Genomic DNA, 57,671 nt, shown 5'->3' with positions numbered 1-57,671 from the left:
GCGGCGGCGGGGAGATTCTGGTCTCCGGCACGCCGGAAACCGTGTCAGAGTGCGAGGCGTCCCATACCGCCCGCTTCCTGAAGCCGATACTGGCGCACCACCAGCAGAAGCAGAGGAAATCTGCCTGATTTGAGGCATTACCAGGCCACGCGATACAGCGTGGCTTTTTTTATCGGTTTATCGCGCATAATCCGGCGAAATCACGGCCTTTTCCTGCCGGGTTGCTACGATCATAGAGAGACAGGGCAGCCCTGCTCTTACCCCCTCACACCGAGTTTTCTGGTTATCAGGAGTCCGGCAATGCGTGAGCAATGGAGTGAGCAACAAGCCAATACGTGGTACCAGCAACAGCGATGGCCCTGCGGGTTTAATTACCTGCCGCGCACGGCCGTGAACTGGACGGAACTCTGGCAAGCTGACACTTTCGATTCGCACACCATCGACCAGGAACTCAGCTGGGCACACGCCATCGGCTATAACCATCTGCGCATCAACCTGCCGTTTATCGTCTGGCAGGCGGACCGTGACGGCCTGCTGGCGCGGATTGACCACTTCCTGACGCTGGCGGCGAACCATCAGATGATGGTGATGCTGACGCTGATGGATGACTGCGGTTTCTCCGGCGATGAGCCGTTCCTCGGCCCGCAAAAAGCGCCGGAACCGGACATCCACAACAGCCAGGCCGCGGCCAGCCCCGGCCGCCGCACGGTGATGAACCGTGAAGGCTGGCCGGACATCGAACGCTATATCCGCGACGTGATCCGCACCTTCCGGGACGACCCGCGCGTGTTTATGTGGGATCTCTACAACGAGCCGGGCAACCGGGCGATTTTCATCGGCCCGGCGGAGGAAGTGCTGTTTGAACAGGAGCTGGAAACGTTCGCGCTGGAGCTGATGCACCAGGTGTTTGACTGGGCGCGCCTCGAAGACCCGACGCAGCCGCTGACGGTGGGGGCGTGGCACCTGCCGCTCAACCCCGGCCAGGCCACGCCGAGCTGGTACCAGCACCCGATTGACGTCGCGGCGGCACAGCGTTCAGACATCATCACCTTCCACGCTTACGTCGATACCCCGGCGCTGTTGCCGATCCTCGGCTACTGGCAGCAGATGCGCCGCCCGGTGATCTGCACCGAGTGGCTGGCACGCCATATCGGCAGCCTGATTGAACAACAGCTCCCGCAGTTCCACGCCCTGCGGGTCGGCTGTTACCAGTGGGGGCTGGTGCGCGGCAAAACCCAGACCTGGCTGCCGTGGCCGTTGATACGCAAAGAGAAGCGCGACGATCCAGCGCTCTGGTTCCACGATGTGCTCGACGAGCAAGGCACCCCGTTCCGCCAGGCGGAGATGGATCTGGTGCATCAGCTGACCGGGCGGGCCGGGCAAAAATAGCCTTTACCGCACCCCGGCAGGCAAGGCCGCCTATACGCCCAGATCGTGCCGCACCGCTTCCGGCAGGCTCTCCACCACCAGTTGGTAGGAGCTGTCGATCAGGAAATAAAACTGGGAATCGGGCAGATCGCCGTCAAGGAACAGGGTGTTCCAGTGGGCTTTGTTCAGGTGCTCGCCGGGCACAATCTCCGGGTGTTTGGCGCGCAACTCTTCGGCCAGCTCCGGGCTGGTTTTCAGCGAGATCGCAGGCCGCTCCTGCACTGCGCTCACCATCGCAAACATCATGTCACCGACCTTGATCTGGTTGGCGTTCCATTGGTTATCTACGCTCTGCTCCGCGCCCGGCTTGGACATACAGTAGTCGAGCAGGTCCGAACTGTTCATTGAAAGTCTCCTTGTAAGGTAGCGACGATGCGGCGCTGGCCGCCGTGGTTGCGGTGCTCACCCAGCCAGATGCCCTGCCAGGTGCCCAGCAGCAGTTTCCCGCGTTGCACCGGCAGCGTCAGTGACACGCCCAGCAAGGAGGATTTAATGTGGGCGGGCATATCATCCGGCCCTTCATAATCGTGCTGGTAGTCGGCATTTTCCGGCACCTGCCGCAGGAAATGGTGCTCCATATCTGCACGCACGGTGGGATCGCAATTCTCATTTAACGTCAGTGAGGCGGACGTGTGCATAAGCAACAGGTGCAACAGGCCGGTGTCCACTTGCGCTAACCTGTCCAGTTTGCCGGTCACCTCATCGGTGATCAGGTGAAACCCACGCGCTTTGGCGCTCAGGGTCAGGGTTTGCTGATGCCACATACATCCTCCATTTTTCACTCGGTTCCCTAAGTGTGTATCAACTGAGTGAAAGATAAAGGCGGCAGGCGGAATTTATCGGTATGGGAATGTAAAGGCGGGCGGCGTAAACGCCGGAAACAGGCAGGCCGGGCGCGGCCTGCCTCGAGGGGCTTACTGCACGGCGGCGAAGGCGTCAGCGACGCGCTGCACGTTGCCGTGGTTCAGGCCGGCCATGCAGACGCGGCCGCTGGCAATCAGGTAAACGCCGAACTCATTACGCAGGCGATCGACCTGCGCTTCACTGAAGCCGGTGTAACTGAACATGCCGCGTTGCGCCAGCAGGTAGTCGAAGTTGCGCCCCGGCAGGGACGTTTTCAGGCTGGCGACCAGCGTTTTGCGCATCTCCAGGATGCGGGTGCGCATCGCTTCCACTTCTGCCAGCCACTGTGCTTTCAGCCCGGCATCATTCAACACTTTCGCCACCACCTGCGCGCCAAAGTTCGGCGGGCTGGAGTAGTTGCGGCGCACGGTGGCCTTGAGCTGGCCCAGCACGCGGGCCGCGGCGTCATCGCTTTCGCACACCACTGACAGGCCGCCGACGCGCTCGCCGTACAGCGAGAAGATTTTGGAGAAGGAGTTGCTGACCAGGCACGGCAGCCCGGCGCGCGCCATTTCACGGATGGCGTAGGCGTCGTCGTCCATGCCGCCGCCAAAGCCCTGGTAGGCGATGTCGAGGAACGGGATCAGCTCACGCGCTTTGACCAGCGCAATCACCTCGTCCCACTCCGCGTGGGTCAGGTCAGAGCCGGTCGGGTTGTGGCAGCACGGGTGCAGCAGCACGATGCTTTTCGGCGGCAGTTGTTGCAGGCTTTCCAGCATTGCCGGGAGGTTCACGCCCAGGCGTTCCGGGTCATAGTACGGGTAGGTGTGCACGTTGAAGCCCGCGCCCGCGAAGATGGCGATGTGGTTCTCCCAGGTCGGGTCGCTGACCCACACTTCAGATTCAGGGAAATAGCGCTTGAGGAAATCCGCGCCCACTTTCAGCGCGCCGGAGCCGCCCACGGTCTGGATGGTGGCAATACGCCCCTGCGTCAGCATCGGGTGGTCGTCACCAAACAGCAGCGTCTGGATGGCCGAACGGTACGGTGCCAGCCCTTCCATCGGCAGGTAAACAGAGGCACCGTGCGGCGTGGCGGCCAGCACCTTTTCCGCCTGCTCAACGGCCTGCATCTGCGGGATCACACCCTGCTCGTTATAGTAAAGCCCGATGCTCAGGTTAACCTTCTGTTCTCTCGGATCGTGTTTGAAGCTTTCCATCAGCGACAGGATGGGATCACCCGCATAGGCATCAACATTATGGAACACGGTGCTGCACTCCTTGAATAGTCTGGTGTTACTGGGTAAATGGGCGGTGTTACGCGCCTCTGGTTATACGCTGTAGCGGCCGGGACGATGGTTCATGGCGATGATCAGGTTCAGCAGGAACGCGCCCGCCACCGAGGCCAGCAGCATCGGCAGGCTTACCACAAACAGTGATGCCAGCACGATCACCGCGTCCACGCCCATCTGAAATTTCCCGGCACGGATACCATATTTGTCCTGTAGGAAAAGTGCCAGGATATTTACCCCGCCCAGGCTCGCTTTGTGGCGGAATAACACAATAAACCCGATGCCCATGATCATATTGCCGAACAGCGTGGCGTAAAACGGCTGCAGATGGTCAACGTGGATGAACAGCGGGTGCAGGTCGGAAAACAGGGACACCAGCCCGACCGCGCAGAAGGTTTTCAGGGTGAACTGCCAGCCCATACGGCGGATCGCCAGCCAGTAGAACGGCAGGTTAATCAGGAAAAAGGCGGTGCCGAACGACACGTGGGTCAGGTAGTGCAGCAGGAAGGCCATCCCGGCGGTGCCGCCGGTGAGCGCGCCGGACTGGCGCAGCAGGATCACGCCGAACGAGACCATCAGCGTGCCCATCACAATCGCCAGCACATCTTCCAGCAGGGTATGAGAGAGTTTCTGAGATTCAGGGGTAATCACATTATCCATCGGGTCGGTCACTTCATCAGATAAGGGGGCAGCCAGGCTGCGGACCCCTTTATCCAGCAAAAAACGCGCCAGCTTTAGAGAAAACAGCGCTTGCCGTCCCGGTATTTACCCGGAAGGCCGTTTTCTGCATTTTCCCTTTCGGCAATCTGTTGTTAACTTTCGATATCCTCCGGTAACGTACTTTGCACATTTTCCCTGCCTGGCGCGCAAGTTGCGCAGTGATTACGGTAATGCCACACAAATTTCGCACAACACCCGCTTTTCATGCACCTTTATTGCGCAGCCCCAGCACCAAAAAGGTGCAACGCCGCTTACTGTGGCGGCGTTAATAATCCGTTCTCTTTGAGCCGGTTCAGCACCACGGAGGTCTTGATATGGGCAACACTTTCATGGCTTGAGAGGATTTTGCTGATGAGATCGCTTAAACCGGCTAAATCGGCCACGGCCACCTTCAGCAGATAATCGGCATCGCCGGTGGTTTTATAGGCGTCGATAATCGCGTCCACCTCGCCGAGCATGGTGTGGAAACTCGCCACATAGGGCGGCGTGTGGTTAATCAGCCGCACCTCAATCAGCCCAATCATCCCCAGCCCTACCGCTTCCGGGGCCAGCCGCGCATGGTAACCAAGGATCAGCTGCGCCTGCTCCAGGCTGATGCGGCGGCGTGAACACTGCGACGCTGACAGCCCCACCAGCTCGCTCAGCTCCTGGTTGGTCAGCCGCCCATTGCCCTGCAACAGGGTCAGAATTTTCAAATCGAAATCGTCAATGTTGTACATCATCCCGGCCTGTTTTTTGAGTGGTCACACAGCCTACCTGTTTTTACGCACCCGGCGCTGCCTCTTTGACACGCCGCCGAAAAAACGGGCGATCCCACTGAATCACCGCCGCTTTTCCCACATAACTGTGTACCGTCAGTGGGTTTTGCGGCCGGAAGATCGCGCGGGTCGCCCGGTTTCACCAAAAAAAGCCCTTCCACGGGAGGGCGTGGAAGGGCAGCAGAGGTACATTTCTCCCCTTTCAGCCAGGGATATTGTTATTCACCGCCACAAACATAGGCCGTTTGGGAGGATTCCGGATAACCCGTCTGCCCGCCCAGGGCGAGGTTATAGGCGTAGTAGTAATTGAGTTGTGACACATCACTCTCGTTGGTCCAGTAGTCACTGGAGGTATCCCAGTTATAGGCGCTCATATTGCCCCACAGGTTGACCAGGCTGGTCATGTTCCCCAGCGTCGGCAGGCCGCCACTGCTCAGGCACGCCGCCACGGCGGTAGGGTGGTCGCCCTGCGCGCTGGAACCGGCGGTGTAGAACCAGCTGACAAAGGTCCAGTTCTCGGTGACCACCTGCTGGGTCAGGTTATCGGTGATGGTAATGGCCAGGGCGCTGCCGTTGCCGGGGTTGCTGTTAAAGGTGACGTTGCCGTCATTGTCTACGGTCATTGCCGGGTTGTTGCTCGCCCAGCTCAGGTTGCCCGAGCCACCGGCCAGCGTGATATGGAAGCGCGCGCCCGGCCAGGCGATGACCGGCCCCTGCCCGAAGGTTTTGCCGTTGGCATTGCCGCCGTTGGCATCCACGGCTTCACGCGAGACCACTGTGATCGGCGTGGTGAAGCTGATGTTGGCGGTGGCGGTTTTCGCCGGGTTCTGGTCCAGCGTGGCGGTGAGCGCCACAGCAGCCAGGGTGGTGGCGCTGCGCACGGTGGCGGTGCCGTTCCCACCGGCATCCAGCGTAACCGGGCTGCCGGTGATGCTCACCGCCGGGTTATCCGCCGCCAGGGTGACGGAGCCGACAATCGCATTGCCGAAGGCATCCACCACTGAGACCGCCACCGGGTTGTCGCTGTCAGTGGTGTAGATGCCGTTGCTGGACGGCGTCAGCGTCACCACCGCGGTGTTCAGATCCGGCACGAACTGGTACGGCCCGCCGGTACCGGTCACGCCGTTGCTCAGGCGCGCCGCCACCACGGAGGCCGTACCGGCCACGGTACTGGTGAGGTTGAAGGTCACCTGCCCGTTGGCGTCAGTGGTGCCGCTGGGCACGGAGAGCTGGCCGAAATCAGTGGTGTAGGTCACCGGCAGATCCGGCAGCACATTATTGTTGGCATCCCGTACCGTGGCGGTCACGATAATCGGCGTGGCACCGTCCGCCGGCACGGTGCTGGTATTGGCCTGCACCGTGACCACCGCGGTGGAGATGTCCGCCGTGAAGGTCACCGGATCGGCCCCGGTCACCGTGCCGTTCAGGGTCGCGGTCAGGTTCGCCACCCCGGCCGCCAGGCTGCTCAGGCTGACGGTCAGTACGCCGTCACTGCCGGTGTTGCCGCCGGGCGCGGAGAGCGTGCCGAGCGAGCTGGCCCAGGTGATCGCCTGATCCGCCACCGGGTTGCTGTTGGCGTCGAGCACCGTGGCGGTGTACGTCACGCTGTCGCTGCCGTTGGCAATCGCGGTGGTGCGATCCACCGTCAGGGTGGCGATAGTGGCAGTGGACGCGTCAGCGATAAAGGCCGCCGCCGGTGCGCCGACTGCCGCCCCGCCGTTGACGCTGCCGGTTACCGCGACCGGCCCGGCCTGGGTGCTCACCAGCGGCAGCACCATCTGCCCGGCGGCGTTGGTCTGCCCGGTGCCGCCGTTGGCGAAGGTGCCGCGATCGGTGGTCAGCGTTACCGTTTGGTTCGCCAGCAGGTTGCCGTTGGCATCCGCGACGGTGGCGGTGTAGGTCAGCGCGTCAGTGCCGTTCGCCAGCGCCGTGGTTTTGTCGACGGTAAGCGAGGTGATCTGCGCCGTGCCCGCATCCGGTGTGAAGGTGACGACCGGTGCAGCCGAGGCCGCCCCGCCGCTGAGCTGCGCGTTCACCTGCGCATCCCCGGCCGTGGTGCTGCGCAGGGTAATGGTCGCCAGCCCATCCGCGCCGGTGCTGCTCTGCGCGCCCGCCAGGGTGCCGAGGGTGGTGGCCCAGTTCACCACAATGTCAGGCAGCGCATTGTTGTTGGCGTCAGTCACGGTGGCGGTGTAGGTCACTGCGTCGCTGCCGTTTGCCAGCGCCGTGGTTCTGTCCACCGTGACGCTGTTGATCCGCGCGGTAGCGGCATCCGCGATGAAGGTTGCCGGCGTCGCGGTGACCGGCGTGCCGTTCGCCAGTGACGCCCCAACGGAGGCTGTCCCGGCCTGTACGCTGGTCACCGTGGTCTGCGCCTGCCCGGCGGCGTTGGTCACCGCGGTGACGGTGCCCAGCGTGCCGAGGTTGGTGGTGAAGGTGATGGTCTGCCCCGGCACCGCGTTATCATTGATGTCCCGGACGTTGGCGGTATAGGTGATGGTGTCGCTGCCGTTCGCCAGCGCAGTCGATTTGTCATGCGTAATGCTGGCGATGGTGACGGTGGCCGGGTCACCGGTAAAGGTCACCTCCTCCGCCGCCCGCGGTGCACTGCTGCCGGCCTGCGCATTCACAATCGCCGCGCCGGCTTGCAGGCTGATGAGGCTGATGGTGGCGGTGCCGTCCGTGCCGGTGGTGCTGGCGGGTGCGGAGAGCGTGCCGAAACCGGTCGTCCAGTTCACCGTCTGGTTCGCCACCGGGTTGCCCTGCGCATCGGTGACCGTGGCGGTGTAGATCGCCTGATCGGTGCCGTTGGCCAGCACCAGCCGTTTGTTCACCGTGAGCGCAGTCACCGTGGCGCTGTTGGCATCGGCGGTGAAGGTCACGGTTTGTGCGGTTTTCGCCGGCTGGTTCGGGATGGTGGCCGACACAATCGCCTCGCCGCGTTCGGTACTGGTCAGCGTGGTGAGGTAGTGCCCTTCGGCGTTGGTGACGCCGGTGGGCGCCGCCAGCGTGCCGCGATCGGTGCTCAGGGTGATCGCTACGCCGCTGACGGCATTGTTATTCGCATCCACCACCAGCGCGTCATACGTCACCGGATCACTGCCGTTGGCAAGGGCGGTGAGTTTATCCGGCGTCAGCGTGCTGACTACCGCCGTGGCCGGATCGCCGCTGAAGGTGATCGGATCGGCGTTGATCGCCGCATTATTGTCGAGCCGTGCCGACACCTGCGCAATGCCTGCCGCCGCACTGGTGAGGGTGATGCTGCTGGTGCCGTTTACCCCGGTGGTGGTGCTCTGGGCAGACATATTCCCAAGCGTGGTGGCCCAGTTCACGGTTTGCGCCGGGATCAGGTTACCGTTGGCATCCACCACCGTGACGGTAAGGGTGACGGCGTCTGCCCCGTTGGCCAGCGCCTGGGTTTTATCTTCCGTGATCTGGCTGAAGGTGGCGGTGGCGGCATCCGGCACAAACAGCACCGGCGGCGCCTGCACCGGCTCCGAACCCTGCGGCTGCCCGGCCAGCGTTACCTGCGCAATCTCTATCGCCACCCCGGCCTGGGTGCTGGTCAGCGACACGGTGGCGATGCCGTCGGCATTGGTGGTGCTGGCCGGTACCGCATCCTGGCCGAGGGAGGTCGTCCAGCGTACCAGCACCCCTTTCACCGGCCGGTCGTTGTCATCCAGCACCAGGGCGCTGTAGACCACCGGGTCTGCGCCGTTGGCGACCGCCCGGTTCTTGTTCACCGTCAACTGGGCGATACGCGCATTACGCACCGCCACGGTTTCGTTGACGGTCACGGCGCTGAGCTGCACCTCGCCGACCGACGGCGTGACCACCACGCTGCCGGGGTTGTTCCCGGCGGTGAGCAGCACCTGATAGACACCCGGCGCGGTTTCATTGACGTTACCGAGCCGTGCTGCGATCGCCGGCTGGTTGCTGCTGTCAGTGAGGGTTTCCGCCAGGGAGAAGGTCAGGTCAGCGCCCAGCCCGGACACCGGGTTGCCTTCCGTGTCCACCACTTTCACCTCCACCAGCGAGGTGCTCTGGCTGTCCGCCAGGATGTCCGTCGGGGTCGCGGTGGTGGTGGATCTCACATTGTCGATCGCCGCGCCGTTCACGATGATCAAGGACGAGGCGGTATTGGAGCGGTTGCCTTTGCTGTCCGCCGCGATGCCGGAGAGCGGGTAGCTGTTCGGGCTGCCGTCATATTTGAACGGCGGCATTTTCACCTGATAGCGCCCGCCGCCGAGATCGACCACGGCACCGCCTGCGGCGACCAGTTCGCTCTGCTGCCACTCAATGCGTGACAGCGCATATTTGGATTGCAGGGTATAGCCGATGTCATACAACTGCCCGCTGCGGCCGCTGATCTCCGGCGGCAGGCCGAGGGTGATCAGGATCTTTTTGCGGAACTCCATCACGATCTCGTTGTTGCGATCCACCAGGTCGAGCCGGCTGCCCGCCAGGCTGCGCCTCAGCGCCACATTTTCCGACGAGACCTGCTCATCCCACGGGACGCCGAAGGTGTAGTTGAACATCATGCTGTAGCGGGTGTCGTCCATCCCGCCTTTGCCCTGGCGGTAGTCCACGCCGAAACTCACCAGCGGCACCGGCGTATAGTTCACCCCAACGGTGATGGCGTGCGGGTCTTTCTGGCGGTTATCGATGCCGAACAGCGCCACGCTGTTGCCGTAGTACTGCTCGTACGCCAGCTTGCCGCCTACCTGCGGGTAGGCCGGGATATAGCCCTGCGCCATCACATCCCAGCCGTTGGCCGGGCGCTCCTCATAATCTTCCAGCTCTTCGGAATCCACCCAGTTGGTCAGGCGCATATAGACGTTGGTGGAGAGTTTCAGGTAGTCACGCCACGCCTCCAGCCCCAGCCCCATGCGGGCGTTATTGTTGGTGATTTCCTGATCGTAGAACGCGTTATAGCCGAACATCCAGCCGTTGTCGGTAAAGTGGCGCTGGCCGAGCCCGAGGTTGGCGATCACCCGGTCGCTGACGTCACGCACGCCGAACTGGGTGAAGAAGATGCGCGAGCGGCTCTGCCAGAGGGGCGTCAGCATATCCAGCGAGCTGGTGTCGAGGTCACTGCCGTCGGACACGGCCAGGTTGGCGCGCACGGTGCCGAACTGGCTGAGCCAGCCCTCCACCGTGGAGGTGGCAGCCTGCGCCGCCTGTGACTGCACAAAGTTCTGTGCGGCATCGCCGTTGCTGTAACGGCCGCCGGTGGCCTGGCCGAAGGCTTTGGCCTGCTGGGCAAAGATGCGCTCATCCGGCGCTTTTTCTTCGCTCAGCAGGGTACCGCCCAGGCTCGGCAGTGCCTGGTCGCGCTCACTCATCGGGATCAGCAAAATATCCCCGCCACCGAGCCTGAGCATCGCCTCGCGGTTTGGCTGGCGGTACTGGTTCAGCTTCCAGAGGTCGTCCAGGGTCAGGTTTTTGCGCTGGGCGACAAGTTTCGCCGTTTCACCGGGTTGCAGGGTGTACATGCTGGCGCGGCTGAGGGTCTGCTCCTCCAGTTGTATGCCCGGCGGGGGCGCGGCGCGGGCCTGAAGCGGCAGCAGCACCACGAATAACTGGAGGAAAATTTGCAGCCATACGGTGCACAACAGCAGACAGCGATGCATGCGCACCGCCCCAAGAAGAGACGCGCCGGAGGAAACGTTCATTGTTATATCCCACCCTGTTTACCGAATTTTAAATAAAGCTGGCCCGCGTCTTTTTCAGCACGCATTCACGCGGGAATAAGAGGCCGGTTAATTCCGGCCGCTTTTGGGAAACAGACCACTGCATATATGGGCGAACAACGACCGGCATCGCCCGGCACCACAATAAAAGGGAAACGTAACAAGATTTGTCTGACCATAAACGTATAGTCTTTAATTAATACTGTCAAACACTGCTGCTTATTTTTAAGGCGTTGTTCTGCGCCGTGTTAATTTCGTCTCCCCGGCGGGGTAAATACAAGAAATCTTTTATCAAGTAACAGCAAGCCATTGTTTGATAAACAATAAAAACAGAAACTATTTATCCCCATTTAAATTAACGCCCTATTTCTGTGAAAAGGTGAGCGTCGCCCTTGGGAAATAAAAATCAGGTTCACTTCACACTTTTATCAGTACAATCGCAGCGGGTATTAATGAGTTAATTGCGACGCAAAAAATAAACTTAATCATTTCCTGCCTGACTGGTTATGCTTTTTAACCATCCCTGTTTTATCATGCTAAATACAACCTGCTAATGTGGATGATAAAAATGCCGCGTGGGCGGGTAACCTCAGATAAGGGGATAACGATCGATAAGGAGGGACGGTAAAGGGAAATAAAAAGCGTTAAAGGGAATAAATAAACAGGCGGCACCGGGGCCGCCTGGGAAAATTTTTACTTACCGGCGGCGGTTTATTCCTCCGGGTACTCCATCGCCACCCGCGATGTCAGTTTGGTAATCAGTTCATAGGCGCTGATACCGGTGGCCGCGGCCACCCGCTCCACCGGCAGAACGTCGCCCCAGAGGATCGCGTCATCCCCGACCCGATCGCCGGCGTCAGGCCCGAGATCGACGGAGATCATGTCCATCGACACCCGGCCGACAATCGGCACGTCGCGCCCGTTGATGTGCACCGGCGTGCCGGTCGGCGCGCTGCGCGGGTAGCCGTCGCCGTAGCCGATGGCGATCACGCCGAGGCGGGTGTCGCGCTCGCTGCGCCAGATGCCGTTATAGCCGACCGGCTCACCGGCGCGGTGTTCCCGCACCGCGATCAGGCTGGCTTTCAGCGTCATCGCCGGGCGGAATCCGTGCTCTGCGGCATCCCCCTGCGCCAGCGGCGATACGCCGTACAGCACAATGCCGGGGCGCACCCAGTGCCGGTGCGCATCCGCCCACAGCAGAATGCCGCCGGACGCCGCAATCGACTGTTCGCCCGGTTTGCCCTGGGCAAAGCGGTCAAAGCAGGCGAGCTGGTCAAGCGTGGTGCGCTTTTCCGGTTCGTCGGCGCTGCTGAAGTGGCTCATGATGTTGACCGGCTGGCTGACGTTGCGGCAGGCGCACAGGCGGCGGTAGAAGGCGTCCGCCTCCTCCGGGCGCACGCCGAGCCGGTGCATCCCGCTGTCGAGCTTCATCCAGACTTTCACCGGCCGCGGCAGCAAGGCCTGCTCCAGCGCCTGGAGCTGCTCTTCGCTGTGCACGGCAGTGTCGATGTTGTTCGCCACCAATACCGGCAGATCGTCGGCGCTGAAGAAGCCCTCCAGCAGCAGTATCGGTTTCACGATGCCGCCGGAACGCAGGGCCAGCGCCTCGCCGATGCGCGCCACGCCGTAACAGTCGGCGTCTTGCAGGGTGTGTGCCGTTTCCAGCAGCCCATGCCCGTAGGCATTGGCTTTGACGACTGCGACCAGATGGCTTTGGGGGGCCAGCCGGCGCACCTGTTGCAGGTTGTGCCGCAGGGCGCGGCGGTCAATCACTGCGGTTGCCGCTTTCATGTCTCTTCCTTAGTGAGGGGGGCGTTATTCGTCGTCGTATTGCGGGCCGGCGTAGTTGTCAAAGCGCGACCACTGGCCGTTAAAGGTCAGCCGCACCGAGCCAATCGGGCCGTTACGCTGTTTACCGATAATGATCTCCGCGATGCCTTTCAGGTCACTGTTCTCGTGGTAGACCTCGTCGCGGTAAATGAACATGATCAAGTCCGCATCCTGCTCGATGGAGCCGGATTCACGCAGGTCGGAGTTGACCGGGCGCTTGTCGGCACGCTGTTCCAGGGAGCGGTTGAGCTGTGACAGCGCCACCACCGGCACCTGCAACTCTTTCGCCAGCGCCTTCAGCGAGCGGGAGATCTCGGCGATTTCCAGCGTACGGTTGTCGGAGAGCGACGGCACGCGCATCAGCTGGAGGTAGTCGATCATGATCATGCTCAGGCCGCCGTGTTCGCGGAACACGCGGCGCGCACGGGAGCGCACCTCGGTCGGCGTCAGGCCGGAGGAGTCATCAATGTACATGTTGCGTTTTTCCAGCAGGATGCCCATGGTGCTGGAGATACGCGCCCAGTCCTCATCATCGAGCTGGCCGGTACGGATGCGCGTCTGGTCCACGCGGGAGAGCGACGCCAGCATACGCATCATCAGCTGTTCGCCGGGCATCTCCAGGCTGAAGATTAGCACCGGTTTTTCCTGCAACATCGCGGCGTTTTCGCACAGGTTCATGGCGAAAGTGGTTTTACCCATCGACGGACGCGCCGCCACGATAATCAGATCCGACTTCTGCAAGCCGGCGGTTTTTTTGTTGAGGTCCTGGTAACCGGTGTCGACGCCGGTGACGCCGTCGTGCGGCGTCTGGTAAAGCGACTCAATACGCGACACGGTCGCTTCCAGGATCTGGTCAATGCTTTTCGGCCCTTCATCCTTGTTGGCACGGTTTTCCGCAATCTGGAATACGCGCGACTCGGCGAGATCGAGCAGGTCTTCACTGCTGCGGCCCTGCGGATCGTAACCCGCATCGGCGATCTCATTGGCCACCGAGATCATCTCACGCACCACTGCCCGCTCACGGACGATGTCGGCATAGGCGGCGATGTTGGCGGCGCTCGGCGTGTTTTTGGAAAGCTCCGCAAGGTAGGCGAAGCCGCCCACCGATTCCAGATCGCCCCGCTGTTCCAGCGACTCTGACAGCGTGATCAGGTCAATCGGCTTGCTCATCTCCAGCAGGCGCTGCATTTCGGTGAAGATCAACCGGTGAGGGCGGCTGAAGAAGTCATTCGCCGCTACGCGCTCTGATACGTTGTCCCAGCGTTCGTTGTCCAGCATTAACCCGCCCAGCACGGACTGCTCCGCCTCCAGCGAGTGCGGCGGGAGTTTCAGCCCTTCCATCTGGCGGTCTCGGGGTTCGGTGGGTTTGCTGAAGGGTTTTTTGGCTGACATGGGTAGATTTGTTTCCTGGGGTAAAGGTTTCCTGCCTGTGAGGAGGGCTGCGGCAGACGCAGCAGAAATTCGACGCGTCAGTATACTCAATTCTCTTAACGCTTTCTGCACTATCCCTCTCGATGAGGCGAAAAGCGCGCCCTCCCGGTGAGGCAAAAAGCGCGGGCTGGAAAGGCTGCCCGCTTTGGCGTAGCGTGAAGGAAACCCCTAACGGAGAAAAGCGACATGGCTAAACGCATTCAGTTTTCCGCCACCGGCGGGCCGGACGTGCTGGAATATGTGGACTTTACCCCGGCTGACCCCGGTGAACATGAGGTGCAGGTGGAGAACCGGGCGATCGGCATCAACTACATCGACACCTATGTGCGCAGCGGCCTTTACCCCCCGGCCACCTTCCCGTCCGGGCTGGGCACCGAGGCGGCGGGCGTGGTCACCAAAGTGGGCGGCGGCGTCAGCCACCTGAAGCCAGGGGACCGCGTGGTCTATGCGCAGGCCGGGCTGGGTGCGTACAGCGAAGTGCATAACGTGCCGGCGGACAAAGCCGCGCCGCTGCCGCAGGGGATCAGTTTCGAGGTGGCGGCCGCCTCGTTCCTGAAAGGGCTGACGGTCTACTACCTGTTGCGCCAGACCCACGAAGTGCAACCGGGCGAAGTGTTTTTGTTCCACGCGGCGGCCGGCGGCGTCGGGCTTATCGCCTGCCAGTGGGCAAAAGCGCTGGGCGCGAAGCTTATCGGCACCGTGAGCAGTGATGAAAAAGCCGAACGGGCGAAACAGGCCGGGGCCTGGGCGGTAATCAACTCCCAGCGGGAGGATATCGCGGCGCGCGTGGCAGAGCTGACGCAGGGTGAAAAGGTGGGCGTGGTGTTTGACTCAGTGGGCCAGGCAACCTGGCTCGATTCGCTCAACAGCCTGAAACGCCGCGGCCTGATGGTGAGTTTCGGCAACGCGTCCGGCCCGGTCACCGGTGTGGACCTCGGCATCCTGAACCAGAAAGGCTCGCTGTTTGTCACCCGGCCGTCACTCAACGGCTACGTCACCAATTATGAGGAGTTGCTGAGCGCCAGCCAGGAGCTGTTCGCCATGCTGGCCGGTGGGGTGATTCAGGTTGAGGTGCCGGAGAGCCAGAAATTCCCGCTGTCTGAGGCGAAACGCGCCCATGAACTGCTGCAAAGCCGCCGGACGCAAGGCTCAAGCCTGCTGATCCCCGGCCGCTGAACCAACTTCTGAAAAGCAAAGAGGGCTTCCGAAGAAGCCCTCTGATGCTATCGCGTAACGATAAACGCTTTCACGATAATTCATGCACTGTAGGAGTAGGGTTACAGCGGCGCACCCAGGGGATGGTGTCACTTCAGCGACTATTGTCTATCCCGCCGGGCTGGATGAATCCGTCATTGCAGGCCGTGGCATAGCCGGCAATAGAAAGCTGGACACATCCTAACAGCCCGCTTTGTTAAAAAATATGGATAATGTCTTAAAACACCGGGAAATCTGCCGGGTTGTGATCATCACCGCAGAATAGTGCCTCAGGTCAGCAAATTTTTTCACCATCCTGTTACCTGATCGACGATTTATTACCCTGAAATGTAACGCTATTTTTTGAACAGCTGGGATTTGCCGTAACAGGTTCCGTTAATAACGGCGCAGTTTCGGCTTCTGCACGGCCCGGTAAATCCACACCACCGCTACCGCCAGCAGCAACCACGGTAACAATTTTATAACCATTGTGAACAAGCCGCCGACCATCATAAACAGGGTGGCCACCAGCAGCGCCGCCACAATGCCAATCAGTGAAACGCCGGTAAACAGCAGCATGGCAAAGAAGCCAATAACAAAGAAAAGCTCGATCATGGCAAGCCTCCAAAAAAGAAAAAGGTCTTCCCTGCTATTACAAAAAGCGTGCCAACTTCAGGCGGTGCTAACCCGTTGATAAAACAAAACACCCGCAGCGGCAGGCGGCGGGTGTTGGTGGAAAGCGCGAACAAGTGGCGAAAATAACGACACGTTATGGCTACGGTACGTTATTTTCCTGCCCTATTAAAAACAGCACTGCTTACGGCTGCGCCGGGCTGCCGTGGGGGGCGATCACGCATTGCAGCGCACGTTCCACCACGTCGACATCCGCCCCGGCTTTGTGGGCGTTTTCGCTCAGGTAACGTCGCCATTGGCGCGCGCCCGGCACTCCCTGGAACAAGCCGAGAATGTGGCGGGTAATGTGGCCGAGATAGGTGCCGCGTGACAGTTCCGCCTCAATGTACGGATAGAGCGCCCGTACCACGTCAACACCGGTGCGCACCGCATCGTCACTGCCGAAAATCTCGCGGTCAACCTGCAACAGGATGCCGGGGTTCTGGTAGGCTTCGCGGCCCATCATTACGCCGTCCAGGTGGGCCAGGTGCGCTTTCGCTTCGTCCAGCGTTTTCACCCCGCCGTTGATCGCCAGCGTCAGGTGCGGGAAATCCTGTTTCAGCTGGTAGACACGCGGGTAGTCCAGCGGTGGGATCTCGCGGTTCTCTTTCGGGCTGAGGCCGGAAAGCCAGGCTTTGCGCGCATGGAGGGTGAACATCTCACATTCGCCGCGCCCGGACACCGTGTCGATAAAGTCACACAGGAAGGCGTAGCTGTCCTGATCGTCAATCCCGATGCGGGTTTTTACCGTGACCGGAATCGACACCACGTCGCGCATCGCTTTGATGCAGTCTGCCACCAGCCCGGCCTGCCCCATCAGGCAGGCACCGAACATGCCGTTCTGTACCCGGTCAGAGGGGCAGCCGACGTTCAGGTTCACCTCATCGTAACCGCGTTCTTCCGCCAGCTTCGCGCAGTGCGCCAGCGCGGCCGGGTCACTGCCGCCCAGTTGCAGCGCCACCGGGTGCTCCGCGTCGCTGTACGCCAGGTAGTCACCTTTGCCGTGAATAATGGCCCCGGTGGTCACCATTTCGGTATAGAGCAGCGTCTGGCGGCTCAGTAAACGGTGGAAATAGCGGCAGTGGCGATCGGTCCAGTCGAGCATGGGCGCCACAGAAAACGTGTGTGCCGGACGGGTCGGCGCGGTGCGAGAAGTTGTCATAACGAGATTGGGCAGTTCCGGAAGGTCAAAAGATCGCCTGTCAGCAACAGGCACAACACAGCGGCGCATCGCCGCAGGCAAACGTCTATTGTACAGCGATCGCGGCGATTTAACAGGCCACCTCTGCACGCGTTTTGCCGGGAGGTTCGTCGATTTGCGGTAAACGTGGTAAAATCGTCTCTTCTTTTGTGCCGGGAAATTTGCCATGAACTCTTCCATCCAGGACTCCCTCAACCAGGAAAAGCTCCTTGCTCAGGCTGAGCAGCTGTGCCAACAGCGCAATGTGCGCCTGACCCCCCAACGGCTGGAAGTGCTGCGCCTGATGGCGCTTCAGCCTGGCGCAATCAGTGCGTACGATCTGCTGGATCTGCTGCGTGAATCCGAGCCGCAGGCCAAGCCGCCTACCGTGTACCGCGCCCTCGATTTCCTGCTGGAGCAAGGCTTTATCCACCGGGTCGAGTCCGCCAACAGTTATGTGCTGTGCCACCACTTTGAAGAACCGACCCACGCCTCGGCGATGTTCATCTGTGACCGCTGCGGCCAGGTGACGGAAAAAACCACCGAAGGGATTGAAGAGATTCTGGTGAAACTGGCGCAGACGGCCGGTTTTGCGCTGCGGCACAGCGTGGTGGAAGCCCACGGGTTGTGCGCGCCCTGCCGGGAAGTGGAAGCCTGTGATGACAAACACGCCTGCGGGCACGATCACAGCATTGCCATTAAGAAACGGTAATTTTTCAGAAAGCCATTGTTTAAAAAACAGTTTAAACGTAAGGCATCAGCACCGGCCAGGCAGTGAAGAAGAAAAGGATTTTTAAGAAGGTTTTCAGAAGATTTCAGGAAGAGTCCGGAAAAAAGTTCAGGCTCTGGGGGGCACGAAAGGGTACATCCTTGTACCTATCATCCGCTTCTTTGCTTATCGGGTAGGAGCAGCTAAAGAGCCCTTGGATCCTCACTTCTGGCCTGCCCCTGCATGAGTGGCATCATGCGTGGGAAGAGCAGGCCGGAACAGGGGGACGACAGCTATCGCGACACGTTACACCCTGCGTACTCTCTGATGTACTGTCACAGCACTACCATTTGTAGTTGTTGCTGTCTTCCCAGGTTTTCACTTCTTTTTCAGCAGCGTCTTTCTCGTAACCGTAGCGCTCCTGAATCTTACCGACAAGCTGCTCACGTTTACCTTCGATGACCGTCATATCGTCATCCGTCAGCTTGCCCCATTGCTCTTTTACGCTGCCTTTAAACTGTTTCCAGTTACCGCCGGCTTGATCTTTATTCATCGTAATCTCCTTATCTCATTCAGATGAGGGGTTATGGACATCACTCCATCGCCCGTTACAGATACTCACGGCAGGGAACCTTATTCACCGGGCTCAGAATTCATCCTTCACAAAACCCGTGGGTGCCAGTGTCAGCCTGGTATTTATGGCTGCCTCTGCGCCTGCCGTGTTAATAACTATAGTAGGTAATACGGAATTTGGGCGCCTTTCCAGTCAGATTAACCTTAAAAACGCGTTACAGCGGAACAGGGACAGCCTAAAAAGGAAGGGAAAACAGACGTTAACGTGAAGTGATAATAACTGTCAGTAGATGTAAACCAATATGTCCTCCAGCGGGCCGGGCGCAGCAAATTGCTGCGCCGGCCGCCTGCCTTATTGCGCGGCTGTTGATGCCGTAAACCAGCTTCCGCGCTGCTGATGGCGGTGCCACAGCCACCCCAGCGCCGCCCCGCGCAGTGCCAGAAATACCGTCAGCGCCAGCCACAACGCATGGTTGCCGAGCCACGGCAGCGTCAGCAGCGTCAGGCCGTAACCGGCAGCCGCGACGGCCATGCTGTTACGCATCTCCCGGCCGCGTGTCGCCCCGACAAACATGCCGTCCAGCAGATAACACCAGACCCCGGCCAGCGGCAACACCACCTGCCAGCCGAGATAGTGCTGCGCCAGTTGCTGTAACGCCGGCAGCGACGTCAGCGCATGGACAATCTGCATCCCGAACAGTGCGTAAGCCGCGGCAAACGCCAGCGCCACCATCCCCGCCTGACGGCAGGCAGCGTGCCACACCCGCAACAGCCGCTCGCGGTTGCGCGCGCCAAACGCCTCACCGGAATGGGCTTCCACGGCATAGGCAAAGCCGTCCAGCGCGTAGGCGGTGAAGGTCAGCAGGTTCATCAGGAGCGCATTGACCGCCACCGTCTCGTTGCCCAGCCGGGCACCGATAATCGTCAGGGAAGCGAAGCAGAGTTGCAGCAGCAGCGAGCGCAACATGATGTCGCGGTTCAGCGTCAGCAACCGCCGCAGGTCACCGCGCCAGCCCTGTTTCAGCAACGGCCAGCCAATACCGCGCCGCTGCATCACCCGCCACACCAGCCACAGCCCGAGCAGCAGCGTGGCGTACTCTGCCGTCACCGTGGCCCAGGCAGCGCCGCGCACGTTCCAGTGCAGGCCCATCACCAGCCAGAGGTCGAGCACAATGTTCAGCAGATTCCCGACAATCAGCAGCAGTACCGGCGCGCGCACATACTGCACGCCCAGCAGCCAGCCGAGGATCACCATATTGGCCAGCGCAGCAGGTGCGCTGAGCCAGCGGATTTCCAGGAAGCGCCGCGCCTGTTGCAGCACCGCGTCGTGGCCGCCCACAATGTTTAAGGCCAGGTCAATCAACGGATGGCGCAACAGCAGGATCGTCAGCCCAGCCAGCAGCGCCAGCAGCAACGGCTGCATAAAGGCGCGCGCCAGGCGGGCCGGGTTCTGCGCCCCAAAGGCCTGCGCCGCCATGCCGGTGGTGCTCATGCGCAAAAACAGCAGCAGCATAAATAAAAAGCTGGTCGCCATCGCGCCGACGGCTACCCCGCCCAGATAGACCGGGCTGTCGAGATGGCCGATCACGGCGGTGTCCACCAGCCCGAGCAGCGGCACAGTGATATTGGAAAAGATCATCGGCAGCGCCAGCCGCCAGAGATCCCGGTCAGTTTGCCCAAAGCAGGCAGTCACAGAGAATCGCATCAGAAAGGGTCACTTTTCTTACAGGCGTAAACTTGCCGGAATGCGGAACGCTAAAAACGACATCGCCCCAATAAAGGGGCGATGAGGCACAGCTGGAGGACTGTATAGGCGCGGCCGGTTCCATTAGCCGCGCCCCTGACTGGTCAGCTCCAGTCGCCGTTGCGGATCACGCCCACGGCCAGCCCTTCAATAGAGAAGGTCTGCTGGCGCAGATCAACCACAATCGGGGAAAACTCTTTGTTTTCCGGCAACAGGTGCACGATGTTGCCCTGCTTTTTCAGGCGCTTGACGGTTACTTCATCATCAATACGGGCAACCACGACCTGCCCGTTACGTGCGTCCTGCGTTTTATGCACGGCCAGCAGGTCACCATCCAGAATCCCGATGTCTTTCATCGACATCCCGCTGACACGCAGCAGGAAATCCGCGTTGGGTTTAAACATCGCCGGGTCTATCTGGTAGTGGCTTTCAATATGTTGCTGGGCCAGCAGCGGCTCACCGGCGGCCACACGGCCGATCAGCGGCAGGCCGTCTTCTTCTTCCATCAGCAAACGGATGCCGCGTGAGGCACCGGAAATGATCTCGATCACCCCTTTGCGCGACAGTGCCTTAAGGTGCTCCTCGGCCGCGTTGGGTGAGCGGAACCCCAAACGTTGCGCAATCTCGGCACGCGTCGGCGGCATACCGGTCTGGGAAATATGGTCGCGAATAAGGTCATAGACCTCTTGCTGTCTGGCTGTTAATGCTTTCATCCCGCCCCCTGGTTGTTTATACAGTCTTGCTGGGAGTATATACAGCAAACACGCCCTTGAAAACCGCACAAACAAGAAAAAGCCTGTTTATGACGCGATTTACCTGCTTTACCGGTTACTTTTGCGTAAAACTTCGCAACTCAGAACAATCGCGGCAGCAGAACCATTGCCCAGACAAAAAGTGTCAGTATGATAGCCAGCGCAACGGCCGCCGACCCTAAATCTTTGGCGCGGCCGGAGAGCGGATGAAGTTCCGGCCCGATACGGTCGACGATGGCTTCTATGGCACTGTTGATAATTTCCACAATAAGGATAAGCCACAGTGAAGAGACCATCAGAATGCGTTCGGCGGTGCTCACATCCAGCCAGAAAGCCAGTAACATAGCCGGGATGACCATGATGGCTTCCTGCCGGAATGCGGCTTCATTTTTCCAGGCCGCGAGCACGCCCTTTACGGAGTAGCCGGCAGCTTTGTAGATGCGGATCAACCCGGTCGTCTGATTTGCCATACTTTCTGCACCTTAGGATGAATTAACAACATTTTAGCGGGAATTCCCCCGTGCGGCACGAAAGATCTCCACCCGGCTTTCTGCTATCCTTGCGGCGCATTGCTACTATGAGGCTTCACATTTTTATGTCAGGTTGGCGCAAACTTTATTATTCCCTTTTAAACTTACCGCTCAAATTATTGGTAAGAAGCAAGGTGATCCCTGCCGATCCGGTCACGGAGTTCCGCCTGGACCCGACCCGGCCGATACTTTATGTATTACCTTATGATTCCGACGCGGATCTGCTCACCCTTCGCCAGCAGTGCCTGGCGCAGAACCTGCCGGACCCGCTGATCCCGCTGGAGATTGACGGCCATTTGCTGCCGAGCCATGTGTTTATCGGCCAGGGGCCGCGGTTCTTCCGCTATTACACCCCGCAGCATGAGTCGGTGAAACTGTTCCACGACTACCTCGACCTGCACCGCAGCAACCCGACGCTCGACATCCAGATGTTGCCGGTGTCGGTGATGTTCGGCCGCTCGCCGGGGCGTGAGGGCGAAGGGCAGATGATGCCGCACCTGCGCCTGCTGAACGGCATCCAGAAGTTCTTTGCCGTGCTCTGGCTGGGGCGCGACAGCTTTGTCCGCTTCTCCAATACCGTGTCGCTGCGCTATATGGCGACCGAGCACGGCACCGACAAGACCATTGCGCAGAAGCTGGCGCGCGTCGCCCGGATGCATTTTGCCCGACAGCGGCTGGCCGCCGTCGGCCCGCGCCTGCCCGCCCGCCAGGATCTGTTCAATAAGCTGCTCGCCTCCAAAGCGATTGAAAAAGCCGTGGAAGATGAAGCGCGCAGCAAAAAGATCTCCCATGACAAAGCGCAGCAGAACGCCATCGCGCTGATGGAAGAGATCGCCGCGGACTTCTCTTACGAGACCGTGCGCCTCTCTGACCGGGTGCTGAGCTGGACGTGGAACCGCCTCTATCAGGGCATCAACGTCAGTAACGCCGAACGCGTGCGCCAGCTGGCGCAGGACGGCCAGGAAATCGTTTATGTGCCGTGCCACCGCAGCCACATGGACTACCTGCTGCTCTCCTATGTGCTCTACCATCAAGGGCTGGTGCCGCCGCATATCGCGGCCGGGATCAACCTGAACTTCTGGCCCGCCGGCCCGATTTTCCGCCGCCTCGGCGCGTTCTTTATCCGCCGTACCTTCAAGGGCAACAAACTCTACTCCACTGTGTTCCGTGAATACCTGGGTGAGCTGTTCACCCGCGGCTACTCCGTGGAATACTTTGTTGAGGGCGGGCGCTCGCGTACCGGCCGCCTGCTGGAGCCGAAAACCGGCACACTGGCAATGACCATCCAGGCGATGCTGCGCGGCGGCACCCGGCCCATTACGCTGGTGCCGATCTACATCGGTTATGAGCATGTGATGGAAGTGGGCACCTACGCCAAAGAGCTGCGCGGCGCGACCAAAGAGAAAGAGAGCCTGTTGCAGATGCTGCGCGGCCTGCGCAAGCTGCGCAACCTCGGCGAAGGCTATGTGAACTTCGGTGAACCGCTGCCGCTGACCACCTACCTGAACCAGCATGTCCCGGCCTGGCGTGACGCCATCGACCCGATCGAGGCGCAGCGCCCAAGCTGGCTGACGCCGACGGTGCAGGATCTGGCCGACAAAATCATGGTGCGCATCAACAATGCCGCTGCCGCCAATGCCATGAACCTCTGCTCCACCGCCCTGCTCGCCTCCCGCCAGCGCTCGCTGACCCGTGAGCAACTGCTGGAGCAGCTGGAGTGCTACCTGCAACTGATGCGCAATGTGCCGTATGCCGGGGATGTCACGGTACCGGACCAGACCCCGGCGGAACTGCTGGACCACGCGCTGAAGATGAACAAGTTCGAGGTGGAGAAGGACAACATCGGTGACATCATCATCCTGCCGCGTGAGCAGGCGGTGCTGATGACCTACTACCGTAACAACATCCACCACCTGCTGGTGCTGCCGTCGCTGATTGCCAGCATCGTGATGCATCACCGCCGCGTCAGCCGGGCGGAGTTGCTGCGCCAGATTGGCCTGATCTACCCGATGGTGAAAGCGGAACTGTTCCTGCACATCACCAAGGAAGAGTTACCGGCCGTGCTCGACACACTGTGCGATGAACTGGCGCGTCAGCACCTGATCATCACCGACCGTGACGAGCTGGCGATTAACCCGATCCGCATCCGTCCGCTGCAACTGCTGGCGGCCGGGGTACGTGAGACGCTGCAACGCTACGCGATTGCCCTCTCCCTGCTCAGCGCCAACCCCAGCATCAGCCGCGGTGCGCTGGAGAAAGAGAGCCGTATCATGGCGCAGCGCCTCTCGGTGCTGCACGGCATCAACGCGCCGGAGTTCTTCGACAAGGCGGTCTTCTCGACGCTGGTGGGGACGCTGCGCGCCGAAGGCTACATCAACGATGTGGGCGATGCCATCCAGGAGCATACGCTGGCGGTCTATAACATGCTGAGTGATCTGATGACGCCGGAAGTGCGCCTGACGATTGAAAGCGTGATGACCCCGGCCGATGCGCTGCTGGTGACGGCAGAAGCCCAGGCAGCGGCCGACCCGGACGCCAACTGATACCGCGTTGCCCGCCCCTTGGGCGGCAGGCAGCAAAAAGGGCACTGTTCGCAGTGCCCTTTTTTATTGGTTATCACCCGGTGGCGGGTTTTGCCGCCCCGCCCCCATTGCGGTGTTTCCGATACTCGCCGCGTTGCGGTTTCTGCCCCATTACCGGGTTTCGCAGGAAAACCGGTGGTCAGGCGCTGAACGGCGGGTAACTGGCCAGAATGCCGAGGAACAGCACCATCCCCACGGCGTTATTATTCAGGAACGCGCGGAAACAGAGATCGCGCTGGCGGCCGGCAATCATCTTCTGCTGGTAGAGGAACAGCGCCCCCGCCAACACCAGCCCACCGTAATAGACCGCGCCGAGCTGCATCAGCTGCCCCACGATGACCATCAATACCAGCGTCGCCAGTTGCAGCAGGCCGATAATCAGCTTGTCCTGCGCGCCAAACAGGATGGCGGTGGATTTCACCCCAATCTTCAGGTCATCATCCCGGTCAACCATCGCGTATTGCGTGTCGTAGGCCACCGTCCAGCAGAGGTTGGCGATAAACAGCAGCCAGCAGGTCAGCGGCAGGCTCTCCCCGACCGCTGAAAACGCCATCGGTATCGCCCAGCCAAACGCCGCGCCCAGCACCACCTGCGGCAGGTGCGTCACCCGCTTCATAAACGGGTACATCCAGGCCAGCGCCAGCGCCACCAGCGACAGGGCAATCGTCATGCCGTTCAGGGTTAACACCAGCCCGAATGAAATCAGCACCAGCCCCACAAACAGCCGCTTGGCCTGCCCGGAGGTGATCTGGCCGCTCGGCAGCGGCCGCCCGGCGGTGCGTTTCACATGGCCGTCAAATTTGCGGTCAGCGTAATCATTCACCACGCACCCGGCAGCGCGCATGAAAAACACTCCCAGCACAAACACCAGCAGCAGCTTCAGCGGCGGCACGCCCCCGGCGGCCAGCCACAGCGCCCAGAGGGTCGGCCACAGCAGCAGCAGGGAACCAATGGGTTTATCAATCCGCATCAGGCGGCAATACGCCCGCCATTTGCTCTGCATTACAGTTGCCTCCACCTTATCTCCCCTCCTGGTGTGTTGGCTGCGGCGCGCGGTAGACCGGCGCATCCGCAAGAAAAAGTTCCGTCAGCAACAGCGGTTTGCCCGACAGCCGCAGGCGTGAGCGCCTGGCCCAGCAGGCGCCTACGCCCTGCTCTGCGCCGGTTGCCCGGCGGGAATGCCCGCTGCGCTGATCAAATGCCCCGTGGGCCAGGCCAGGCCCTTGGCCTGTCAGGCCAAAACAGATGTAATCCCGCGTCAGCGCCGCGCCGCCGAACAGATAACGCCCCAGCGGCACGGTGCCGAGGTCTACCAGCGCGCGATCCGGGCCGGTCAGCGTCTCTTCCGGGATAACGGTGCGCCCCAGCAGCCAGGGGACGCCGTCACCCAGCAGCACAATTTCACGCAGCCAATAGCGCGGGCTGTCGGGCAAGTCGGCGGCCTCTTCCGGCCGCAATGCCGCGCGGGTAATAAACCCTTCTTTCACCGGCTGCACCGTGACCTCACGGCAATGTTGTTCAAAACGCCGGGTCATGGAGCCGATTTCGCCCAGCCAGTCGGCAATGTGCGGCGGCACCGGGTCGGCCGGGCCAAGCCAGTGCAGGGAAGCAGGGATGAGACGCGCGTCAGGCATGGGGACTCTTTCAAACCGGGCTGGACATTCAGGGCGCTATTGTAACGCAGAAAAGCATTAGGGGAATGGGTGTATTAACAAGCTACTAACCTGGCGGCAATACCTGACGGCCGTACCGTGCGGGACAGGCAGGCCGGGCAGCCGGGCGGCCACGAAAAAAGGTGCGCCGCAGCGCACCAATCATCCAGCCACAAACGGCGGCGTGGGGAGTTACCCCTTGCCTTTCACGCTGCCGATAAATGTTTGACGCGCGGTTTTCGAACCGAGGCGTTCTGCTTCATCCAGCAGTTTCAGGGCTTTATCAATTTCACCGGCTTTCACGGCTTTGGTGATGGCCTGATTGAAGTAGCTTTCGGTGTCATTAAGCATCGGCTCTGTGGGTTTGGCCGGAGCCGGGGCCGGTGCAGCGGCCGGGGCAGGACGTGCGGTATTGCCGACCACCACCGGTGCCGGGGCCGGGGCGGTGACCGCCTGGCCAATCATGATATTGCCGGACTGCTGTTCAGCGCTGATTTTGATTTTCAGCGTGCCGCTGTCACTGTGGCGCGCCACCGGATCAGGGATGGCCGGCACCGCGTTACCGACGCCCGCCGCATAGGCTTTGGCCGGGTCCACCATTTGTGTGGTGCGCGCCAGATCCTGCCGGGTGGTGTAAACCAGCAGATAGATCTGCTTCTGGCCCAACGCCGGGGTCAGTTTCAGCGTGCCTTCCAGCCGGTCGCTGGAGATCACGCCCGGCTGCTGATACGGGAAATAGCTGCTGGGATAGAACGCCGCCGGACGCATCTGTTCGTCCAGCACCAGCACGTTCGGGGCGTAAACCGAGCGGTTTTCTGCCACGCTGGTCAGCCGGATCTCCAGCGAGCCGCGGTCGGCAGGCAGGGCAAAGGCGGCCACCGCACCCTGTACATCGCCCTGGTTGATGCGGCTGCTGCTGCCGTTCAGGGTAAGGGTTTCATTAGCAGGCGGTACCAGCGGCACCCAGGGGAGCTGCTGCAACGCCTCAGGGGAAATCGTCGGGGCGGTAGAGACATCACTGGATACCGCCGGGGAAGGAGAAGAAGTCAGGGAGATGGCGTGTGCCGCCATCGGTGCCATCGCCCCGATGCTCAGGGTGAGGCAGAGGGAAAGCAGTGTTTTTTTCATGATGAAGCCCTTTTTGTGGAACGGGAGTGCCGGCGTCAGGCAGGCAATGCACTGCGCCGGCTAATCTCTGAAACCATCCATAACAGGTTGACCGGCCGGGTGCCGGTCACGGCCGCCGGATCGCCCCGGCGGCGCGCGGTATTACCACCAGATCTCCATCTGCGCACCGAAGCTGACTTCGTCATCATCGCCGCGGCTGAAGGTGGTCAGGTCGGTGTCACGCGCGGCGACACCCGCCTCGTCATAACCCCATTTCTCATCCCATTTGGCGTAGGTGGCAAACACACGGATCGCCGGGCGTGACCAGATGGTGTTACCCGCCTGCCACTGTTGCGCCAGGGTGACTTTGTACTGGCCGTTGCGGTCGCCGGTTTCCTGCGATTTCACATTGTCATAGCCCACTTCCAGCAGGGTGCTCATGATCGGCGTCCATTTGTACATCGGGCGCACACCCACGGTGTACCAGGTGGTGCCGTTGTTGTTGTCGCGGTCAACATCCTGATACATGGCGACGTACATCAGGTCCCATTTCTCGGCCAGGGTGATGGCACCGTGGTCCAGCACACGGATCATGTGGCCGTCGTTATTGACCAGTGCGCCCTGCGAGCGCCCGGCGTTGGCGTTGTTGGTGCTCATGCCGTCAGTCGCGTACTGCAGCACGAATTTGTTGAAGCCGTCCATGTAGCTCTGGACGTGCTCACCGGTGACCAGGAAGCCGTCTTTGCTGGCGTTGTCATCCAGCGAGTAACCGTCACGGGCGTTGGCGCGGCCGTAGTCGAGGCCGAGTTCCAGCGTACCGCCCGGGTTCACCGCCAGGCCGGCCAGACGCACGTCAAACACGTCGTTGGAGGTCGGGACTTCTTCACGGTCATTATTGATGTAGCCGATTGAGCCGCCGCTTTCGGTGCTGCGGGTGGCAGCCAGGGAGAGCTTGCCGAAGCCGAGATCGATATCTTCCAGACCCGCACCCGGGCCGGAGATGTCCCAGTAGTAGAAGTCGATCATGTGCACGTCATGGCGCTGGTAGAAGCGCTTACCGGCCCAGATGGTGGCACCCGGCAGGGCATCAATCAGGTTTTTACCTTTGATGTTGGCTTCACGGAAAGCCGGTTCAGTGGCTTCCCAGTCGTTCTCCTGGGAAACGGAGTAGGCGACGTTGGTGTCGAAGTAGAAGCTCTTGTCGCCCTCTTTCCACACTTCCTGGCCGAATTTCAGTTCAGCATAGGTTTCGCACTCGTTACCGAGACGGTATTTGCTCTGGGCGCCGGTTGCCTGGAAACATTGTTGCTCACCGCCGCTGCCGCTCCAGCCGATGCCGGAACGGGCGTAACCGGTGAAATCAACCGCCGCCGCCTGAGTAGAGATCACACCGGCCGCAACCGCCAGTGCCAGAGGTACAATGCGCAGAGTAGACATCTAAAATCTCCTGTTATGGATTTGCCTGATGGCATGTGCGTGCTTTAAACGCCCGGCTCGCCATGCAGCCGTTGGCATGCCGAGCCATCCTCACGGAACAGATGACAGCGATGCGGCGGCAGGCCGATAGCGAATGTTGCACCTTCTTCTACCAGCACAACGTCATTCTGGCGGTAGACCAGGTTCTGACGCAGCGCAGGGATTTGGATATGGATTTGGGTTTCGTTGCCCAGTTGCTCGACCACCTGCACCTCACCGGCGAGCGTCACCTCTGAGGCATCGCTCGGCAGCAGGTGCTCCGGCCGGATGCCGAGCGACAGGTTGCTGCCGGGCTGGACGCCCTGCCCGGCCACCGGCAGCCAGACCAGCTGGCGGTTCGGCAGTTCAACCTGCACCCGTTCCGCCTCGGCGGCGATCGCCTTGACCGGCAGGAAGTTCATCTTCGGCGAGCCGATAAACCCGGCAACAAAGCGGTTGGCCGGGTAGTGGTAGAGCGCCAGCGGCTTGCCCACCTGCGCCACGCGCCCGGCGTCCAGCACCACGATTTTGTCGGCCAGGGTCATCGCCTCGACCTGATCGTGGGTGACGTAAATCATCGTGCGCTTCAGGCGCTTGTGCAGGCGGGAGATCTCAATGCGCATCTGCACCCGCAACGCGGCGTCAAGGTTGGAGAGCGGCTCATCCAGCAGGAAGACATCCGGCTCCGCCACCAGCGTGCGGCCGATGGCGACGCGCTGGCGCTGGCCGCCGGAGAGTGCTTTCGGGCGGCGGTCCAGCAGGTGCGCCAGTTGCAGGATTTCAGACACCTGGTTGACCCGCTGGCCGATCAGGCTCTTTTTGGTGCCGGCCAGTTTCAGGCCAAACGACATGTTGTCCGCCACCGACAGGTGGGGGTAAAGGGCGTAGGACTGGAACACCATGCCGATGCCGCGCTCAGCGGGCGGCACCTCATTCATGCGCTTTTCACCAATCAGCAGGTCACCGGAGGTGATCTCCTCCAGCCCGGCAATCATCCGCAGCAACGTTGACTTCCCACAACCCGACGGCCCGACGAAGACCACAAACTCGCCGTCATCGATGGTCAGGTTAATGTCTTTAGAGATAACGGTTTCACCGTAGGCTTTATGTACGTGCCGCAGCGTAACGCCTGCCATGCAAGACTCCTTTCTGCCAAAAATTTATGTGGCGAATAATTGGTGGTGAGGATGCGCGTTTGTAATCAGCCGGTAATCATCCGTAACAAGGTTTTTCGTGGGGGAGGAGCCGGGAGGATGAGCTGCAACAGCGGGGGTACAAAAGTTCCGCCCTGATGCCAAGTTTGTGATCCGGCTTACAAAAATAGCCTGTTGATTGTGTGCCGGATGCCACATAACCGGCCGGAGTGTTAAGCCGGTCACAACTCCATTTGTGGGGGCGTAGAGGGGGGGAGGATGAGTGTATGTCGGATTGTGAACGACTATGACCACGCTGAAACTCTTTCACCCCGGCCGCACCAGCTTTTCAGGGCTGCCTGCGTCGCTGCCTACAGACACGGATAACAGGACAGGATTATGACTCACACACGTAATAAGTCTGGCGCCACCCGCTTTAGCCGCACGCTGGCACTCTCTGCGCTGGCCACGCTGGTGCTCGCTGCCCCGGCTCTGGCCAAAATTGAAGAGGGCAAACTGGTCATCTGGATCAACGGTGACAAGGGCTATAACGGGCTGGCGGAAGTGGGCAAACGCTTTGAAAAAGACACCGGCATCAAAGTGAGCGTGGAGCACCCGGACAAGCTGGAAGAGAAGTACCCGCAGGTGGCCGCCACCGGCGACGGCCCGGACATCATCTTCTGGGCGCATGACCGTTTCGGCGGCTATGCCCAGTCCGGCCTGCTGGCGGAGATCACCCCGTCCCAGGCGACAAAGGACAAACTCTTCCCCTTCACCTGGGACGCCGTGAAATTTGACGGCAAGGTGATCGGTTACCCGGTGGCCGTGGAAGCGCTGTCACTGATTTACAACAAAGACCTGATCAAAACCCCGCCGAAAACCTGGGAAGAGATCCCAGCGCTGGACAAAGAAATGCGCGCCAAAGGCAAGAGCGCCATCATGTGGAACCTGCAGGAGCCCTACTTCACCTGGCCGATTATCGCGGCGGACGGCGGCTACGCCTACAAGCTGGAGAACGGTAAATATGATGTGAAAAACGTCGGGGTGAACAATGCCGGGTCACAGGCCGGGCTGCAATTCATCGTTGATCTGGTGAAGAACAAGCACATCAACGCCGACACCGATTTCTCCATCGCGGAAGCGGCCTTCAACAAAGGCCAGACGGCGATGACCATCAACGGCCCGTGGGCGTGGGGCAACATCGAGCAGAGCAAAATCAACTACGGCGTGGCCGTGCTGCCGACCTTCAAAGGCAAGCCGTCCAAACCGTTCGTCGGTGTGCTGACTGCCGGGATCAACGCCGCCAGCCCGAATAAAGAGCTGGCCACCGAATTCCTGGAGAACTACCTGCTGACGGACGAAGGGCTGGCGCAGGTGAACAAAGACAAGCCGCTCGGTGCGGTGGCGCTGAAGTCTTACCAGGCACAGCTGGAGAAAGATCCGAAGATCGCCGCCACCATGCAGAACTCGCAGAACGGCGAAATCATGCCGAATATCCCACAGATGAGCGCCTTCTGGTATGCCGAACGCAGCGCGGTGATCAACGCCGTCTCCGGCCGCCAGAGTGTGAAACAGGCACTGGATGACGTGCAGGCCCGCATCACCAAGTAATGCCCCGCCCCGCCGCCCTGCCGCCCCGGCCGGGCGGCGGGCGTATCCTCCCTCAGTCTTATCGCAAGGAACGTCGTTATGCAGTTGACCCGTACCGATCGTGCCGGCCGTAAACCCACCGCCTGGTGGCAGAGCGATCCGCTGAAGTGGTTGGTTATTGGCCTGTTCTCCCTGTTTACTGCCTATCTGGTGGTGCTGATGTATGCGCAGGGTGAATATTTGTTTGCCATTGTTACGTTAGTGCTGCTGAGCGCCGGGCTGTATGTCTTTGCCAACCGCCGCGCCTATGCCTGGCGCTATGTTTACCCTGGGCTTGCCGGGATGGGATTGTTTGTGCTGTTCCCGCTGGTCGCCACCATCGCCATTGCGTTTACCAACTACAGCAGCACCAACCAGCTGACTTTTGAGCGCGCGCAATCCGTGCTGATGCAGCGCCAGTATCAGGCCGGTGACACCTACGCCTTCGCGCTCTACCCGGCGGGCGACAAGTGGCGCCTGCAACTCACCGACCCGGTGAAAAACAGCCAGTGGATTTCGCAGCCGTTCAGCCTGGGGCCGAACCCGCCGCCGCTGGAGATGCAGGCGCAACAGACCGCGCCGGAAGGGGACAAAGCCACCCTGCGTGTGATCACCCAGAACCGTCAGGCGATGGCCGCGCTGGTGGCGCGCCTGCCGCAGGGCGTTAACCTGCGCATGAGCTCCCTGCGCCAGTTCTCCGGCACCGCACCGCTCTATACGCGGGCGGACGACGGCACCACGCTGACCAACAACCAGACCCAGGTGGTCTACAAACCAAACCCGGACACCGGCTTCTATCAGGCCGTGGATGCCCAGGGCAACTGGCAGGCGGAAAAACTCAGCCCCGGCTTTACCGTGGGCATCGGCTGGCAAAACTTCCTGCGCGTGATGCAGGATGAGGGCATCCAGAAACCGTTCCTGTCGATTTTCGCCTGGACGATTGTGTTCTCGCTGCTGACGGTGGTACTGACCGTGGCGGTGGGTATGGTGCTGGCCTGTGTGGTGCAGTGGGAGGCGCTGAAAGGCAAGGCGCTCTACCGCGTGCTGCTGATCCTGCCCTATGCGGTGCCGTCGTTTATTTCGATCCTGATTTTCAAGGGGCTGTTTAACCAGAGTTTCGGTGAGATCAACCTGATGCTCGGCGCGCTGTTCGGTATTAAACCCGCCTGGTTCAGCGACCCGACCACCGCCAAGGCGATGATTCTGATTGTGAACACCTGGCTCGGCTACCCCTACATGATGATCCTCTGCATGGGGCTGTTGAAGGCGATCCCGGATGATTTGTATGAAGCCTCGGCGATGGACGGCGCCACACCGTTCCAGAACTTCTTCCGCATCACGCTGCCGCTGCTGATCACCCCGCTGACGCCGCTGATGATCGCCAGCTTCGCCTTTAACTTTAATAACTTTGTGCTGATCCAGCTGCTGACCAACGGCGGCCCCGACCGGCTCGGCACCACCACCCCGGCCGGGTATACCGACCTGCTGGTGAGCTTCACCTACCGCATCGCCTTTGAAGGCGGCGGCGGGCAGGACTTCGGGCTGGCGGCCGCGATTGCCACGCTGATTTTCCTGCTGGTGGGCGCACTGGCAATCCTTAACCTGAAAGCCACCAAGATGAACTTTGACTAAGGAGAGCCGCCAATGGGCATGGTAAAACCAAAATCGCAGCGCGTACGCCTGCTGGTGACACACCTGCTGCTGATCGCGTTTGTAGCGATGATTATGTTCCCGCTGCTGATGGTGGTGGCGATTTCGCTGCGCCCCGGCAACTTCGCCACCGGCAGCCTGATCCCCGATCAAATCTCCTGGGACCACTGGCGGCTGGCGCTGGGCTTGAGCGTCACCCACGCTGACGGCAGCGTGACGCCGCCGCCCTTCCCGGTGCTGTTGTGGCTGTGGAATTCGGTGAAGGTGGCGTTTATCACCGCCATCGGCATCGTGACGCTCTCTACCACCTGCGCCTACGCCTTTGCGCGGATGCGCTTTCGCGGCAAAAGCAGCCTGCTGAAAGGGATGCTGATTTTCCAGATGTTCCCGGCGGTGCTGTCACTGGTGGCGCTGTATGCGCTGTTTGACCGCATCGGCCAGTACCTGCCGTTTATCGGGCTGAACACCCACGGCGGGGTGATCTTCGCCTATATGGGCGGCATCGCGCTGCATGTGTGGACGATAAAGGGCTATTTCGGGACGATTGATAATTCGCTGGAGGAAGCCGCCTCACTGGACGGTGCCACGCCGTGGCAGGCGTTCCGGCTGGTGTTGCTGCCGCTGTCGGTGCCGATTCTGGCGGTGGTGTTTATTCTGTCATTTATTGCCGCGATCACCGAAGTGCCGGTGGCCTCGCTGCTGCTGCGTGATGTGAACAGCTACACCCTGGCCGTTGGGATGCAGCAATACCTCAACCCGCAGAACTATTTATGGGGCGATTTTGCCGCCTCTGCCGTGCTCTCCGCCATCCCGATCACCGCCATCTTCCTGCTGGCCCAGCGCTGGCTGGTCGGTGGCCTGACTGCCGGGGGGGTGAAGGGGTAACCCTCGTTTTGCGCCGTTCTTGTTTGACTTACCTTTGTGTTGGGCGGCCGTTGCGGGCCGCCTTTTTTATGCCGGGCCGCAGGCGCTATTCGCGCTTCAACCGGTCGGAATTGGCGAGGAACAGCGTGACCACCAGCACCAGAATGGCCGCAGAATAGATAAGCGTATCCAGCGGGTTTTTGTGGTCAACGATGATAAGCCGGATAATCGCCGTGATGCCGATGTAGATGAAATAGCGCAGCGGGAAGTGATACCCGGAAGAGAAATACTTTACAATCAATGCGATAAACTCAAAGTAGAGGAAGTAAATCACAATCCCTTCAATCAGCAGGTATGACGACGGCTCATCGCCGTTTACGAACAATACCAGCGTCAGATGGTAGGTTTCCCGCCCCAGAAACAGCAGCAGGATAGCGCCCAGCCCCAGTAAAAACACATTCAAAATACGCTGCATGATAACGGATATCATGATGCCGCGTGGTGAACCGCCCATTAGGAATCTCTTTAGTCATTAAATCGTTTCAGCAGCATACAGAATGCGGGCCGGGCGGGACAAGGGAAGGACGTTGCCCCTGTGCGTTTACCCTTCTCATGCCCATAAAAAACCCCGGCATTGCCGGGGTTGGGTGGGTGACGCCTGCCGGGTTGCCCTTAGTTGAAGTAGGGCGAGCGGCTGTCGGTGATGTTGTAGAGCTGGTATTTGCGGCCAAGCATCTGGCCGCCGTCGCGGGTCAGCGGTATCCAGTTGATCTGCGCACGTGTCCGGCTTGGCTGCACGGTCAGGATGTCCAGCGGCACCGAGATATAGAAGCCCTTGGTGAACTCCCCTTCCCCATACTCCTCCGCCGAGACGTTGGTCTTGGTGGCAAATGCCCCGACAATCACGCCGCTGTCGAAACGCTTGGAGACGTCGAGCGTGCCGCCTTTGTCTTTCGCCAGATACTGCCCGACGCTGGCTTTGACCAGCACCCCGTCCAGGAAACGCGGCTGCCAGTAGGCAGTCAGGTTGCCGGTCTGGGTTTTGTACTGGGTGAAATGCAGCGGGCTGTCCCAGTCACGTTGCTTGACGTAGTTGGCGTCCACGCCGACTGCCCAGCGGCTGTCCAGCGGGCGGTAGAGCACTTCCGCGCCCACGCCGCCGTACATCTGCTCCAGGTAGCCGCCGTAGATCTGGCCGTACCAGCCGTCGCCCAGGCGGTTCATATACGTCAACTGTGCATTGTTCAGGTAGAGGTCGTTGTTATCGACATACTCACGGATGCGGGTACGCACACGCGGCAGGGAGCTGTCAGCCGGCGGCCCCTTGTAGTTGAACTTGTCATAGTTGTTGAACAGGTTCAGGAACAGCGAGCCGGAGGCCAGCAGGTGGTGGGTCATCCACCAGTCGGCGCTGCCCTGAATACCGACCTGATACATGTAGAAATCTTCCGGGCCGCCGATCGACTGGTTCAGCACCGGTGCCAGCCCGGCACTGAAGGTGCTTTTCTCCACGTAGTAACCCTGCTCCGCCCGTTCCGGCAGGTGCGGGTCGGCGCGGTGCTGCAACAGCGGTTTCTCCTGCCCGAGCGGGTAGCCCTCCAGCTGCTGCTTCAGGCTCTCCACGCTGGTCACGGTACTGGAGATCGGCATATTCATGCTGGTATCAGTAACGTTCAGGGTCTCTATCCCGTCCGGCAGCCGGTTGATCAGGATACGGTTGGCACGCGCAATGGCCGCATTGTTGTCACGGTAGCGGTTTTGCTCGCCGGTCATGTAGAGCGTACGGTCTTTCACCTGGATGTGCGGCGCGGTGTAACCGGCGTTGTCCTGCAAGGCGGCCAGTTGCTCACCGATGACCTGATGGTCAAGGATGGCGTCCTGCGGCTGCGGCTGGTAAGGCTGCGGCGGCGGGTCGATGTGGCGCTGCGACATCTCATTGAAGTTGGTGCGCAGGGTGACGCCGGCCATCAGGGTGTTGCCGCGCTCCCAGCTCAGGTTGACGTCGGCCCAGTCCGTCATGCGGTAGACCGCCCCGACGTTCACTTTCGAATCCTGTTTGATGGTGCCGGCGAAATCGCCCTGGTAGTCGTTGCCTTCATACTCGACTTTCAGGCGCAGCGGCTGCCATGGCGTCTGGTATTCGATGCCGCCGAACAGTGAGGCCGGGCCGTGGAAGAAGTTTTTCCCGTTGAACTCACCGGCTTCGCCCTGCACGTTGTTACGGTAGCAGTAACTCGCCTTGGCCTCACAGAACGGGTTTTTCACGTTGCCGCTGTTGCCGAGGTAACCCCAGCCCAGGCCGAGGGTGAAATCGAGCGGCCCCCAGGCTTTGCTGGCGGCGATGAATTCGCTGTCAAACAGCCCGGTGCCGCCGAAGTCGCGGATGCCGACGGAGGTTTCCGGCAGCCAGTAGCCCTCTTCCCACAGGCGCAGTTTCAGGTCGACGCCCTTATCTTTGTAGGTCTGGTCGCCGCTGAATGCCTCATCGCTGCTGTATTTGCGGGTGCGCACGTCGGTGTAGCGGATGGTGGCTTCCAGCCACGGGAAGGGCTGCACGGCCAGGGAATAGAAGCGGTACTGGTCGTTGTGGCGCAGGTTAAGGCTGAATTCGCCCTCTTTCGCCATGCGCCCGGTCGGCACCTGCATCAGGCCGACACCGCCGAAGTCGCCCTGCGACGGCCCCAGCGGTTCGGTGTAAGGGGAAGCCTGCACGCCCGCGGCCACAGCCATCGCCAGTGCGCTGATAACATAGGATCTTTTCATTAGTCAGGGACCCGGTTGGTCAACAGCGCCAGAATCCGCAGGTTCAGATCGCGGTAAGCGCTGGGTAAGACGTGGGCGGAAAAGCCCACAAAGAGCGTGCTGCCCGGTGCCGGTTCGGCGCGGCGGTGGTTCCAGTAGGCGACCGGCACCTGCCGGGTGGCGCCGTCGGGCTGAATCAGCCAGACCTGGTTTTTATCGTACCCCGCCAGCGGGGCGTGGTTGTCGAGATAGGTTTTGGCATCCTGCGCCGGGACAAACGGCTGCGGGCCGCTGTTCTCGAATAGCCCGAACAGGCGCACGGTAGTCGGCCGTTGCAGGGTATAGACGCTGTACTCCCCTTCCAGGCGGCGGTTGTGCTCCGGCCGGATGCGCACGTCGTCCGGGTCGAGCGGCACAAACTGGCGGCCGGTCACCGTCAGCTGCGACACCTGCTGGTGCAGGTTGTCGGCGGCGGCAGCCAGGTCACCGTCATCATCCTGGCGGAAGGTGGCGGCCAGCGCGCTCAGGGAGGCCAGCACCGCCTGCTTCATCGCCTGCTGGTGTGCGGTGGCCTGCGGCGCAGCGATCACCGTGCCCGGCCACCAGGTACGGTTAAACAACGCCGGATTCATCACCAGTTCACTGAGGTCCCGGGCGCCGTCAACCGTGACGCTGCCGGCCTGCTCCGGTAAATACACCGTGACGTGGCTCTCCGCGAACGCGGACGCAGCCAGGCCAACGCTCAGGCTTACTCCAAGTAAGAGACGTTTTTTCATGGTATTTACGGTTTCAAAATTGTGATGTTAACGGGGATGAAATCCGGGCCGATGTACTGCTCCGCTTTCCTGACAATGCCGGTGGCGGGGTCGATCCAGAAGTGGTTGCGGTAGTGGCGGCCCAGCGACGGCACCGTCACCTCTTCCTCCACGCGCAGCGTGTCCAGGGTGGTGCCCGCAATCTCCAGCGGTTCGCGGCCGTCAAGATGGAAGACTGATTGGGCGGTGGCGCTGTGGAACTGCTGCCCCTCTGTCCAGCTCAGGGTACGCGTCCAGGTCGCGCCCTCTTTCAGGGTTTGCGGGTTGAGCAGCGGGTCGTGTTGGCGATCGGTGACCTCCAGCAGGTTGTCACGGTAGCCGACGGTTTTGGTCAGGCGGCCGTTTTGCGTCACCAGCAGCACGCGGTCAGAGGAGAGCCACTTGACCTGGCCCTCTTCCGCGAAGGCGGCCACCACAAAAATCTGCGGGCCGTCATTCAGCCGGGCATAGATGCTGGAGTACGGCAGGGTACGCAGCGTCTGCGCATCGACCTCGACATCGGACATCCCGAACGCGGCGATCGCCAGCGTATCCCCGATGCCCCGTTGCGTCTGGCTACAAGCCGAAAGCAGGAGGCAAGCCAATAACAGTGAAAAATAGCGCACGTTCTTTTCCCAGGATAAACAGGCCCATAACAGGGGCCGCAGCGGGCAGCCCCCAGAAGTCCGCCGCGTCACAGGGCGGGCGGATGCATGATTGTTGGCCTCACCGGGGCGAACCCCGGCGGGCAAACGTAGACCGGTTAACACCGGAGGCCCCTTTCGCCAGCACACAGGCTGGAATTCCATGCGAAAAGCGGGGCACGTTTGCCGGGCGGCCAGTTTATGGCGCCGTTCCGTCAGCCGATACATTCCAGAAACTAAAGGTTCCCCGGCAGCGAATTAATACGTTGCCTCAAGGGGATACTGGCCTCTGTCGGATAGGGCGGGCAGGAAAGGCTGCTTATTTATAATGCAATAAACTGTTAATGAGTGTCATCATTGATGGCGTGAATGGCTTAGTCAGGGAAGGTTTTTCATGCGAGGGGTCATTTTTAGCATTTTTGTTAAATAGATGATTTTAAGCATCTTTTATCGGAGGTGTTCCGGCCGATTTTCCCCCTGTGGTTTTTCAGCAGCGCGATGAACAGATAAGGAAAGTGGTCAAAAAACAGTTCGAACAGATTTTTACGCCAAAAACCCGACTTAAGGGAAGCACAATATCCGCCGGTTTCGCTAATCTCAGGAAAAATAACGGATAATGCGCGGTGAAATTATAAGCGCACTCAGCATAAGCTGAATTTCCGTTTTTTCAGACAAACCCTACAGGACGGCGGCCGCCTCAGGGCAATAAAAAGGCCCTGTCAGGGAAAATCCCGCAGGGCCGTTGATGTGTTGGCGGCGAAACCTTAACCCGCGGTTAAGCTTTGCCGCCCACTGCCGGGCTTAGCGCCAGGCTTTGAAGCGGTTGATCAGCGCGTTGGTGGAGCTGTCGTGGCTGCTGACCTGCTCATCCCCCGCCAGTTCCGGCAGGATGCGGTTTGCCAGCTGTTTGCCCAGCTCTACGCCCCACTGGTCAAAGGTGAAGATGTTGAGGATCGCGCCCTGGGTGAAGATTTTGTGCTCATACAGGGCAATCAGCGCGCCGAGGCTTTCCGGGGTGATTTCACGCAGCAGGATGGAGTTGGTCGGGCGGTTGCCTTCGAACACCTTGAACGGCGCAACGTGTTTCACGTCTTCCGGTTTTTTGCCCTGGGCCGCGAACTCTTCTTCAACGGTCTCCAGCGATTTGCCGAACGCCAGCGCTTCAGTCTGGGCGAAGAAGTTGGAGAGCAGCTTCGCGTGGTGGTCGCTCAGCGGGTTATGGCTGATGGCCGGGGCGATGAAGTCACACGGGACAATTTTGGTGCCCTGGTGAATCAGCTGATAGAAGGCGTGCTGGCCGTTGGTGCCCGGCTCACCCCAGATGATCGGGCCGGTCTGGTAGTCCACCGGGTTGCCGTTGCGGTCAACGTATTTGCCGTTGGATTCCATGTTGCCTTGCTGGAAGTAGGCAGCAAAGCGGTGCATGTACTGGTCATACGGCAGGATCGCTTCGGTTTCGGCACCAAAGAAGTTGTTGTACCAGATGCCGATCAGCGCCAGCAGCACCGGCAGGTTCTGCTCCGCCGGGGTGTTGGCGAAGTGTTTGTCCATCTCGTGCGCGCCGGTCAGCAGCTTCTCGAAGTTCTCAAAGCCCAGGGAGAGCGCAATGGAGAGGCCAATCGCTGACCACAGGGAGTAACGCCCGCCGACCCAGTCCCAGAATTCGAACATGTTGTCGGTGTCGATACCAAACTCGCCGACGGCTTTCGCGTTGGTGGAGAGCGCGGCAAAGTGTTTGGCCACGTGCTGCTGGTCACCGGCGCTGTTCAGGAACCAGTCACGCGCGCTGTGGGCGTTGGTCATGGTTTCCTGGGTGGTGAAGGTTTTGGAGGCCACCAGGAACAGGGTGGTTTCCGGGCTGAGGGTTTTCAGCGTTTCGGCGATGTGGGTGCCGTCAACATTGGAGACGAAGTGCATGTTGAGGTGGTTTTTGTACGGCTTCAGCGCTTCGGTCACCATGAACGGGCCGAGGTCAGAGCCGCCGATGCCGATGTTCACCACGTCGGTTATCGGCTTGCCGGTATAGCCTTTCCAGTCGCCGCCGATCACGCGGTCACAGAACTGCTTCATTTTCGCCAGCACGGCGTTCACTTCCGGCATCACATCTTTGCCGTCCACCACAATCGGGGTGTTGCTGCGGTTGCGCAGGGCCACGTGCAGCACGGCACGGTCTTCGGTGCGGTTGATCTTCTCCCCGGAGAACATGGCGTTGATGGCACCCTGGAGATCAGTCTCTTTGGCCAGGGCCTGCAACTTCTCCAGCGTTTCTTTGGTGATGCGGTTTTTGGAGTAATCCACCAGCATCTGATCGTTAAAGGTGGCGGAGAAGGAGGAGAAACGGTCACTGTCCTGGGCGAATAATTCACTGATCTGAACATCTTTCATCTGTTCAAAATGCTGCTGCAGGGCCTGCCAGGCAGCGGTTTGACTTGGATTGATATTTTTCATCGCAACGCTCTCGTTTGAGTTTCACATTATGAGATTAAAAGCCTATCCCAGCAGGCGCGAAGTGTGGGCAAACACGTCATGCTGGGATACGCTTTACATACCGCCTGATGCCGATTGTAGCCTGTAATCCTTTCGATGATATCCCTTTTCTTGCAATAGGCCGCATCTGTTAATGATTATTTATTAATCGGTTATGAAGTGTGACAGATCATGCGCATCATCCGTAAATAATAAAAACAGAAAAGCCTTATGCTTTCGTTGACAGCGCAGCCAGAACCAGTAATCCTAGCCCCCTACTCGCGCAACCGTGTGCGAGCCAGAAGAGGCGCGTCGCCCAGGCAGGGTGTCAGAGGAACCGTATTCCACTGACGGCACTTGAGGGGGAGCGACGCCGAGGTACGTGGGCAGGCGGATGCCCCGTATCGGCTACAGAGGCTGAATCCTCTGGGTTGTCACCAGATCGCCCAACGCGGGCGGCCAGCAAGGTGGAGCGCTTCTGGGAGTATCGTAGCCCACTACGTCTGCCCCCTATTACCGCCCTCCCCTTGTGCCAAGGTTTTGAATTTGTTGCCATAAAATAATGGCCCTGACACGAGGTTTACCATGAATCAAGCAGTTCCCTCCTCCTTCCACGCCGGTCAGCCGATGATCGTGGCGAAATTTGGCGGCACCAGCGTCGCAGATTTTGATGCCATGAACCGCAGCGCGGATGTGGTGCTGGCCAACCCGGCCAACCGCCTGGTTGTTCTGTCTGCCTCCGCCGGCATTACCAACCTGTTGGTCGCTCTGGCCGAAGGCTGCGAGCAGGAGCAACGTGACGTGAAACTCAGCGAAATCCGCCGGGTTCAGTACGCCATCATAGACAGACTCACTGAGCCTGAGGTGATCCGCGAGGAGATCGATCGCCTGCTGGAGAACATCGCCATGCTCTCCGAAGGCGCCAGCCTGGCCACCTCCCCGGCACTGACCGATGAACTGGTGAGCCACGGCGAACTGATGTCGACCCTGCTGTTTGTTGAGATCCTGCGTGAACGTAATGTGGCGGCAGAATGGTTTGACGTACGCAAAGTGATGCGCACTACCGATCGCTTCGGCCGCGCCGAGCCGGACACCGCACAACTGGCTGAGCTGGCCACCCAGCAACTGCTGCCGCGCCTGGAGCGGGCGCTGGTGATCACCCAGGGCTTTATCGGCAGTGAAGATAAGGGCCGCACCACCACCCTCGGCCGCGGCGGCAGTGATTACACCGCTGCACTGCTGGGTGAGGCGCTGCACGCCGGCCGCGTTGATATCTGGACGGATGTGCCGGGCATTTACACCACCGACCCGCGCGTAGTGCCGACGGCCAAACGCATCGATAAAATCACCTTTGAAGAAGCCGCCGAAATGGCGACCTTCGGCGCGAAAGTGCTGCACCCGGCGACCCTGTTACCGGCCGTGCGCTGCGACATCCCGGTGTTTGTCGGCTCCAGCAAAGACCCGGCCGCAGGCGGCACGCTGGTGTGCAACAGCACCAAAAACCCGCCGCTGTTCCGTGCGCTGGCCTTGCGCCGCAAACAGACCCTGCTGACGCTGCACAGCCTGAACATGCTGCATGCGCGCGGGTTCCTGTCTGAGGTGTTTAACATCCTGCTGCGCCACAATATCTCGGTTGACCTCATCACCACCTCTGAAGTGAGCGTGGCGCTGACGCTCGACACCACCGGCTCAACCTCCACCGGTGACAGCCTGTTGACCACTGCGCTGCTGACGGAGCTGTCGTCGCTCTGCCGCGTTGAGGTGGAAGAGAACCTGGCGCTGATTGCGCTGATTGGGAACAAGCTTTCGCAGGCGTGCGGCGTCGGCAAAGAGGTGTTCGGCGTGCTCGACCCGTTCAGCATCCGCATGATCTGCTACGGGGCCAGCAGCTATAACCTCTGCTTCCTGGTGCCCGGCGGCGACGCCGAGCAGGTCGTGCAGACCCTGCACCGCAACCTATTCGAGTAATACCGCGGCGCGCAGGGCGAAGCCGGGCGCACGCCCGGCTTTTTTATGTCCGCCGCACCGTAAAACCAGCAAGGAAAGACGTTATCAGTAGAAAAACAGCGTACCCGTGAACACCGGTGCCTGTAAAAAACACAACATCCGCCATAACCAGAAGAAGGAACCGACCTCTCATGTTAGCGAAAATCACCCGCCTGTTTCCGTTATGGGCTGTCCTGCTCTCCGTCGCGGCCTATTACCTGCCCGGCACCTTTACCCCCATCACCCCGCACGTCAGCACGCTGCTGATGCTGATTATGTTCGGCATGGGCGTTACGCTGGAGTTCGCCGATTTCAAACGGGTATTGTCGCGCCCGGCCCCGGTGGCTGCCGCCACGTTCCTGCACTACCTGGTGATGCCGCTGGCCGCCTGGGTGCTGGCGAAACTGTTCCAGATGCCGCCTGATCTTGCCGCGGGCATGGTGCTGGTCGGCAGCGTGGCCAGCGGCACAGCCTCCAACGTGATGATCTACCTGGCGAAAGGCGATGTGGCGCTGTCAGTCACCATTTCCGCCGTCTCCACGCTGGTGGGCGTATTTGCCACGCCGCTGCTGACGCGGCTTTATGTGGATACGCAGATCAGCGTCGATGTGGCCGGGATGCTGCTCAGCATCCTGAAAATCGTGGTGATCCCGATTTTTGCCGGGCTGGTGATTCACCACCTGTTTACCGGGCTGGTGAAAAAGCTGGAGCCGGTGCTGCCGCTCTTTTCCATGGTCTGCATCCTGGCGATCATCAGCGCCGTGGTGGCGGGCAGCCAGGGCTTTATCGCCTCTGTGGGGCTGGTGGTGATTGTGGCGGTGATCCTGCACAACGGCATCGGGCTGCTGAGCGGTTACTGGGGCGGCAAGCTGTTCGGTTTTGATGAAACCATCTGCCGCACGCTGGCGATGGAAGTCGGGATGCAGAACTCCGGGCTGGCCGCCACGCTGGGCAACCTCTACTTCTCGCCGCTGGCCGCCCTGCCCGGTGCGCTGTTCTCCGTCTGGCATAATCTTTCCGGTTCCTTGCTGGCCGGCTACTGGTCAGGCAAGCCGGTAGACAAAACCGATGCGGCGGTGACCGCGCGCGCCGATCGCTGACCTGGGCGCCGGCCATAAAAAAGGGCGCGGTTTCCCGCGCCCCTTCTGTCTCTGCCCCGCCCTTAGCGTGTCACCAGCTCCTCTTCATCACGTTCATCATCTTCCAGCTCCTGCTCCAGCACGCTGTAGGCCACTGCGCAGAACAGCGAGTTCAGGCGTTTCATGTCACCCAACAGGCCCAGGTGCAGCGAGCTGGTTTCAATGCTCTGCACATTCTGCTGATGCAGCCGGTCAACATGCGCGTGGGCATACCGGCGATCCATCAGGCGAAAGCGGTGCTTGGAGCGCCGCAGGCGGCGCGCGCTGGTGATGTCGCCGGAGAGAAACACCGACATGCTGAGGCGCAGGTTATCCAGCAGGCGCTTATGCAGCTCATCCAGCTCTGCCAGCCCGGCGGCGGAGAAAGCCCGGCGCGCGCCGTGGGATTTCGCCGCCACATCGCCGGTCATCCGCTCGATGATGTCGCCCGCCTGTTCGAGGTTCAGCGCCATCTCAATCACCTCCGCCCAGCGGCGCGAATCGGACTCGCCCAGATCCTCTTTCTGCATCTGCGCCAGATAGAGTTTGATGGCGGTATAGAGCACATCGACATCATCATCCAGCCGGCTGACTTCCCGCTCCTGCGTCAGGTTGCCGTGCACCACCTCATGGTGCAGCACCAGCATGTGCTCCACCACGTCGCCCATGCGCAAGGTTTCGCGCGCGGCATTGGCCAGCGCCAGCGTAGGGGTGTCGAGTGCGCTGGTGTCCAGGTGGCGCGGGCTGAGGCGCGGGTCCTCCTGCGGTGACGCGACGATCAGCACCTGGCAGAGGCGCGCCATCCGCTCGCTCAGCGGCAACAGCACCAGGCAGCGGATCAGGTTGTAGAAGACGTGGAAATAGATCACCAGCTCCTCATCCGATACCGGCAACCGGTCAAATGCGTCTGCCAGCAGGGCCACAAACGGCAACACCAGCACGCAGCCAATCAGCTTGAACAGCAGGCTGCCGAGCGCCACGCGCCGCGCCTCCGCATTCTGTTTGCTGGCGTTGATCATCGCCACCAACCCGCTGCCGAAGTTGGCCCCGATCACCAGGCAGAGCGCGACCTTGAGCGAAATCACGCCGGTGGCGGTGAGGGTTGCCGTCAGCAGCACTGCCGCCAGGCTGGAGTAACTGATGATGGCGAACAGCGCGCCGGTCAGGGCGTCCAGCAGCACATCCCCGGTCAGTGACGAGAACAGCACTTTAACGCCGGAGGCCTGGGTGATGGGGGTGGCGGCCGTGACGATCAGTTCCAGCGCCAACAGAATCAGCCCCAGCCCGATGGCGACCCGCCCTATCTGCCCGGCGCGCAACTGTTTGCGGCTGAGGAACAACGCCACGCCCACAAAGATCAGCAGCGGCGAAAGCCAGGAGAGGTCAAACGTCAGGATACGCGCCATCAGCGCGGTGCCGACATCCGCCCCCAGCATGATCACCAGCGCCGGGGAGAGCCCCACCAGCCCCTGCGCCACAAACGAGGTGACCAGCAAGGCGGTGGCGTTGCTGCTCTGCACCAGTGCAGTAACGCCAATGCCGGAGACAAACGCCAGCGGTTTCTTTTCCACGCTGCTGCTGAGGATCTGGCGCAGGTTGGCACCAAATACCCGCATAATGCCGGTTCGCACAATATGCGTCCCCCATACCAGCAGGGAGACGGCCGACAGCAAATGAAGAAGGGTTAACACGGAATAGCTCTCCTTCGCCAGGCATTAACAGGCCACCCCACCTGCCTGACGATTGGAGCGGGATGGCATCCGATTACCGTCACCAGGCATCTTGCCCGGTCCGGCTCTCGCAAATCATTTATCGGTCTTGCAAAAAACCTGCCGGAAAGACGCTCTCTGCAACGCAGAGGTTTATTCATGCTTATCAGCGAATTACCTGTCCCTTCCGGCCTGCTGTGTGCAGCTTTCCATAAGATTTATCACAGTAATTGTAGACCACAATAATCCAGCCAGTCGCCCGGCCCGGCCATGACACTCATAATAATGAGCACCGGCAAATCCGGCCTATAGAGTTATATAAAAAATAATCAGGTGATATTTTTTGAGGGACAGTGACAGCACTAAAAAAAATCATTTAACCCGCCTTTCCTTTGATTACGCACACTGATTTACCACGCTGACTTGGTATCTTGTCGGCGGATTTCCAGCGTAAAAATAATCAGGGAAGGTCATATGAGAAAGTTATTTATTATGACGGCACACCAGTGTAGCCGGGCGCTTGTTTGGACAGTGGAGTACCTCTCCTCATTTCCCGGTAATCACATCATTATTCATTATGATGCCAAATCTGACAGCCATGAGATCTTACCCCTGGCTAAAGAGAACGTGCATATCCTTCAGGAACGTATCCCCGTCCGCTGGGGTGATGTGTCACAAATTCACGCGACGCTGTTGCTGCTCCGTCAGGCATTGCAGGTTAAATTTGATTACTGTTTTTTCATCTCTGGTGAAGATGTTCCGGCCGTCTCTGATGAGAGAATGAATACATTTCTGGAAGAAAATAAAAACCATGAATTTATTCATTACCAGAATAATAGCAATACCTATGTTGACCCTTACCCGCGGGTTTTATATCGCTACCCCTCCTGCTTTTTCCGTTCTCAAAAAAATCTTTTTAGCCTGATAAAAAGCAAACTCCATTTTTATAGCCGGGGGCTGTTTAAAAACCGCAAGGTTATGGCATTAATGGCCAGCGGCCAACTGCCGCCCCTCTATAAAGGCACCAACTGGTTTACCTTAACCGCTGACAGTGTGAAGTTTATTGTGGACTATATTGATGCCCACCCCGATTTGCTTACCGCATTTAACGGCACCTTTTGTGCTGATGAGATCTTCTTTCATTCGGTATTAAAGCTAAAACCTGGCCTGCGCCTGTACCAAAACCCCGACGCCGGCAGCCACTGCCTGCGTTATATCGACTGGCACAGCGGGCCCCACTACCCTAAAAAATTGGATACCCGCGATCTCGCCGCCATCTCGCGTGGATTCTATTTCTTTACCCGGAAAGTCTCGGAAGAGTTAACCGATGCTGAGTTTGACCAGTTCAAAACGCTGGTTTCCTGACCCCGTCCCTTCACGGCAGACGGGGCGGGGTCAGGCGTGAGGGTTACTCTGCGTCGTAACCCAGGTTGGGTGCCAGCCAGCGCTCAGCCTCTGCCACCGGCATCCCTTTACGCCGGGCGTAATCCTCAACCTGATCGCGCTGAAGCTGGGCCACGGCAAAGTATTTGCTCTCCGGATGGCTGAAGTACCAGCCGGAGACTGCCGCCCCCGGCCACATGGCAAAGGATTCAGTGAGCTTCATGCCGGTATGGGTTTCAACATCCAGCAATTGCCAGATCTGCCCTTTTTCCGTGTGCTCTGGGCAGGCCGGGTAACCCGGTGCCGGGCGGATGCCCTGGTAATTTTCCCGGATCAGATCCTCATTGCTGAGGTTTTCATTCGGCGCATAGCCCCAGTACACCTTGCGCACCCGCTCATGCAGGTATTCCGCGAACGCTTCCGCCAGGCGGTCAGAGAGCGCTTTCACCATGATTTTATTGTAATCGTCGTGTTGGGCGTCATAGGCCGCGGCCAGCGCGTCCTCTTCCAGCCCGGCCGTCACCGCGAAGGCACCGAGGTAGTCCCGCTTGCCGCTGGATTTCGGCGCAACAAAATCGGCCAGGCAGTAGTTCGGGAAATCGTTTTTCTCCGTTTGCTGGCGCAGGTGGTGACTCACCAGCAGCACCTCATCACGGCGTTCGTCCCGGTAGAGGTGGATGTCATCGCCTACCCGGTTAGCCGGGAACAGTCCCACCACACCGCGCGGCGTCAGGGATGTGCTGGCGGCCAGGCTGTCGAGCATCGCGTTGGCATCGGCAAACAGGCGTTTCGCCTCTTCCCCTACCACCTCATCTTCCAGAATGCGCGGGTATTTGCCGGCCAGCGACCAGGTCATAAAGAACGGCGTCCAGTCGATGTAGTTGCGCAGGGTGTCAATGCTGACACTGACCGCCTGCACGCCCAGGCGGTGGGCCACCGGCGGGGTGTAATCGTCCCAGTCCAGCGACAGCGCATTTTCCCGCGCCGCCGCCAGCGTCACCGGTGGGGTGCGCGGCTTTTTACGCCCGTGCTGGATGCGCACCGTCTCGTACTCTTTGCGGGTACGCGCCACAAACTCATCACGCTGGGTATCAGACAGCAGCGCTGACACCACGCCCACGGTACGTGAGGCGTTCTGCACATAGACCGTCGGCCCGCTGTAGTTCTGCTCGATCTTCACTGCCGTATGCGCTTTCGAGGTGGTGGCGCCGCCAATCAGTAACGGCAGGGTAAAGCCCTGGCGCTGCATCTCTTTGGCAACGTTGACCATTTCATCCAGTGACGGTGTGATCAGCCCCGACAGGCCAATGATATCCACCTTCTGTTCAATCGCGGTTTTCAGGATTTTGTCCGTGGGCACCATCACGCCCAGATCGATGATTTCATAATTATTGCACTGCAACACCACGCCGACAATGTTTTTGCCGATGTCGTGCACGTCCCCTTTTACCGTCGCCAGCAGGATCTTGCCGTTGGTGCTGCCCTGCTGTTTGCTGGCTTCAATGTACGGCTCAAGGTAGGCCACCGCCTGCTTCATCACCCGCGCCGATTTCACCACCTGCGGCAGGAACATTTTGCCCTCACCGAACAGGTCACCCACCACATTCATGCCATCCATCAGCGGGCCTTCGATGACCTCAATCGGCCTTGCTGCCGCCTGCCGTGCCTCTTCGGTGTCCAGCTCAATAAACTCGGTGATGCCTTTGACCAGCGAATATTCCAGCCGCTTGTTGACCGGCCAGGCGCGCCACTCCGCCTGCACTTTGGCGGTTTCCCCACCCTCTTTATTGCCGCGGTATTTTTCTGCCAGTTCGAGCAGCCGTTCAGTACCGTCCGCACGGCGGTTCAGCACCACATCTTCTACCGCGTCCCGCAGTTCGGCCGGGAGGTCATCATAGATCGCCAGTTGCCCGGCGTTGACGATGCCCATGTCCATACCATTGCGGATCGCGTGGTAGAGGAATACCGCGTGAATCGCCTCGCGCACCGGGTCATTGCCGCGGAACGAGAAAGAGACATTGGAGACGCCGCCGGAAATCAGCGCGTGCGGCAACTCGGTTTTGATGTCACGACAGGCACCGATGAAGTCCACCGCATAGTTGTTGTGCTCTTCAATGCCGGTGGCCACGGCGAAAATGTTCGGGTCGAAAATGATGTCTTCCGGCGGGAAGCCCACTTCCTCTGTCAGGATGCGGTAGGCGCGGCGGCAGATCTCGATTTTGCGTGCTCGGGTGTCCGCCTGGCCATCTTCATCAAAGGCCATCACGACCACTGCCGCGCCGTAGCGCCGTACCTGCTTCGCATGGTGGATAAAGGCCGCCTCGCCCTCCTTCATTGAAATGGAGTTCACGATGCCTTTGCCCTGAATACACTTCAGCCCTTTTTCGATGACCTCCCATTTGGAAGAGTCGATCATGATCGGCACACGGGCGATATCCGGCTCACCGGCAATCAGGTTAAGGAAACGCACCATCGCGGCTTCGGCATCCAGCATCCCTTCATCCATGTTGATGTCGATGATCTGCGCGCCGCTTTCCACCTGCTGGCGCGCCACATCCAGCGCCTCGGCATATTTTTCTTCTTTAATCAGCCGCTTGAACCGTGCCGAGCCGGTGACGTTGGTGCGTTCCCCCACGTTCACAAACAGGGTGTTGGCATCGATGGTCAGCGGCTCCAGGCCCGCCAGGCGGCAGGCGACCGGGATGTCAGGCAACGGGCGCGGGGCAACGCCCTCGACCACGCGCGCAATGGCAGCGATGTGCTGGGGCGTGGTGCCGCAGCAGCCGCCGACAATGTTAAGGAAACCAGCGCGCGCCCACTCACCAATCTGGGCCGCCATCTCGTCAGCGCCCAGATCATACTCGCCAAAGGCGTTGGGCAGCCCGGCATTCGGGTGGGCCGTCACGTAGCATTCGGCAATGCGCGATAACTCCTGCACATACTGACGCAACTCGTCCGGCCCCAGCGCACAGTTAAGGCCAAAAGAGAGCGGCCGCACGTGGCGCAGCGAGTTATAGAACGCTTCGGTGGTCTGCCCGGAGAGCGTGCGCCCGGAAGCATCGGTGATGGTGCCGGAAATCATGACCGGCAGTTCGACGCCCAGCGCCTCGAATTCGCTTTCCACGGCAAAGGTTGCGGCTTTGGCATTCAGGGTGTCGAACACCGTTTCGATCATGATCAGGTCGGCCCCGCCCTCAATCAGCGCCCGGGTGGATTCCCGGTAGGCCTCCACCAACTGATCAAACGAGATATTGCGGAAAGCAGGGTCGTTAACGTCAGGGGAAATGGATGCCGTCCGGTTGGTCGGGCCGAGTACCCCGGCCACGTAGCGCGGCTTCTCCGGGGTGCGTGCCGTCCACTCATCGGCGCAGATCCGCGCCAGCCGGGCGGCTTCGTAGTTAATCTCCGCAGAGAGCGATGCCATGTGGTAATCGGCCATCGCGATCGGTGTGGCGTTAAAGGTATTGGTTTCGAGGATGTCCGCCCCGGCTTCCAGGTAGCCGTAATGGATGGCAGTAATCACTTCCGGCCGGGTCAGTACCAGCAGGTCGTTGTTTCCTTTCAGGTCACTTTGCCAGTGCGCAAACCGCTCGCCCCGGTAATCCGCCTCTTCCAGCCGGTAACTCTGGATCATGGTGCCCATGCCGCCATCCAACACCAAAATACGTTGGGCAAGCTGCGAACGCAGCGCTTCTGCTCGATTTGTCACTCTGTTTCAACCCTTACCTTTTACCGGGCGGCCGGCCCGGCACCTGTATGCGATGGCGCACCTGACGACGTGCTGAAAAATCAGACAACCGCCATCCTAACACAAGTTTTTCAGCCGCCCCCATGCGCCATATTGAGACTTTTTCAGTTATGCCGATTAACTCATCGGATGAGCAAACCCTGGGCTTGTCCGCCATACTGATTAAATGAAAACCACTTCCACATTTTCTCTTTCGCACCCTTTATAAAGGATTTCGCCATGGTCACGTCTTCCCCTGCCAAACGCGGTAAAAAGCCCCGCGCTGCGGCCTCCGCCCCTGCGGCTACCGGCCAGGTACAGTCTCTGACGCGCGGGCTTACCCTGCTGGAATATATTGCCGCGTCACACGGCAGCGTGGCGTTGACTGACCTCGCCCAGCAGGCCGGGTTGCCGAACTCCACCACCCACCGTTTGCTGACCACCATGCAGCAACAGGGGTTTGTGCGGCAGGTGGGCGACCTGGGGTTGTGGACCATTGGCGCACACGCCTTTGTGGTCGGCAGCAGTTTCTTGCAGAGCCGCAACCTGCTGGCGATGGTGCACCCGGTGCTGCGCCGGTTGATGGAAGAGTCCGGCGAGACGGTAAATCTGGCGGTGTTCGACCACAGCGATTCCCAGGTCATCATCATCGACCAGGTGCAATGCAACGCACTGATGCGTATGTCCGCGCCGATTGGCGGCAAACTGCCGCTGCACGCCTCCGGGGCCGGGAAGGCGTTCCTTTCCACCCTGCCGGAAGAAAGGGTCGTGGCGCTGTTGCACAAAACCGGCCTGCACAGCTATACGCCGCGCACGCTGACCGCCCCCGCTAAGTTGCGGCAAGCGCTGGAAGAGACCCGCAAACGGGGTTATTCATTTGATGATGAAGAACATGCGCTTGGCCTGCGCTGCGTCGCCGCCTGCATTTTTGATGAGCACCAGGACGCCTACGCGGCGATCTCCCTTTCCGGGCCGGTTTCCCGCATCACAGATGACCGCGTGACGGAACTGGGCGCGCTGGTTATCCACGCGGCTAAAGAGGTGACGCAGGCTTACGGCGGCACGCGCAGCTGATTCTCCGGTAAACGCTGGCTGAAGCGCCGGCAGCGGCGATAGGCAAAGACATCCTCAATATGGCCGCGGCGGATCCGCTGTTGCAGGCTCCGCCAGTACTCTGCGCTGAACAGGTCGTTATGCAGCTCTTCAAACAGTGCCCGGATGCGGCGATCCCCGCAGAGGAAATGGCGGAACTCCTCTGGGAAGACATCGTTGGGCGCGACGCTGTACCAGGGCTCCGCTGACAGCTCATCCTCGGGATAGCGCGCAGCGGGGATATCACGGAAGTTGACCTCCGTCATGTAGCAGATTTCGTCGTAGTCATAAAACACCACGCGCGCATGGCGGGTGACGCCAAAATTCTTGAACAGCATGTCACCGGGGAAAATATTGGCGGCCGCCAACTGTTTGATGGCGTTACCGTACTCCTCAATCGCCGCGCGCTGCTGCGCCTCATCCGCCTCGGCCAGGTAGAGGTTCAGCGGCATCATCCGCCGCTCCATATAGAGATGGCGTATCAGCAGTTTATCACCTTGATCTTCCAGCTTTTCCGGCACCTCCCGCCATAGCTCTGCCAGTAAAGCGGGAGCGATGGCCTGTTTGTCGATGACAAAATTCTCATATTCCTGGGTGTCTGCCATGCGGCCGACCCGGTCGTGCTCCTTTACCAACTGGTAACAGGCACGCACCCGCGCGGCGCTGACCTCTTTTTGCGGGGCAAAGTTGTCTTTAATAACTTTAAACACCCGGTCAAACGAGGGCAGTGTAAACACCAGCATCACCATGCCGCGCACGCCGGGCGCGATAATGAACTGTTCGTCATGCCGGGCCATAAACGCCAGGTATTCACGGTAATACTCTGTTTTTCCGTGCTTCTGGCAGCCAATCGCCATGTAAAGTTCGGCAGTCGTTTTACCGGGCAGAATTTCCCGCAGCCACTCCACCAGCGCCGCCGGAAACGGGGCATACACCATAAAATAGGCACGGGCAAAGCCAAACACGATGCTTGCGTCATCCTGCCCGGTCAGGCAGGTGTCGACAAACAACGCGCCCTCGTCACTCTGATGAAGCGGCAGCAGGAAAGGTGCAACCTCGCCCGCCAGCCGGATTTTGCCGACCAGCCATGCCGCTTTATTACGGTAAAAAAGCTCATTGGCTATCTCAAACTGTGCCTCCGCCAGCGCCGGGGTGCCAAACTGTTGCCACAGTACCCGCTCAATGGCCCGGACGTCCCGCGGCAGATCCTCCCACGGCAGGCGCAACGGCAGATCGCTGAGCAGGGTGTGCAGCATGGCGGCGATGCCCTGCACCGGCCTGACAGGGCGAGCCAACGGCCGGGGAACATGATGGAAGGGGGCCGGGGGCTGTGAACTGAAGATAAACAGTTTGTCCGGGGTTAAATCCCGGTGATGGAAAAGGCGGCAGTAGACAGAATTAAAGAAGCTTTCTGCAATTTCATAGCGGGGGTAGTCCGGCAGCAGCCCGGTGTAAATTGTTTTGATACGGCTGATAAAGGCGGCGTCATGCATGCGCGGCCCGGTGATGCAGGTCAGTTGTTCCACCACCAGGCCGACGTGATGATCATACAGATGAATGCGCTGTTTCATCGCCTGTTGCACGGCGGGCCAGTCCGCCTGTTCAAACCGTTGCTGCGCCCCGGCAGTGATCTCCAGAAAGCGGCCATACTGCGCATCAAACCCCTGAAGGATGGTATGCGCAATCAGGGTTTCCATTGCCTCTGCCATCATTGCCTCCTTGAACACGGAGGGCGGCCGCCCGCCCTCGTGCACCTCAGAATTGCTGTTCTTCTGTGGAGCCGGTCAATGCCGTGACCGACGAACTGCCGCCCTGAATCACCGTAGTGACTTTGTCGAAATACCCGGTGCCGACCTCCTGCTGGTGGGAAGCAAAGGTATAGCCGCGCTGGCCGGCCTCAAACTCCGGCTGCTGCACTTTATCGACGTAATGCTTCATGCCTTCACCCTGCGCATAGGCATGGGCCAAATCGAACATGTTGAACCACATGCTGTGGATGCCCGCCAGGGTAATGAACTGATAGACGTACCCCATCTCCGCCAGCGCATCCTGGAAGCGGGCGATGGTGGCGTCATCCAGATTTTTCTTCCAGTTGAAGGAGGGAGAGCAGTTGTACGCCAGCAGTTTACCGGGGAAACGGGCATGAATAGCCTCCGCAAATTCACGGGCGGCGGCGAGATCCGGCGTGGAGGTTTCGCACCACACCAGATCGGCATAAGGCGCATACGCCAGGCCCCGGCTGATGGCCTGTTCAATACCGGCGCGGGTGCAGAAAAAGCCCTCCGGCGTGCGTTTCCCGGTCAGGAACCGGCTGTCTTCAGGATCACAATCCGAGGTCAGCAGATCGGCGGCGTCCGCATCCGTGCGCGCCACCACCAGCGTCGGCACGCCCAACACATCTGCGGCCAGCCTTGCCGCGACCAGCTTCTGCACCGCTTCTTTCGTCGGCACCAGGACTTTGCCGCCCATATGGCCGCATTTTTTCACAGCAGCCAGCTGATCCTCAAAATGCACCGCCGCCGCTCCCGCTTCGATCATGGCTTTCATCAGTTCAAACGCGTTCAGCACCCCGCCGAAACCGGCCTCCGCATCGGCAACGATCGGCAGAAAATAGTCGGTGTAGCTGCGATCTCCCGGGCCGATGCCCTTCGCCCATTGGATCTGATCCGCACGGCGAAACGTGTTATTAATGCGCTTCACCACAGCCGGTACGGAATCTACCGGATAGAGAGACTGATCGGGATACATGGCAGAAGCGCTGTTGGCGTCTGCCGCAACCTGCCAGCCTGAGAGATAGATAGCTTCCAGCCCGGCTTTGGCCTGTTGCAATGCCTGCCCGCCGGTGAGAGCGCCGAGGCAGTTGACGTACCCTTTGCGCGCGTCGCCGTGCAGTAACTTCCACAATTTTTCAGCGCCTAATTGCGCCAGCGTACAGGCTGGGTTCACTGAGCCTCGCAGGGCGATCACCTCTTCAGCCTGATAAGGGCGGGTGATGCCGTCCCAGCGCGGGGTTTTCCACTGCTGTTCAAGGGCAGAGATCTGTTGGTGACGGGAGAGAGTCATAGCGGCGATCCTTTATCAATAAGGGCGGGTTCAGGCCAGCAGCGCGTAGCCGGGCAGCGTCAGGAAATCGACCAGTTCATCCTGGGTGGTGATACGTTCCATCAGTTGTGCGGCTTCAGGAAAACGGCCGCGATTGAAACGTTCTTCACCCAGCTCTTGTTGGATCCGGTGTAACTCTTCAGCCAGCATCTGCCGGAACAACTCGCGGGTCACAGGACGGCCGTCACTGAGGCTTTTCTGGTGATGAATCCACTGCCAGATGGACGTGCGGGAAATTTCCGCGGTGGCAGCGTCCTCCATCAGGCCGTAAATCGGCACACAGCCATTGCCGCCAATCCATGCCTCAATGTATTGCACCGCCACGCGGATATTGGCGCGCATCCCCTCCTCTGTGCGTTCACCGGCGCAGGGAGCCAGCAGTTCGTCAGCAGTGATGGGCGCATCCTGTTCGCGCAACACATCAAGCTGGTTACGCCGCTCCCCTAAGGCATGATCAAACACTGCGTTCACCGTTTCGGCCAGGCCGGGATGGGCAATCCAGGTGCCGTCATGGCCATTGGCGGCTTCCCGCTCTTTATCTGCTTTAACGCGTTGGAGCACCGCGGCATTACGCTCAGGGTCTTTGCTCGGGATAAAGGCTGCCATCCCGCCCATCGCAAAGGCACCACGACGGTGGCAGGTTTTAATCAACAACCGTGAATAGGCATCGAGGAAAGGTTGGTCCATCGTTACGGACTGGCGATCCGGCAATACGCGGTCGCTATGATTTTTCAATGTTTTGATATAACTGAAGATGTAATCCCAGCGGCCACAATTAAGCCCGACGATGTGATCACGCAGGTGGTAGAGGATCTCATCCATCTGGAATACGGCCGGCAGCGTCTCAATTAATACCGTGGCTTTAATGGTGCCGCGCGGCAGAGAAAAGCGATCCTCAGTGGTGCTGAATACCTGACCCCACCAGGCTGCTTCCTGCCAGGATTGCAGTTTTGGCAGGTAAAAATAGGGGCCGCTGCCCTTCGCCAGTAATGCCTGATAGTTATGGAAAAAGTAGAGGGCAAAATCAAACAACCCGCCGGGAATCGCTTCCCCCTGCCACTGCACATGCTTTTCCGGCAAATGCAGCCCCCGTACCCGGCACACCAATACCGCAGGAGCAGGCTTAAGCTGATAAATTTTCCCGCTTTCGTGGGTATAAGAGATCGTCCCGTTAACGGCATCACGTAATGCTATCTGCCCTTCAATGACTTTTTGCCAATCCGGTGCCAGTGAATCTTCAAAATCCGCCATAAAGACATTCACATCAGCATTTAACGCGTTGATTACCATCTTCCGCTCGACCGGCCCGGTAATTTCAACCCGGCGATCCTGCAAATCCTGAGGAATGCCGCGGATTGACCACTCACTCTGTCTAATGGAAAGTGTTTCCGGAATGAAACTCGGAAGCGTACCGGCGTCAATCTGTTGCTGCCAGGCGTGGCGCGCCTTCAGCAGCTGATTCCGGTGGGGAGTAAATTCGCTGACCAGATCAGTCACAAACCGGATTGCCGGCTCCGTCAGTATCGCCTTTTCATGGCCATTAAAAGGCTGCGTAAAGCTAAGTGGCGGGCTTAAGGTGGGTTGATTCATCACGTTCTCCTGCACATAAGTCAAACAGATCACTGAGACATACGTTCTGGGACAGCAAACCCGATCGTGTGATTGCCGGACGATCCTCATTGAGGTGGTCAATATTACGCCGGTAACACTGAGCATAATTCATACACCGAAAAAATCAAAAACGATTTCCATTTTATTTATTAATGTTGAGAAGGGCCTTTTAAAGCAAAAGGTTAGAGCTGTGAAATTTTCATCGTGATTAAGAAGTGGATCTCAAAAAAGAAGCGAAGGACGCCACGAAGCTAAGGCAGTGCCGGGGGAGGATCAAAGAGAGGGGGAACAATGCAGACGGCAGCCTGTCGGCTGCCGTAGGGGAAAGATTAATCCAACGTAGGGTTCATCTGACGCAGATCAAACGGGGTGATCTGGTAAACGTAGTAGTTCAGCCAATTGGAGAATAACAGGTGCCCGTGGCTGCGCCAGCTCGCTTTCGGTGGCAAATCAGGGTTGTCCTGAGGGAAATAGTTCACCGGCAACGTAGGTTCAAGACCGGCAGCAGCATCACGCAAGTATTCCCCGCCTAATGTGCCGGCATCATATTCTGGATGGCCGGTGACAAACGCCATGCGCTTATCTTTCGTCGCAAACAGGTAGGGCCCCGCTTCCTCCGACTCCGCCAGGATATCCAGATCCGGCAATGCATGCAGCACGTCAGCTGGAAAATCGGCATAACGGGAGTGAGGTGCCAGGAAAGTTTCATCAAACCCGCGCGTCAGCAAAGCATGTGGCCGCAGTGTCTGATGCTGATAGACACCGGATAGCTTTACTTCACGGGTCATTTTTGGCACACCATACAGCACATTCAATGCAGCCTGCACCGCCCAACAGACAAATAATGTCGAGGTGACGTGCTCTTTTGCCCAATGCACAATGCGTTCGATCTGCGGCCAATAAGCGACATCATTAAAATCAACCAACCCTAATGGCGCGCCGGTCACAATCAGGCCGTCAAAGTTCTCGTGTTTAATATCTTCAAAATCACAGTAGAAGTTATTGAGATGCTCAGCCGGAGTGTTTTTGGACTCACGGCTGTCGATCCGCAGTAATTGAATGTCGATCTGTAATGGCGAGTTTGAAAGCAGCCGAAGAAACTGGTTCTCAGTTTCGATCTTTTTCGGCATCAGATTAAGTACCAGAACCTTCAAAGGACGGATCTCTTGTGTCTTCGCACGGGAAGATGTCATGACAAAGACATTCTCTTCACGCAAAAAATTCACGGCTGGCAACTCATCCGGCACCCGAATCGGCATAGCTCATATCCTCACAGCATACGTTTAAACGTTTAGACTTCTAGATGCCCGAAGATAGCGGGTTCTGCCCGACTTGTCGAGTCTTCATGCAATAGATGAAAATGTTTCACTGCCCTGCGCATAAGCCCGGCGCATTGAGGGTCATATTACGCGCAGATTGGTCGGGCAATGTGGGAAAGTGAGTATGAAAGTTCGTATTAGGGGCTAAACAAAGGCGTGGAAAGTGATTAAAACATAAAAGTGGGGGATAAATGACAGAAAAAGAAAAAGCCTCATGCTTTCGCATGAGGCTTCATCTCTGTTTGATGCCTGGCAGTTCCCTACTCTCGCATGGGGAGACCCCACACTACCATCGGCGCTACGGCGTTTCACTTCTGAGTTCGGCATGGGGTCAGGTGGGACCACCGCGCTAGTGCCGCCAGGCAAATTCTTTATTTGCCGAACTCTAACCGCTAAAAACTGGTGCTGATACCCAGAGTCGAACTGGGGACCTCACCCTTACCAAGGGTGCGCTCTACCAACTGAGCCATATCAGCACACTAAATTTGATGCCTGGCAGTTCCCTACTCTCGCATGGGGAGACCCCACACTACCATCGGCGCTACGGCGTTTCACTTCTG

At 59.6% G+C, this 57,671-nt stretch carries 42 protein-coding genes, 1 tRNA gene, 1 rRNA gene and 1 riboswitch (1 of these 45 running past the window's edge); of the genes, 12 read left to right on the top strand and 32 right to left on the bottom strand.

Features of this window, described 5'->3' with window-relative positions:
- Both uvrA and CYR52_RS17530 read left to right on the top strand, forming a co-directional pair.
- On the top strand, window positions 1-128 hold the end of the coding sequence (gene uvrA / locus CYR52_RS17535) for an excinuclease ABC subunit UvrA (protein WP_072932980.1). Its footprint begins 2,728 nt before the window's first position; the window shows 128 of its 2,856 coding nt (coding positions 2,729-2,856); its start codon lies off the left edge, out of view; its stop codon occupies window positions 126-128.
- A 172-nt stretch (window positions 129-300) separates the two neighbouring features.
- Complete coding sequence (locus tag CYR52_RS17530) at window positions 301-1,389, top strand: glycoside hydrolase 5 family protein (RefSeq protein WP_101829059.1); 1,089 nt, start codon at window positions 301-303, stop codon at window positions 1,387-1,389.
- Window positions 1,390-1,419: 30 nt separating this feature from the next.
- On the opposite strand, the gene CYR52_RS17525 is transcribed toward CYR52_RS17530, so the two are convergent.
- The 8 genes from CYR52_RS17525 to dnaB all read right to left on the bottom strand — a co-directional run bounded on the left by CYR52_RS17525 (window position 1,420) and on the right by dnaB (window position 13,953).
- Entirely contained in the window at window positions 1,420-1,773 is a 354-nt protein-coding gene (locus CYR52_RS17525) for an MmcQ/YjbR family DNA-binding protein (protein ID WP_072932974.1), read from the bottom strand.
- Entirely contained in the window at window positions 1,770-2,192 is a 423-nt protein-coding gene (locus CYR52_RS17520; RefSeq protein WP_101829058.1) for a secondary thiamine-phosphate synthase enzyme YjbQ, read from the bottom strand. Before CYR52_RS17520 ends, CYR52_RS17525 begins: the two co-directional genes overlap by 4 nt.
- Window positions 2,193-2,342: 150 nt before the next feature.
- On the bottom strand, window positions 2,343-3,536 hold the full coding sequence (locus CYR52_RS17515) for an amino acid aminotransferase (RefSeq protein WP_101829057.1): 1,194 nt from the start codon (window positions 3,534-3,536) through the stop codon (window positions 2,343-2,345).
- Between the two features lie 63 nt (window positions 3,537-3,599).
- Window positions 3,600-4,220, bottom strand: coding sequence for a YitT family protein (locus CYR52_RS17510; protein ID WP_072933007.1), 621 nt, complete (start codon window positions 4,218-4,220; stop codon window positions 3,600-3,602).
- Between the two features lie 311 nt (window positions 4,221-4,531).
- Window positions 4,532-4,999: an Lrp/AsnC family transcriptional regulator gene (locus CYR52_RS17505; RefSeq protein WP_072933005.1), complete on the bottom strand. Its 468-nt coding sequence runs from the start codon at window positions 4,997-4,999 to the stop codon at window positions 4,532-4,534.
- Window positions 5,000-5,256: 257 nt separating this feature from the next.
- Window positions 5,257-10,671, bottom strand: a complete 5,415-nt coding sequence (locus CYR52_RS17500; RefSeq protein ID WP_165699098.1) for an Ig-like domain-containing protein — start codon at window positions 10,669-10,671, stop codon at window positions 5,257-5,259.
- Between the two features lie 771 nt (window positions 10,672-11,442).
- Window positions 11,443-12,522 carry an alanine racemase gene (gene alr / locus CYR52_RS17495; RefSeq protein ID WP_072932964.1) on the bottom strand — a complete coding sequence of 360 codons (1,080 nt, stop codon included), beginning with the start codon at window positions 12,520-12,522 and terminating at the stop codon, window positions 11,443-11,445.
- 24 nt (window positions 12,523-12,546) lie between these two features.
- On the bottom strand, window positions 12,547-13,953 hold the full coding sequence (gene dnaB, locus CYR52_RS17490) for a replicative DNA helicase (protein ID WP_072932962.1): 1,407 nt from the start codon (window positions 13,951-13,953) through the stop codon (window positions 12,547-12,549).
- A 225-nt stretch (window positions 13,954-14,178) separates the two neighbouring features.
- On the opposite strand from dnaB, the gene CYR52_RS17485 reads away from it, so the two are divergent.
- On the top strand, window positions 14,179-15,168 hold the full coding sequence (locus tag CYR52_RS17485; protein WP_101829055.1) for a quinone oxidoreductase: 990 nt from the start codon (window positions 14,179-14,181) through the stop codon (window positions 15,166-15,168).
- A 414-nt stretch (window positions 15,169-15,582) separates the two neighbouring features.
- Here CYR52_RS17485 and pspG read toward each other — a convergent pair whose 3' ends face one another.
- Together pspG and dusA are read right to left on the bottom strand one after the other, a co-directional pair.
- A complete protein-coding gene (pspG, locus tag CYR52_RS17480; protein ID WP_072932958.1) occupies window positions 15,583-15,801 on the bottom strand; it encodes an envelope stress response protein PspG in 219 nt (72 codons plus the stop codon).
- A gap of 202 nt (window positions 15,802-16,003) precedes the next feature.
- Window positions 16,004-17,020 carry a tRNA dihydrouridine(20/20a) synthase DusA gene (gene dusA / locus CYR52_RS17475; protein ID WP_072932956.1) on the bottom strand — a complete coding sequence of 339 codons (1,017 nt, stop codon included), beginning with the start codon at window positions 17,018-17,020 and terminating at the stop codon, window positions 16,004-16,006.
- 205 nt (window positions 17,021-17,225) lie between these two features.
- Here dusA and zur point away from each other — a divergent pair, with 205 nt between their 5' ends.
- On the top strand, window positions 17,226-17,750 hold the full coding sequence (zur, locus tag CYR52_RS17470) for a zinc uptake transcriptional repressor Zur (RefSeq protein WP_072932953.1): 525 nt from the start codon (window positions 17,226-17,228) through the stop codon (window positions 17,748-17,750).
- A 340-nt stretch (window positions 17,751-18,090) separates the two neighbouring features.
- Here zur and CYR52_RS17465 read toward each other — a convergent pair whose 3' ends face one another.
- The 4 genes from CYR52_RS17465 to CYR52_RS17450 form a co-directional block, all read right to left on the bottom strand.
- Window positions 18,091-18,300, bottom strand: coding sequence for a CsbD family protein (locus CYR52_RS17465; protein WP_072932950.1), 210 nt, complete (start codon window positions 18,298-18,300; stop codon window positions 18,091-18,093).
- A gap of 372 nt (window positions 18,301-18,672) precedes the next feature.
- Window positions 18,673-20,025: an MATE family efflux transporter DinF gene (gene dinF / locus CYR52_RS17460; RefSeq protein ID WP_101829054.1), complete on the bottom strand. Its 1,353-nt coding sequence runs from the start codon at window positions 20,023-20,025 to the stop codon at window positions 18,673-18,675.
- Between the two features lie 143 nt (window positions 20,026-20,168).
- Entirely contained in the window at window positions 20,169-20,777 is a 609-nt protein-coding gene (lexA, locus tag CYR52_RS17455) for a transcriptional repressor LexA (protein WP_072932946.1), read from the bottom strand.
- Between the two features lie 140 nt (window positions 20,778-20,917).
- The gene (locus CYR52_RS17450) at window positions 20,918-21,286 is read right to left on the bottom strand and encodes a diacylglycerol kinase (RefSeq protein ID WP_072932943.1); all 369 of its coding nucleotides are present in this window, start codon (window positions 21,284-21,286) and stop codon (window positions 20,918-20,920) included.
- Between the two features lie 125 nt (window positions 21,287-21,411).
- Here CYR52_RS17450 and plsB point away from each other — a divergent pair, with 125 nt between their 5' ends.
- Window positions 21,412-23,889, top strand: a complete 2,478-nt coding sequence (plsB, locus tag CYR52_RS17445; RefSeq protein WP_072932941.1) for a glycerol-3-phosphate 1-O-acyltransferase PlsB — start codon at window positions 21,412-21,414, stop codon at window positions 23,887-23,889.
- A gap of 178 nt (window positions 23,890-24,067) precedes the next feature.
- Here the strand turns inward: plsB and ubiA are convergent, their stop codons facing one another.
- From ubiA to malK, 5 genes are all read right to left on the bottom strand, one after another.
- Complete coding sequence (ubiA, locus tag CYR52_RS17440) at window positions 24,068-24,931, bottom strand: 4-hydroxybenzoate octaprenyltransferase (RefSeq protein ID WP_246538611.1); 864 nt, start codon at window positions 24,929-24,931, stop codon at window positions 24,068-24,070.
- 16 nt (window positions 24,932-24,947) lie between these two features.
- Entirely contained in the window at window positions 24,948-25,562 is a 615-nt protein-coding gene (locus CYR52_RS17435) for a chorismate lyase (protein ID WP_101829052.1), read from the bottom strand.
- A 210-nt stretch (window positions 25,563-25,772) separates the two neighbouring features.
- On the bottom strand, window positions 25,773-26,708 hold the full coding sequence (gene malM, locus CYR52_RS17430; RefSeq protein WP_101829051.1) for a maltose operon protein MalM: 936 nt from the start codon (window positions 26,706-26,708) through the stop codon (window positions 25,773-25,775).
- Window positions 26,709-26,849: 141 nt separating this feature from the next.
- Window positions 26,850-28,124 (bottom strand): maltoporin, encoded by a 1,275-nt coding sequence (locus tag CYR52_RS17425; protein ID WP_072932931.1) that lies wholly within the window; start codon window positions 28,122-28,124, stop codon window positions 26,850-26,852.
- A 44-nt stretch (window positions 28,125-28,168) separates the two neighbouring features.
- Window positions 28,169-29,278, bottom strand: a complete 1,110-nt coding sequence (gene malK, locus CYR52_RS17420; protein ID WP_101829050.1) for a maltose/maltodextrin ABC transporter ATP-binding protein MalK — start codon at window positions 29,276-29,278, stop codon at window positions 28,169-28,171.
- A gap of 396 nt (window positions 29,279-29,674) precedes the next feature.
- Here malK and malE point away from each other — a divergent pair, with 396 nt between their 5' ends.
- The 3 genes from malE (at window position 29,675) to malG (ending at window position 33,439) form a co-directional block, all read left to right on the top strand.
- Complete coding sequence (malE, locus tag CYR52_RS17415; protein WP_072932926.1) at window positions 29,675-30,886, top strand: maltose/maltodextrin ABC transporter substrate-binding protein MalE; 1,212 nt, start codon at window positions 29,675-29,677, stop codon at window positions 30,884-30,886.
- A 78-nt stretch (window positions 30,887-30,964) separates the two neighbouring features.
- Complete coding sequence (gene malF / locus CYR52_RS17410; RefSeq protein WP_072932924.1) at window positions 30,965-32,536, top strand: maltose ABC transporter permease MalF; 1,572 nt, start codon at window positions 30,965-30,967, stop codon at window positions 32,534-32,536.
- 12 nt (window positions 32,537-32,548) lie between these two features.
- A complete protein-coding gene (gene malG, locus CYR52_RS17405; RefSeq protein WP_072932921.1) occupies window positions 32,549-33,439 on the top strand; it encodes a maltose ABC transporter permease MalG in 891 nt (296 codons plus the stop codon).
- An 85-nt stretch (window positions 33,440-33,524) separates the two neighbouring features.
- Here the strand turns inward: malG and psiE are convergent, their stop codons facing one another.
- From psiE to pgi, 5 genes are all read right to left on the bottom strand, one after another.
- A complete protein-coding gene (gene psiE, locus CYR52_RS17400) occupies window positions 33,525-33,932 on the bottom strand; it encodes a phosphate-starvation-inducible protein PsiE (RefSeq protein ID WP_072932919.1) in 408 nt (135 codons plus the stop codon).
- Between the two features lie 158 nt (window positions 33,933-34,090).
- Window positions 34,091-36,181: a YjbH domain-containing protein gene (locus CYR52_RS17395; protein WP_072933659.1), complete on the bottom strand. Its 2,091-nt coding sequence runs from the start codon at window positions 36,179-36,181 to the stop codon at window positions 34,091-34,093.
- Window positions 36,181-36,936: a capsule biosynthesis GfcC D2 domain-containing protein gene (locus CYR52_RS17390; protein WP_072933662.1), complete on the bottom strand. Its 756-nt coding sequence runs from the start codon at window positions 36,934-36,936 to the stop codon at window positions 36,181-36,183. The genes CYR52_RS17395 and CYR52_RS17390 overlap by 1 nt, the downstream gene beginning before the upstream one ends.
- A 5-nt stretch (window positions 36,937-36,941) precedes the next feature.
- Window positions 36,942-37,580 carry a YjbF family lipoprotein gene (locus tag CYR52_RS17385; protein WP_101829049.1) on the bottom strand — a complete coding sequence of 213 codons (639 nt, stop codon included), beginning with the start codon at window positions 37,578-37,580 and terminating at the stop codon, window positions 36,942-36,944.
- A gap of 819 nt (window positions 37,581-38,399) precedes the next feature.
- Window positions 38,400-40,046: a glucose-6-phosphate isomerase gene (gene pgi, locus CYR52_RS17380; protein ID WP_072933666.1), complete on the bottom strand. Its 1,647-nt coding sequence runs from the start codon at window positions 40,044-40,046 to the stop codon at window positions 38,400-38,402.
- 312 nt (window positions 40,047-40,358) lie between these two features.
- Window positions 40,359-40,550, top strand: a riboswitch (Lysine riboswitch).
- Between the two features lie 99 nt (window positions 40,551-40,649).
- Here pgi and lysC point away from each other — a divergent pair.
- Together lysC and panS are read left to right on the top strand one after the other, a co-directional pair.
- A complete protein-coding gene (gene lysC, locus CYR52_RS17375; protein ID WP_101829048.1) occupies window positions 40,650-42,032 on the top strand; it encodes a lysine-sensitive aspartokinase 3 in 1,383 nt (460 codons plus the stop codon).
- A 170-nt stretch (window positions 42,033-42,202) separates the two neighbouring features.
- Entirely contained in the window at window positions 42,203-43,150 is a 948-nt protein-coding gene (gene panS / locus CYR52_RS17370) for a ketopantoate/pantoate/pantothenate transporter PanS (RefSeq protein ID WP_072933670.1), read from the top strand.
- Between the two features lie 62 nt (window positions 43,151-43,212).
- Here panS and CYR52_RS17365 read toward each other — a convergent pair whose 3' ends face one another.
- A complete protein-coding gene (locus CYR52_RS17365; RefSeq protein WP_072933672.1) occupies window positions 43,213-44,859 on the bottom strand; it encodes a Na/Pi cotransporter family protein in 1,647 nt (548 codons plus the stop codon).
- Between the two features lie 492 nt (window positions 44,860-45,351).
- On the opposite strand from CYR52_RS17365, the gene CYR52_RS17360 reads away from it, so the two are divergent.
- The gene (locus tag CYR52_RS17360) at window positions 45,352-46,242 is read left to right on the top strand and encodes a beta-1,6-N-acetylglucosaminyltransferase (RefSeq protein WP_101829047.1); all 891 of its coding nucleotides are present in this window, start codon (window positions 45,352-45,354) and stop codon (window positions 46,240-46,242) included.
- Window positions 46,243-46,285: 43 nt separating this feature from the next.
- Here CYR52_RS17360 and metH read toward each other — a convergent pair whose 3' ends face one another.
- Window positions 46,286-49,969: a methionine synthase gene (gene metH, locus CYR52_RS17355; RefSeq protein ID WP_101829046.1), complete on the bottom strand. Its 3,684-nt coding sequence runs from the start codon at window positions 49,967-49,969 to the stop codon at window positions 46,286-46,288.
- A gap of 258 nt (window positions 49,970-50,227) precedes the next feature.
- On the opposite strand from metH, the gene iclR reads away from it, so the two are divergent.
- Window positions 50,228-51,061 carry a glyoxylate bypass operon transcriptional repressor IclR gene (gene iclR / locus CYR52_RS17350; protein WP_072933679.1) on the top strand — a complete coding sequence of 278 codons (834 nt, stop codon included), beginning with the start codon at window positions 50,228-50,230 and terminating at the stop codon, window positions 51,059-51,061.
- Here iclR and aceK read toward each other — a convergent pair.
- The 6 genes from aceK to CYR52_RS17320 all read right to left on the bottom strand — a co-directional run bounded on the left by aceK (window position 51,040) and on the right by CYR52_RS17320 (window position 57,587).
- A complete protein-coding gene (gene aceK / locus CYR52_RS17345; protein WP_101829045.1) occupies window positions 51,040-52,788 on the bottom strand; it encodes a bifunctional isocitrate dehydrogenase kinase/phosphatase in 1,749 nt (582 codons plus the stop codon). The two genes, iclR and aceK, sit on opposite strands and share 22 nt — an antisense overlap.
- A gap of 46 nt (window positions 52,789-52,834) precedes the next feature.
- Window positions 52,835-54,142: an isocitrate lyase gene (aceA, locus tag CYR52_RS17340; RefSeq protein WP_072933683.1), complete on the bottom strand. Its 1,308-nt coding sequence runs from the start codon at window positions 54,140-54,142 to the stop codon at window positions 52,835-52,837.
- Between the two features lie 30 nt (window positions 54,143-54,172).
- On the bottom strand, window positions 54,173-55,771 hold the full coding sequence (gene aceB / locus CYR52_RS17335; protein WP_101829044.1) for a malate synthase A: 1,599 nt from the start codon (window positions 55,769-55,771) through the stop codon (window positions 54,173-54,175).
- A gap of 350 nt (window positions 55,772-56,121) precedes the next feature.
- Window positions 56,122-57,051, bottom strand: coding sequence for a homoserine O-acetyltransferase MetA (gene metA, locus CYR52_RS17330; RefSeq protein ID WP_072933688.1), 930 nt, complete (start codon window positions 57,049-57,051; stop codon window positions 56,122-56,124).
- A gap of 307 nt (window positions 57,052-57,358) precedes the next feature.
- A 5S ribosomal RNA gene (gene rrf, locus CYR52_RS17325) occupies window positions 57,359-57,474 on the bottom strand.
- Window positions 57,475-57,511: 37 nt separating this feature from the next.
- Window positions 57,512-57,587, bottom strand: a tRNA-Thr gene (locus tag CYR52_RS17320).
- Between the last annotated feature and the right edge of the window lie 84 nt (window positions 57,588-57,671).

This window comes from Chimaeribacter arupi (assembly GCF_002858805.1).
GTDB lineage: Bacteria > Pseudomonadota > Gammaproteobacteria > Enterobacterales > Enterobacteriaceae > Chimaeribacter > Chimaeribacter arupi.
The sequence above is the reverse complement of the archived record's forward strand: the minus strand, read 5'-3'. Positions and strand labels throughout refer to the sequence as shown.

Excerpts from the sequence above, each read along its gene's own strand:
- CYR52_RS17530 (WP_101829059.1), top strand. The coding sequence starts at position 301 with ATGCGTGAGCAATGGAGTGAGCAACAAGCCAATACGTGGTACCAGCAA.
- CYR52_RS17525 (WP_072932974.1), bottom strand. The coding sequence starts at position 1,773 with ATGAACAGTTCGGACCTGCTCGACTACTGTATGTCCAAGCCGGGCGCG.
- CYR52_RS17520 (WP_101829058.1), bottom strand. The coding sequence starts at position 2,192 with ATGTGGCATCAGCAAACCCTGACCCTGAGCGCCAAAGCGCGTGGGTTT.
- CYR52_RS17510 (WP_072933007.1), bottom strand. The coding sequence starts at position 4,220 with ATGGATAATGTGATTACCCCTGAATCTCAGAAACTCTCTCATACCCTG.
- CYR52_RS17505 (WP_072933005.1), bottom strand. The coding sequence starts at position 4,999 with ATGTACAACATTGACGATTTCGATTTGAAAATTCTGACCCTGTTGCAG.
- CYR52_RS17500 (WP_165699098.1), bottom strand. The coding sequence starts at position 10,671 with ATGCATCGCTGTCTGCTGTTGTGCACCGTATGGCTGCAAATTTTCCTC.
- alr (WP_072932964.1), bottom strand. The coding sequence starts at position 12,522 with ATGAAAGCGGCAACCGCAGTGATTGACCGCCGCGCCCTGCGGCACAAC.
- dnaB (WP_072932962.1), bottom strand. The coding sequence starts at position 13,953 with ATGTCAGCCAAAAAACCCTTCAGCAAACCCACCGAACCCCGAGACCGC.
- CYR52_RS17485 (WP_101829055.1), top strand. The coding sequence starts at position 14,179 with ATGGCTAAACGCATTCAGTTTTCCGCCACCGGCGGGCCGGACGTGCTG.
- pspG (WP_072932958.1), bottom strand. The coding sequence starts at position 15,801 with ATGATCGAGCTTTTCTTTGTTATTGGCTTCTTTGCCATGCTGCTGTTT.
- dusA (WP_072932956.1), bottom strand. The coding sequence starts at position 17,020 with ATGACAACTTCTCGCACCGCGCCGACCCGTCCGGCACACACGTTTTCT.
- zur (WP_072932953.1), top strand. The coding sequence starts at position 17,226 with ATGAACTCTTCCATCCAGGACTCCCTCAACCAGGAAAAGCTCCTTGCT.
- CYR52_RS17465 (WP_072932950.1), bottom strand. The coding sequence starts at position 18,300 with ATGAATAAAGATCAAGCCGGCGGTAACTGGAAACAGTTTAAAGGCAGC.
- dinF (WP_101829054.1), bottom strand. The coding sequence starts at position 20,025 with ATGCGATTCTCTGTGACTGCCTGCTTTGGGCAAACTGACCGGGATCTC.
- lexA (WP_072932946.1), bottom strand. The coding sequence starts at position 20,777 with ATGAAAGCATTAACAGCCAGACAGCAAGAGGTCTATGACCTTATTCGC.
- CYR52_RS17450 (WP_072932943.1), bottom strand. The coding sequence starts at position 21,286 with ATGGCAAATCAGACGACCGGGTTGATCCGCATCTACAAAGCTGCCGGC.
- plsB (WP_072932941.1), top strand. The coding sequence starts at position 21,412 with ATGTCAGGTTGGCGCAAACTTTATTATTCCCTTTTAAACTTACCGCTC.
- ubiA (WP_246538611.1), bottom strand. The coding sequence starts at position 24,931 with ATGCAGAGCAAATGGCGGGCGTATTGCCGCCTGATGCGGATTGATAAA.
- CYR52_RS17435 (WP_101829052.1), bottom strand. The coding sequence starts at position 25,562 with ATGCCTGACGCGCGTCTCATCCCTGCTTCCCTGCACTGGCTTGGCCCG.
- malM (WP_101829051.1), bottom strand. The coding sequence starts at position 26,708 with ATGAAAAAAACACTGCTTTCCCTCTGCCTCACCCTGAGCATCGGGGCG.
- CYR52_RS17425 (WP_072932931.1), bottom strand. The coding sequence starts at position 28,124 with ATGTCTACTCTGCGCATTGTACCTCTGGCACTGGCGGTTGCGGCCGGT.
- malK (WP_101829050.1), bottom strand. The coding sequence starts at position 29,278 with ATGGCAGGCGTTACGCTGCGGCACGTACATAAAGCCTACGGTGAAACC.
- malE (WP_072932926.1), top strand. The coding sequence starts at position 29,675 with ATGACTCACACACGTAATAAGTCTGGCGCCACCCGCTTTAGCCGCACG.
- malF (WP_072932924.1), top strand. The coding sequence starts at position 30,965 with ATGCAGTTGACCCGTACCGATCGTGCCGGCCGTAAACCCACCGCCTGG.
- malG (WP_072932921.1), top strand. The coding sequence starts at position 32,549 with ATGGGCATGGTAAAACCAAAATCGCAGCGCGTACGCCTGCTGGTGACA.
- psiE (WP_072932919.1), bottom strand. The coding sequence starts at position 33,932 with ATGGGCGGTTCACCACGCGGCATCATGATATCCGTTATCATGCAGCGT.
- CYR52_RS17395 (WP_072933659.1), bottom strand. The coding sequence starts at position 36,181 with ATGAAAAGATCCTATGTTATCAGCGCACTGGCGATGGCTGTGGCCGCG.
- CYR52_RS17390 (WP_072933662.1), bottom strand. The coding sequence starts at position 36,936 with ATGAAAAAACGTCTCTTACTTGGAGTAAGCCTGAGCGTTGGCCTGGCT.
- pgi (WP_072933666.1), bottom strand. The coding sequence starts at position 40,046 with ATGAAAAATATCAATCCAAGTCAAACCGCTGCCTGGCAGGCCCTGCAG.
- lysC (WP_101829048.1), top strand. The coding sequence starts at position 40,650 with ATGAATCAAGCAGTTCCCTCCTCCTTCCACGCCGGTCAGCCGATGATC.
- panS (WP_072933670.1), top strand. The coding sequence starts at position 42,203 with ATGTTAGCGAAAATCACCCGCCTGTTTCCGTTATGGGCTGTCCTGCTC.
- CYR52_RS17360 (WP_101829047.1), top strand. The coding sequence starts at position 45,352 with ATGAGAAAGTTATTTATTATGACGGCACACCAGTGTAGCCGGGCGCTT.
- iclR (WP_072933679.1), top strand. The coding sequence starts at position 50,228 with ATGGTCACGTCTTCCCCTGCCAAACGCGGTAAAAAGCCCCGCGCTGCG.
- aceK (WP_101829045.1), bottom strand. The coding sequence starts at position 52,788 with ATGGCAGAGGCAATGGAAACCCTGATTGCGCATACCATCCTTCAGGGG.
- aceA (WP_072933683.1), bottom strand. The coding sequence starts at position 54,142 with ATGACTCTCTCCCGTCACCAACAGATCTCTGCCCTTGAACAGCAGTGG.
- aceB (WP_101829044.1), bottom strand. The coding sequence starts at position 55,771 with ATGAATCAACCCACCTTAAGCCCGCCACTTAGCTTTACGCAGCCTTTT.
- metA (WP_072933688.1), bottom strand. The coding sequence starts at position 57,051 with ATGCCGATTCGGGTGCCGGATGAGTTGCCAGCCGTGAATTTTTTGCGT.